Below are 54,184 nucleotides of genomic sequence, written 5' to 3' on the forward strand. Positions count from 1 at the left end.
CGCCTGCTGGAGCCTTTCGGGCTGGTCTGGATCAACCAAGCATTGTTCCGCGGCAAGGGACGCAATTGGGCCTTTGCGGCGGTGGAGGCCGCCCGCTAGAGGCGCCCTAACCCGCCAGCGCCTTGCGCCCCTCCTCTTCCCGCGTGAAGGCTCGCTTGTAGGCAGAGCGTGCGGTGAGACGGGCGCGGTATGCCTTGAGGCTTTCGGGCACGCCCTCGTCCAGCCCCACGCTCTCGGCCAGAATCAGCGCATAGCCGACACAGATGTCGGCCACGGTAAAGCGGTCGGCGCACAGGTATTCGCGGCCCTGAAGCCGCTGCTCGACCTTCACCAGGCGCTTGTGGAACCACTTGGCATAGGCGTGCCCCGCCGCCTCGAGCCCCTTGTCCTTCTCGAACAGGCAGAAACGCATGTAGACCGTCTGCGGGAAGGTGATCGTCGCGTCGGCGTGGTAGGTGAAATCGCAGTATTCGCCATAGTCGCGCTCGCCGGGGGCGATCGCCAGCGAGGTGTAACCCCCGCGCGTGGCGAGATAATGGGCGATGGCGCAGCTTTCGGTCAGCTTCGTCTCGCCGTCGACCAGCATCGGCACCGTGCCGAGCGGGTTCAGTTCCATGTATCCGGGCGCGAGATAGCGCGGCGGGAACGGCAGGATCCGCAGGTCGATATCGACCCCCGCCTCCTCGGCCGCCCAGGTGGCGCGCAGCCCGCGCGAGCGGGCGCAGGAGTAGAGAATCGGCTTGTTCATGGATGCCGCTTAGTGCCCCTCGCCCGCGCCTACACCCAGCACTTTGTGCAGGATCAGGGCGATAAGGCTTCCCAGGATCAGCCCGAAGATTGCCGAAAGCGTGGTCGCGGTCAGCCACCCGGCCACCCCGCCCGCCATCTCGTGCACCGCGTGCTCCGCGCCGTGGATCGGAGCGTAGAACCAGTCGAGGCCCAGCTTGTGGAGGCTGTCGACCACGATGTGCCCGCCGACCCACAGCATCGCCGCCGTGCCGACGAGCGAAAGCATGGCAAGCAGCCTGGGCACGAATCGCAGCAGAAAGCGCCCGAAAGCCTGCGCGCTGGCGCTTGCCTTGCGGGTCAGATGCAAGCCGATATCGTCGAGCTTCACGATCAGGCCGACCACGCCATAGACCGCGACGGTCACCGCCACCGCCACCAGCGCCAGCACCGCACCGCGCAAGAGGAGGCTCTCGTCGGCGACCTCGGCCAGCGCGATCGCCATGATCTCCGCCGAGAGGATGAAGTCGGTGCGGATCGCCCCCCCGACGCGCGCAATCTCGAAGGCGACGGGATCGGCGATCTCATCCTCCAAAGTCTCGCCATGCTTGGCGAAACCGAGCTTCTCCATCACCTTCTCTGCGCCTTCGTAGCACAGGAAGGCCCCGCCGACGATCAGCAGCCATGTGATCGCCGCAGGCAGAAACTCCGACAGCAGCAGCGCGACTGGCAGCAGGAACAACAGCTTGTTCCTCAGGCTGCCCTTGGTGATCTTCCAGATGATCGGCAATTCGCGCGAAGGCGACAGGCCCGTTACATAGCTTGGGGTGACAGCGGCGTCGTCAATCACCACGCCGGCCGTCTTGGTGCCGGCCTTGCCCGCCGCCGCCGCCACATCATCGAGCGAGGCCGAGGCGGCCTTGGCGATGACCGAAATATCGTCGAGCAAAGCGACCAGACCTGACGGCACGGACAATCCCCCTTTTTCGATTCGTGCAAACCAAGCCTCCGCCTGCCCGTCCGATTCCCCGCCGACAAGACTTGCAATTGTCCGCAAAAGCTGTAAGGGGCCGCGCTTCGCATGGGAACCGCCCGGCGATGCATCGAAGAAAGCCGGAGGGGCCCCGGACGCTTTCGCGTCGGATCAGCCAGCGATCGGCAAGGTAGTGAAAGGACGCAAGATGGCGCTCTACGAGCACGTCTTTCTTGCGCGTCAGGATCTGAGCCAGGCTCAGGTTGACGCGCTGGCGGCGCAAGCCACCGCAATTGTCGAAGCCAATCATGGCAAGGTCACCAAGATCGAAACCTGGGGCTTGAAGTCGCTCGCTTACAAGATCCAGCGCAACCGCAAGGCGCACTTCGTGCTGCTCAACATCGACGCCCCCGGATCGGTCGTCGCCGAGCTCGAGCGCCAGACCCGCATCAACGAAGACATCATCCGCTACATGACCGTCCGCGTGGACGCGCACGAGGAAGGCCCGTCCGTGATGATGCGCAAGAACGAACGCGAGCGCAAGCGCCGCGAAACCCGTGAGGAGCGCGACTGATGGCCCGCCCGTTTTTCCGCCGCCGCAAGTCCTGCCCCTTCGCGGCCAAGGATGCCCCCAAGATCGATTACAAGGACGTGCGCCTGCTGCAGGGCTTCATGTCCGAGCGCGGCAAGATCGTGCCCAGCCGCATCACCGCCGTTTCGGCGAAGAAGCAGCGCGAGCTGGCCCAGGCGATCAAGCGCGCGCGCCAGATCGGCTTGCTGCCCTTCATCGTGAAGTAAGAGGAGAAGGACCCATGGAAATCATTCTCCTTGAGCGCATCGAAAAGCTCGGCTCGATCGGCGATGTCGTCACCGTGAAGGACGGCTATGCGCGCAACTTCCTGCTGCCGCAGAAGAAGGCCCTTCGCGCCAACGAAGCCAACCGCAAGGTGTTCGAAGCCAACCGCGAGCGGCTCGAAAAGGAAAACGCCGAGCGCCGCGCCGCTGCCGAAGCGCAAGGACAGAAGGTCGCGGGCGCCGAGGTGGTGCTGATCCGCGCCGCTTCGAACGCCGGCCAGCTCTACGGTTCGGTGAGCGTTCGCGACATCGTTGCCGGTCTGGCCGAACAGGGCCACGCGGTCGACAAGCGCATGGTCATCCTCGGCGCGCCGATCAAGACCATCGGCATGCACGAAGTCACCATCGCCCTGCACCCTGAGGTGCGGGTGACGATCAAGGCCAACGTTGCCCGTTCGGACGACGAAGCCAAGCTCCAGAGCGAGGGCGTTGACGTGCTTGCGCGGATGTTCGAGGACGAACAGCGCGCGATCGAGGAACAGGCCGATGCCACCCGCATCGACACCGGGCTTGAACCGGGGGAAATCCCGGCCGAACTGCTCGAAGGGGGCGCGGACGCCTGAGCCTGCTGGCTTCCGGCCAAGACCCACAGCAGGGCGCGAAGGTCATGCCGATCTTCGCGCCCTTCTCGTAAACACGCGCTGCAACCACCAAGGCATTGCAATACAACGATAACACAAAAGGAGCAGAACAACTGCGATGATCGACATTCCCGCCATCCTCAGCGAACTGCGGCAGCACTACGACGATGCGGTGCGCACCCTGCGCGACGACGTCATCGCCTTCGGGCGCGACGGCACCATCCCGCCGGCCCGTAAACGTGAGGACGGCTCTTATGCCTATCCGCAGATCACGCTGACCTATGCCGGCATCGGCGCCCCGCGCGATCGCAGCCGCGCCTTCGGCCGGCTGGAAATGCCGGGCACCTATACCACCACCATCACCCGGCCCGATCTTTTCGCTGAATATCTCACCGAACAGCTGAGCCTGATCGCCGCCGAATACGAGGTGACGGTGAAGGTCGAACGTTCGCGCCAGGAAATCCCCTTCCCCTATGTGCTCGATGGCGAGGCCGGGGCGGCGATGGTCGGCATCGCGCCGCAAGAGATTGCCGCGCACTTCCCATCGACCGACCTCGCCCTGATCGGAGATGAACTGGCCGACGGGATCGAGATCGACGGGATGAGCAACATGCCGCTCTCGCTGTTCGACGGCCTGCGCACCGATTACTCGCTCGCCCGCCTCAAGCACTATACCGGTAGCGAAGTCAGCGACTTTCAGGACTTCATCCTGTTCACGAACTATCACCGCTATGTTGATGAATTCGTGAATTGGGGTGCCACCCAGATCGGCTCTGGCGGCTATGTCGCGCTGACCGGTGCGGCGGGGCTCGACATCCGCGAGAACACCCCCCACGCGCAGGATCAGCTCAACGATACCGCGTGGCGGCGTCACCAGATGCCCGCCTATCACCTGATCCGCGAGGACGGGCGCGGGATTACTCTCGTCAACATCGGTGTCGGCCCGTCCAACGCCAAGACGATCTGCGATCATCTCGCGGTGCTGCGCCCCCACGCCTGGCTGATGATTGGCCACTGCGGCGGCCTGCGCTCGACCCAGAAGATCGGCGACTTCGTGCTCGCCCATGCTTACCTGCGCGATGATCACGTGCTCGATCCGGTGCTTCCGCCCGAAGTGCCGATCCCGCCGATTGCCGAAGTCCAGCAGGCGATGGCCGCCGCGGCCGAGCAGGTCAGCGGCGTCCAGGGCGCGAACCTCAAGCAGCGGATGCGCACCGGCACGGTTGTCACCACCGATGATCGCAACTGGGAGCTGCGCTATTCCTCCTCGGCCAAGCGCTTCTCGCAGAGCCGCGCGATCGCGATCGACATGGAAAGCGCCACCATCGCCACGCAGGGCTACCGCTTCCGCGTGCCCTACGGAACGCTGCTGTGCGTCTCGGACAAGCCGCTCCACGGCGAGATCAAGCTGCCCGGGCAGGCCAACAAGTTCTATGAGGAAGCCATTGCCGCGCATCTGCAGATGGGCATCGTCGCCTGCACCAAGCTGCGCGACGAGGGCGACCGCCTGCATTCGCGCAAGCTGCGCGCGTTCAACGAGCCGCCCTTCAGGTAAGGGCAACGCAGGCCGAACGCCCGCCCGGTGCGCAGGGGCAGATCCGGCCCCGTGGCCTAGAGATCGTCCTTGCCGCCGGTCAGCTCGATTTCCTTGTCGTCGGCGGTTTCGGAAATCACCGTGATCACCGCGTCGAGCTGCTCGGCCGAAAGACTATCCAGCACCTTGGCGACGAAATAGAGCACGCCGCCGCGGACTTCCCAGCTGCCAATCTTGGTCTGGCCCGCGGCCTCTAGCAGTGCGAGCGCCTGCTTGCCGTTGATGTCGTGCTTTTCGATGATCGCCGCGGGCGCGAAGACTTCGCGGATCACCAGGCCGGCGACTTCCTCGGTCTTGCCCGAGACGAACACGATCTGCGTGCGCCCTTCGTTCTTCCAGCTGACCACGATCTTGTAGTCGCCGTCCTCGTCGATCTCATATTTGGTGCCCTGCGCATCGAGGCGCTGCTCGATGCTGGCGTCCTTTGCGGCGGCAGGCACGGCGGTGGCCACAAGCAGCCCCGCGGCAGCGAGCGCGGGCAGCGACAGGACGTGACGTGCATTCATGCGATTGTCTCCATAGAGCGCCACAGCGGCGCACGATTCGCTTTAGCCCAGTTCGGGGCTTGCGCCTTGGATTTTCTGACAGGCCGAGCGCAGGGTGACGCGCAGGCCGCGCCCGGTTATTCTGGCGCAAAGCTGCCGGAGAATGCGCGATGTCTCACCCTGCCCTGTCCCGTTCGATCGCCGGACGCGTCGCGATCATCACCGGCGCGGCAAGCGGGATGGGGCGGGCAACCGCGCAGCTCTTCGCCGCCGAGGGCGCACGGGTGGCCGTGACCGATCTTGACCATGGCGCCTGCGCGGCGGTCGCGGCGGCGTGCGGCGCTGGCGCAAGGGCCTATGCACTGGATGTGGCCGATGCCGCGGCCGTCGCCCGCACTGTCGCACAGATCGCTGAAGATTTCGGAGCGATCGACATACTCGTCAACAACGCCGGGATTTCGAGTTTCTGCGCGCTCGATGATCCGGCTTACGAGGAGGTGTGGCACCGCGCGCTTGGCGTGATGCTCACCGCCCACCAGCGCATGGTGCGCGCCGCCCTGCCGTGGCTGCGCCGAAGCAACGCACCCCGGATAGTCAACATCGCCAGCACCGAAGGGCTTGGCGCGACCCCGGGCGATACCCCCTATGTCGCCGCCAAGACCGGGGTGATCGGGCTGACGCGCGGTCTCGCGGTCGATCTCGGCCCCGAAGGCATCACCGTCAACTGCATCTGTCCGGGGCCGATCCGCACCGCGATGACCGATGCCGTGGCCGAGGAGCACAAGGTGATCTTCGCCCGGCGCCGCACCGCGCTCAGGCGCTATGGCGATCCCGAGGAGGTCGCGCACATCACCCTGTCGCTGGTGCTTCCGGCGGCGAGCTATATCACCGGCGCGGCGATCCCGGTCGATGGCGGGCTGACAGCGCGCAACGCCTGAGCAGCGCTAGCCGCGCCCCTTGGTCTTGGTTGTCCCGCCCTCGGCATTGGCGGCGATGAAATCGATGATCTGGCCGGCGACATCCTTGCCCGTCGCGCTTTCGATGCCTTCGAGTCCGGGGGAGGAATTGACCTCCATGATCACCGGGCCGTGGTTCGAGCGCAGCATGTCCACGCCGCAGACGTTCAGCCCCATGCGTCGGGCCGCGCGCACCGCGGTGGAACGTTCCTCGGGGGTGATCTTGATCACCTGCGCGCTGCCGCCGCGGTGCAGGTTGGAACGGAACTCGTCCGGTGCGCCGGTGCGCTTCATCGCCGCCACCACCTTGCCGCCCACCACCAGCGCGCGGATGTCCGTGCCGCCGGCTTCCTTGATGAACTCCTGCACGAGGATGTTGACGTTGGCGCCGCGGAACGCCTCGATAACCGACTTGGCGCTCGACATCGTCTCGGCGAGCACCACACCGATCCCCTGCGTGCCCTCGATCAGCTTGATCACCACCGGGGGGCCATTGACGGCCTTGATGATCTCCTCGGCCTGCTTGGGGTCATTGGCGTAAGCGGTAAGCGGCAGCCCGAGGCCGTGCTTGGCGAGGATCTGCAAGCTCCTGAGCTTGTCGCGGCTGCGCCCGATGGCGACGCTTTCGTTCAACGACCAGATTCCCGCCATCTCGAACTGCCTGAGGATCGCCAGGCCGTAATTGGTGATCGAGGCGCCGATCCGCGGGATCACCGCGTCATAGGCGGCGATTGGCGCGCCGTTGTAGAACACCTGCGGCCGATGGCTGGCGATATGCACCGTGCAGCGCAGCGTGTTGAGGATGTCGAGACTGTGGCCGCGCGCCTCCGCGGCCGCCTTCAACCGGCGGTGCGAATAGAGATCCGGATTGCGCGCCAGCATGGCGATTTTCATGGGAACCCTTTCATGCCGGTGTCCTACCGGCGGCCCGGCCCCTTAGACGCATTATGTGACGATTGCAGCCATGAATGACCACTATCGACCACCATCCTGCGCCGCAGCGCGGTGCGCCCGATCAGCATCGGAAACTGCATCTGCGAGCGGTCCGCCAGGCTGATTTCCGCGCGGAAGGTAAGATTACCGATCGATAGCGGCGTCTTAATGACAAACCGCTCCTGGCTCTCGCCGTTGGAGCTGGTGATCCCGCGCAGATCGACATGGACCGCCTCGCAATGGTGACGCACTCCACCCCAGTCGACCGCGAAGCGCACGAATCTTTCCCCGTCGCGCAGGAAATCGTCGAGCACATGGGCGTGGAGCGAGGAGGTGCGCGCGCCAGTGTCGATCTTGGCGGGAATGCCGGCAAGGCCAAGCTCGGGCAGATCGACCAGCTCGCGCCAGCCCACGACCATGAGCGGGGTCGGCATCAGATGGTCCAGCTCGCTCAAAGCACAATCGCCGTTTTCAGATCGCCAGCCCCGTGCCGACCCCCGCCGGCGCCCGCGCAGTCCGAGAAGGGCAGACAGACCGGCCCGTCGCGGGTGCTGATCTGGAACGAAGGCTGTTTGCGCTCCTCACCCACGTCCTCGAATTTCGCCTTGTAGCCCGCCCCGCGCGGGATTTTCAGCGCCCACCTGGCATCATTCGTCTTGATGAGCGGCGCGGGGCTATCCTGCGCCCGCAGCGCCTGGCCGAGTGCGACGAGCACAAGCCAAGCTCCTGAAACGAGACGAAATCTCATGTGCGCCCCGCGGAAAACCAACAGGCGCGGTTCATAGGCGCGCAGGCCCGCCCGGCCAAGCCCCCTTGCCCGATGGTCCGATCAGGCCGCAAGAAAGCGCACAATCCCCGCGCCCAGTTCGGGCTTGGTCGCGCTGTCGAGATGGCCACCGGGGACTTGCGCGTAAGTCGCATTCGGCAGAAGGTCGGCCAGATCGCGGGCCGAGCCATTGTCCTGATCCTGCGCGCCGCAGATCACCAGCGTCGGGCAAGTAATCTTGGCGAGGCCCGCCAGATCAAGATCCTCGAAGCCATTCAGCAGCAGCCGCGCGGCGGCACGATCCACCCCTTGCGACTTGAGGAACTGGCGTGAGAGCCAGGCCGGATCGTCGCGGGTGATGGTGTCGAACTCGTCGATCACGCGGGTGAAGAAGGCCGCGCGCCGCCGCCAGTCGGCAAGGCCCGAAACCCCCATCCCGGCCAGCACCAGCCGGCGCGGCGCGAAGACGCCGGTGGCGCAGCCATGCACCGACGTGCGCGCGCCCAATGAAAAGCCGCACAGATCGTACTCGCCTTCGGCCAGACCGAGATGGTCGATCAGCGCCGCGACATCGCGCACCAGCACGCCGGGGGGATAGCGGGCAGGATCCTGCGGCGCCTCGCTGTCGCCGTGGACGCGAAAGTCGAGCATGATCGCCGCGAACCCGGCTGCCACGAGGCGCTGGTCATGGCCCCACTTTATCCAGTTCATATGGGCCGAGGAAAACAGCCCGTGCAGCAGGATCACCGGGCGGCCCGCGCCCTCGCGGTGGATCGCGAGGCGGGTGCCGTCGAAAGAGGTGAAATGTTCGAGGCTCAAACGTGCTTCTCCCGTCTGTTTTGCTCCATCCGCCCCTTCCCCATGGCGATGCGGGCCTGCCCGAAAATCGGCTCGCCCGCGATCAACCGGTCTTCATGGCGTGTCCTGGCAATGCTGCTAGCGCGCTTCGGGCGGCGGAGCCAGAGCAGGCTTGAGAATAATAAGCGTGCTTATTATAAGGACACGCATGAGTATCGAGACAGGCTATCGACTCGCCGACAATTCGCGCCAGCTGCGCCGCCTGTTCGACGAGCGGGTGCGCTCGCTCGGCCTGACCGGCCCGCAGGCACGCCTGCTGCTCGCGCTCGAGCGCAGCCCGAACGCAAACCAGGCCTTCTATGCCGAGCGACTGGAGATCGAGCCAATCACCCTCACCCGTATTGTCGATCGGCTCGAGGAGGCCGGCTGGGTCGAACGGCAGGCCGATCCCGCCGATCGCCGCGCCCGCATCCTCCACCTCACCGACAAGAGCCGCGGCATCGTCGCCCGGCTGCGGCTGACGGTGGAAGGGCTGTTCGAGGACATGCTCAACGGCTTCGATCAGGCCGAGCGCGACAGCTTTGCCGCCTCGTTGGAACGCATCGCCGCCAATCTCGCCGCGGCGCGCCAGCCGGAGGCGATCAATGGCTGAAGCCGATCCCGCCATCGCCCGCGGGGCGACCCCCGCCGCACCGGCTGCACCGGACATACAGGATGCACCGGCCGCGCAGGCGCGGCGTCCGTGGGGCCGCTGGGCGCTGATGCTCGCGGTGCCGCTGGCCCTGCTGACCGGCGCCTTGCTCTACTGGCAGAGCCTGGCCGGCAAGGTCTCGACCGACAATGCCTATATCAAGCAGGACATGGTCTCGATCAGCGCCGAAGTCGGCGGACGGATCGTGGAAGTGTTCGTCAAGGAGGGATCGCAGGTGGCTGCGGGCGACCTGCTGTTCCGCATCGATCCCGAACCCTACCGCCTGCAACTGGCCGAGGCCGAGGCCGCGATCGCGCAGGCCCAGGCCAATGTGATCGCGCTCAGCAACGCCGCCGAGCTCTCCGACACCGAGATCGCCGCCGCACGCAGCGATCTCGCCTTTGCCCAGGCACGCTTCGAACGTGTCAAGGCACTGCGCGAAAAGGGTTTTTCGACCAAGGCTGATTACGAGGCAGCCGAACAGGCCGTGGTTCAGGCCCGCGAGGCGGCGCGGCGGGCAGAAGACCGCCAGCGCGAGGCCCGCGCGCGGCTCGCCACTGGCGCAGCGGTGCCCGGGGTCAATCCGCAGATCGCCGCCGCTCTGGCCAGGCGCGCCAATGCCGAGCTGTCGCTGCGCCGCACCGAGGTCCGCGCGCCCGCCGCCGGCCGGATCGCGCAGGCCGAGCGGCTCCAGCTGGGCCAGCAGGTCGTGCCCAATCTCCCGGTGCTCACGCTGGTGCGCGTCGGTTCGACCTACGTCGAAGCCAATTTCAAGGAGACCGATCTGGCCGACATGGCGGTTGGCCAGCGCGCCGAAGTGCGCTTCGATGCCTACCCCGACCTCGTCCTGAAGGGCCGGGTCGAAAGCATCGGCGCGGGCACGGGCGCGGAGTTCTCGGTGCTGCCCGCGCAGAACGCCACCGGCAACTGGGTCAAGGTCACGCAGCGCGTGCCGGTGCGCATCGCGCTCGAGGGCCAAAGCCCGCGCCCGCTGATCGCCGGGCTGTCGAGCGAGGTGACGGTGTTCACGGGCGAAGCGGCCGGGCGCTGACATGGCGAGCCGCGCCGCGCCCGTGCCCGCGCCTGCGCCCGTGCCCCGGCCAGCCGATGCGGCAGAACTCGAAAGCGGCAATTATCCCTTGATGATCCTCGGGGTGATGGCGGCCTCGCTCCTCCAGATCCTCGACACCACCATCGCCAATGTCGCGCTGCCGCACATGCAGTCCTCGCTCGGCGCGACGGTCGACACCATCACCTGGGTGCTGACCAGCTACATCATCGCTTCGGCCGTGGCCCTGCCGATCACCGGCTGGCTGGCCGACCGGATCGGCGCGCGGCGGCTGTTCATCGGCTCGGTCGCGGGCTTCATCCTTGCCTCGATGCTCTGCGGGCTGGCGCAGAATCTCGAGGAAATGGTCATCTTCCGTGCGTTTCAGGGCATCGCCGGGGCGTTCATTGCCCCGCTCAGTCAGGCTTTCATGCTCGATGCCACCCGACCATCCCGGCACCCGCAGATCATGGCCGTGTGGGGCATGGGGATCATGATCGGCCCGATCCTCGGCCCAATCCTCGGCGGCTGGCTGACCGAAACCGCCAACTGGCGCTGGGTATTTTTCGTCAATCTGCCGGTTGGCGCCCTGTCGCTCGCCGCGCTGATCGCTTTCCTTCCGCACCGGCCGCAGCGCGCGCGGCGGTTCGATATCGCTGGTTTCGTCCTGTTGGCGCTGGCGCTGACCGCTTTCCAGCTTCTGCTCGATCGTGGGCAGCAGCAGGACTGGCTCGCCTCGACCGAGATCTGGGTCTATCTGCTGATCATGCTTTCGGCGACCTGGATGGTGGTGATCCACTTCGCCACCGCCACGGCCCCGATGTTCGACCGCGCGCTGTTCGCCGATCGCAATTTCGCCATCGCGCTGGGCTTCATGGTCGTTATCGGCATCGTCATGTTTGCGGTGATGGCGCTGCTGCCGCCGATGCTGCAGAACCTGTTCGGCTACGGCGTGATCGACACCGGCATCGTGCTGATGCCGCGCGGTGTGGGGATCCTGATCTCGATGCAGCTGTCCGGCGTGCTGATGCGGCGCGGGTTCGATGCAAGGCCGGTGGTGGCGGGCGGCTTTGTGATCTGCGCCCTATCGCTGTGGCAAATGGCGCACTGGTCGCTCGATGTGGACGCGCTGCACGTTATCGTCAGCGGCCTGCTGCAAGGCCTCGGCATGGGGCTGGTGTTCATCCCCTTGCAGGTCAGCGCCTTTGCCACGCTCTCCCCGCGTCTGCGCACCGACGGATCGAGCCTGCTCAACCTGTTCCGCTCGCTGGGGGCATCAGCCGGGATCGCCTGGATGACGGTGCTGCTCGCGCGCAACATCCAGACCAGCCACGAGGAGCTGGGCAGCAATATCACTGCCGCGACCGGCATCATCGTCGATTTTTCCACCAGCGACCGCTTTCAGGTCTTGGGCGATGGCGCGATGGCGCTGATCGATGCCAAGGTGAACCGGCAGGCGGCAATGATCGCCTATGTCGACGATTTCTGGCTGATGATGTGGATCACGCTCGCCGCGGCACCGCTGGCGCTGCTGATGCGCCGCAACGCGGCGCCTGCCGGGCCGGTGGCGCTGTCGGAATAGGCTTTACCAGTAGTCCTGCATGATCGCGCCGGCCCAGTCGGGCTCGCGCAGGTTGCCGCGCGGGGCAAAGCCGCGCATCACCGGCTTGATGTCGAGCACCGGCGTGCCATCGACAGCATCGAGCCCGCGCACCCGCAGCTGCGTCCCCTCGACCGCAACCACCTCGCAGCTGGTTAGGCCGAGCCGGTTGGGGCGGTTCTTGCCGCGCTGCGCAAAGATCCCGACCAGCGGCCAGTCTTGGCGCCCGCGCGGGCGGCGCGCACCGGTCTCGATCTTGTCGTCGGACACGCGGTCGAAAAGGAAGATCACCTCGACATGGCTGAAGCCATCAAGCCCAGCGAGCGCCTCGGGCCCGAAGCGCTCGGCGTCGAGTGCGATCACCGCCTCGACGGCGCCCCAGTTGTCGTCGATCACTTCGGCACGGCCGCCTCTGACATGGCCGATCGGATGCAGCGTGATCGCTCCGAGGCGCTCAGCGGAAGAAGCACTGGGTTCCGGCATAGAGCATTTCCACCTTGTCGCCCGCGATGAAGCCGCCGATGCGTCCGCCGAGCGCGAATTCCTCGCCCAGCGTGCTGCCCTCGACCGGGGCAAAGCCGGGCGCGGCCTCGGCCACGCCGCGCGCTGACCCGACCTGCACCGCGCCCGCCAGCCGCACCGTCCCGCGCCCGGGTGTGTCACCATCCTGCGCAAGGTGCCAGTTCCAGCCGACCAGACGGTCGTTCTGGAAATGCACCGTCAACCCGCCGGGAAAATCGGTGAAGGTCACCGGCCCGGCCCCGCATTCGGGGTTGGAGCCGCTGCGCAGCGCCGCGCCCAGCGCCTTGGCGAGCGCGGTTTCGACCTCTTTCTGCCCTGCCGCGAAATAGAACGCCTCAGGCCCGGCGACGAGCCCTTCGGGCCGCAGTTCTACGGCATCGGCCGCCACCTCGCCCGCAGGCATGCCGCCCTGCTCGCGCTCGGCCGGACTTGGCACCTCGCCGCCGTCGCAACCGGCCAGCACCAGCACACCGGCCAGCGCGAGGACAATCCGGCGCATCGGCCTCAGCCCTTGCGCAGGTGACGGCGGCCGAGCAGTTCGGCGATCTGCACCGCGTTGAGCGCCGCCCCCTTCCTCAGGTTGTCCGACACCACCCACATCGTCAGCCCGTTCTCCACCGTCGGGTCCTCGCGCACGCGGCTGACGAAGGTCGCCGCATCGCCGACGCATTCGACGGGCGTGATGTAACCTCCGTCCTCGCGCTTATCGACCAGCATCACGCCGGGCGCCTCGCGCAGGATGTCCATCGCTTGGCTTGCGCTGATCTCGTTCTCGAACTCGATATTGACCGCTTCGGAATGGCCGACGAACACCGGCACACGCACGCAGGTCGCGGTCAGTTTGATCTTCGGATCGAGGATCTTCTTGGTCTCGACCACCATCTTCCATTCTTCCTTGGTCGAACCATCGTCGAGGAAGACATCGATATGCGGAATGACGTTGAAGGCGATCTGCTTGGTGAACTTCTTGGGTTCGACCGGATCGCCGACAAAGATCGCCCGGCTTTGCGCGAACAGCTCGTCCATGCCCGCCTTGCCGGCGCCGGAGGTCGACTGGTAGGTGCTCACCACCACGCGCTTGATCCTCGCCGCGTCGTGGAGCGGCTTCAATGCCACCACCAGCTGCGCGGTCGAACAGTTGGGATTGGCGATGAGGTTGCGCGCGGTGTAGCCGTCGATCGCATCGGGGTTTACCTCCGGCACGATCAGCGGCACATCCGGATCCATGCGGTAGAGCGAGGAATTGTCGATCACCACGCAGCCCGCAGCCGCCGCCTTGGGGGCATATTCCTTGGCCGGGCCCGAGCCGGCCGCAAACAGGGCAATATCCCAGCCGGCAAAATCGAAATGCTCGATATTCTTGCACTTGAGCATCCTGCCGGTATCGCCGAATTCGATTTCGGTGCCGGTCGAACGTGGCGAAGCGACCGCTGCCACCTCGTCGCACGGAAATTCGCGCTCAGCCAGAACCTGCATCATCTCGCGCCCGACATTGCCGGTCGCGCCGACCACTGCCACCCGGTAACCCACTTGGCCTTCTCCTACGATTTCGCACGCGCGAAATAGCGTGCGCTGACGGGAGCGCAACCGCTAAGCGGTCATCGCAGACCTATTCCGCCCACCCGGCTACTGCGGAGGCGTCACCCCGTGGCGCTCGAGGAAGCGGAAAATGCTGTTCCACAAATGCGGGCCGATCTTCGGTCCGGACACCCGGTGGGTATAGCCGGGGTAGAGCATCATCTCGAACGGCAGGTTGTTTTCCTGGAGCACCGAGATCAGTTCGGAGGAATTCTCGAACACCACGTTGTCGTCGGCCATGCCGTGGATCAGCAGCAGCGGATCGGCGATCTTCGTCGCATCGGGAATGGCGCTCGCCTTGGCATAGGCATCCGGCAGCGCGCGCGGATCGCCCATGTAGCGCTCGGTATAGTGGGTGTCGTAAAGCTCCCAGCGCGTCACTGGCGCGCCCGAAATGCCCGCCGCATAGAGCCCCGGATCGGCTTCGAGCATCTTCAAGGTCATGTAGCCGCCATAGGACCAGCCATAGATGGCGATCTTGTCGGGATCGACGAAATCGAGGCTCTTCAGGAACAGCGCCCCGGCCTTTTGGTCGCGCACCTCGGCTCCGCCCATCGCGCGGTAGAGCGGCTGTTCGAAATCGACCCCGCGATTGGCCGAGCCGCGATTGTCGAGCTGGAAAAAGATATAGCCCTTGTCGACGATCGCCTGCGCCAGCGCCCCGCCCCAGCCCTTGGTCACCATCTGCGGGCCGGGGCCGCCATAGTGCTGGAAGAACACGGGATAGCGCTTGCCCGGCTTCATATCGGGCCTCAGCATCATCCAGTGAAGCGGCGTCCCGTCCTCGGCGGGGATGGTGCCAAATTCGGGCGTCGCATGGCTGGCGAGGAAGGGCGCATAGGGATGCTCGCCCTCGATCCGGTTTTCCTCGATCCACGCAACCGGCTTGCCATCGGGCGTGGCGAGATAGGACTGCGGCGGCTGGTTCGGGCTGGAGCGGGTGACATAGAGCAGCCGTCCCTTGCCATCCATGCTCGCAGAATTGGTGAAGGCGGGATCGGTGAGCAGTTCAGGTTCCCCCGTCCCGTCAAGCCGCGCGCGATAGATCTGCTGGGTCAACACGCCCTGGGTCGCCTGATAGGTGAAGGTCCCCGCCTCCTCGTCCACGCCGACCAGCGCGGTGGTGGGCGAGGTGCCGCTGGTGAGCTGCTGCCAGGCCCCCCCGGCATAGCGGTAGAAATGTCCGAACCCGTCGCGCTCGGACCACCACAGCAGGCTGCCGTCCTTGAGAAAGCGGTAATTGTCCGACAGGTTCACCCAGTAATCGGGCCGCGCCGCGCGCTCGGTGAACCAGATCGTGCTCGCGCCCGTGGCCGGATCGACCCTGAGCACATCAATCTTCGTCTGCGCGCGGTCCTGCCGCTGGACATAGATCGCGCTGCCGTCAGGCGCCCAGTCGACGCGGGCGACATAGATGTCGATGTTCGGACCCAGATCGATCTTCACGCTGTTCGCGCCGTCCGGATCCATCACATAAAGCTCGACCACCGCATTGTCGGTGCCCGCGGCAGGATAGCGCTGGTCGAACACCTTGGTGCCCTTGGCGCCGATCGCCGCGCGGGTGACGATGCCGACGCTGGCTTCATCGGTGCGCTGGACGACGATGCGCTTGTCGTCGGGCGACCACCAGTAGCCCTGGAGCCGCGCCATTTCCTCCTGCGCGACGAATTCCGCCTCGCCCCAACGGATCGTCTCGGCCTCGCCCGCCGGGGTGATCGGCCGAAGCCCAGCCCCAACCGGGCCGACCCACAGCCGCCGGTCGCGCACGAAGGAGACATAGCCACCCTTGCTCGACAGCTTGGGGTTGAGTTCGCTACCCTCGGTGTCGGTCAGGCGGGTGATGGTGCCATCGAGCCGCGCGAGGTAGAGATCGCCGTCGAGCGGCACCAGCACGCCTGCCCCGTCGCTCGCCCATTGATAGGTGATGATGCCCTTGAGGCTGCCGACCCGCGCGCGCTCGCGCTGCATCTTCTCGTCTTCGGACAGTTCGCGGCCCGATCCCAGCGCCAGCGAATCCACCAGCATCCGCCATTCGCGGGTCTCGATGTCGTAGCCCCACAGGTCGTAGCGGTCGCGATCATCGGCGCGGTTGCGCAGCAAGGTGAGATAGCGGCCATCGGGCGAAAGCTTGGCCTGCCGCGGTGCGGGACCGTCGAGACCGGGCGAGGCGAAGACACGCTCGAAGGTGAGCGCCGGAGATTCAACCGCCATGGCGTCCTCTGCCAAGGCCGGAGCGGTCAGACAGGTCGAAAGCGTCAGGGCAACCGCAGCAAGAAAAGAACGCATCCAAAGCTCACCTCGTCATTGCAAGCCGCCGGCGGGGCGGCGCATTTTTGCTCCTCGCAATCACGTTGAGCAATGGCAAGGGGGGCAATGGCAAGGGGGGCAATGGCAAGGGGGCGCAAAGCAAAAGGGCGGCCCCTGCAAGAGCCGCCCTTCACAAATTGCTGCCGATGAGCCTTACGCCTTGGGCGCGGTGGCCTTGCGCTCGGCGATCCGCGCGCTCTTGCCGGTGCGGCCGCGCAGGTAATAGAGCTTGGCCCGGCGCACGACCCCGCGACGGACCACGGTGATGCTCTCGATAATCGGCGAGTAGAGCGGGAAGACGCGCTCGACACCTTCGCCGAAGCTGATCTTGCGTACGGTGAAGTTGCTGCCCATGCCGCGGTTCGACCGGGCGATCACGACGCCTTCGTAGTTCTGAATGCGCTCGCGGTTGCCTTCCTTCACCTTCACCCCGACGCGAACGGTGTCGCCCGCGCGGAATTCGGGGATATCCTTGCCGGACTTGGCGATTTCTTCGGCTTCAATCTGCTGGATCAGGTTCACTGGCCAGATTCCTTCGTTTTGCGCCGCGCGTCAGAGGCAGACTGGACCCGAGCGCCCTCGTGGCGCTCCCACAAGTCCGGCCTGCGTGACCGTGTGTCATCTTCGCTCCTTGCCTTGCGCCAAGCAGCGATCTTCGCATGATCCCCCGATCGCAGCACTTCGGGGATCTTGCGCCCTTCCCATTCGTAAGGTCGGGTGTATTGCGGATATTCGAGAAGGCCGTTTTCGAAAGACTCCTCGGCGCCGCTCAAGGCCGCGCCCATTACGCCGGGAAGCAGCCGAATGCAAGCGTCAAGGATGGTGAGCGCAGCCAGTTCGCCCCCGGAGAGCACGACGTCGGCGAGGGAGACCTGCTCGATCTGGGGCCGGGCTTCGAACAGGCGCTCGTCGAACCCTTCGAACCGTCCGCACAGGATGATCACGCCTGGGCCAGCAGCCAGCTCGCGGATGCGGGCCTGGGTGATGGGTCTGCCCCGCGGAGTCATGGCGAGGATGGGACGTCCCGCGGCCGGAGCGCTGTCGAGCGCCCGTGCCAGCACATCGCACTTCAAGACCATCCCTGCCCCGCCGCCCGCTGGCGTATCATCGACGGTGCGGTGCTTGTCGGTGGCAAAGTCGCGGATCTGCACCGTCTCGCAGGCCCACTTGCCCTCGGCCAGCGCGCGCCCTGCAAGCGAGTGCCCGAGCGGCCCGGGGAACATCTCCGGGTAAAGCGTGAGGATGGTGGCCACGAAGCTCATCGCCAGATCGCCGCCTGCCTTGCCCACCGATCCGCTGCCAGCGCGAACACGTCGGGCCGCGCCTCATCCCCGTGGCTCTCGGGACGCGTCGGCCTCTCGTTGGCGGCAACAGGATCGCGTGCGGAAAATAGCCTGCCCTGCCTCTTGCGCGCTTGCGCGACGACGCCCGTGTCGGGCGCAGCGACCACGCAGCCGCCACGGCTGAATCGATGCGCAGAGCGTGCCCGAACGGCAGCCCCACCGCCGACCCGCGCCAGCCGGACGCGCGCATCCTCACCGGGTCCGTGAAACGGCGCGCGGGCGCGCATGCCGGCCCCGTCGAGCCTCGCCTGGGTATCGAGCGGAGCCAATGCGGCCTCAACCACGGCGAAGCGAAGCTTGATCATGCCTGCCACTTACGCGGCAGGCCGTGCCGCCGCAACCGCCGCAGCCGCTATCACCGGCTGCCGCTGCCGCCCTGCTGGCGCAGCGCGTGGATCGGCTCCCACGGCGTGCCCACCAGCACTTCGGTGCCGAGCAGCGCGACCGCCATGGGCACCTCGTCCGCGCGCGGCGGGCCGTCAAGGCCCTCAAGGGCGGTCCTGCGCTGCGCCACTTCGGCAATCCCGGCCCGGGTGCGCGGGTCGATCGCAAGAATGCGGATCAGCGCGATCAGGGCGGTCAGCCCCATCAGCGCGATCAGCAAGCCGGTCGGCTCGCCCAGCGTGCTGCCGGCCCGCTCGCGGTAGAACCCCATCACCAGAAGCACCGCTAAAGGGGCCGCCGACAGCCAGCGCAAGCGCGAGACTTCCTCGGGTCGCAGCATCAGACCGCTGTGCCGCAGCCGCAACAAGAGCCGATCGGCATGGGGAGCGAGCACCGCGCGCGCTTGCTCGCGAGTCAGCGGCCCCTCGAAAGCCAGAAGGGCGCAGCCCGCGGGACTGGCCGGGAGCCGCGGATCGGCGACCACCAGCTTGCCCCCCTCACCGGCCGCGAGCCCGCCGCGCAGAAAGAGATCGGCCAGCAGCACATCAACGAATCGTTCGCGCCCGCCAGCCAGGTGCGCAAGGCTTTCGGCATCGGGCGAGTCGCTGCGCCGGCCGGGCCGCCGCAGGTACACAGGGATCAACCACGCGGCCAAGGTGGCCAACCCCAAAAGGGCCGCGTAAAACAACAGATAACTGCTGCCCGTCCAGGACGAGAACAGTTGCATTTTTATCTTCCTTCCCGCGGGCCAGCCCACCGCAAGGAGGATCAGGCCCGGCGCCAGTGCGACCCGGCGTTGGCTCGCGATAGCATCGAAAAAGTTAATAGCCATACCCCGCACAGCGAACGACAGGCGCCCAAGCGCTGAGAGCGGAGCATCGGCCGCCGGCCGCCGGGTCGGCGGAAAGCGCGGCTGGATGGGGCGATCCCGACGAGCCTGATCGCCCGGCCCATTGCTGGTCAGGCCATGACCGAACGCGGCGCGCAGCACCTTTGAGCAGAACACCTGCCGGTAATCACGGCTTCAGGTGCGATGGCCGCGGCAAGCCCGGTTGCCCTGCTCCGGGAGGCGCCTCCTCATGCCTTGCTGACATGGCGAGGGAGCAGAAGCGCCGCTGGCCTGCGCTGCCAAGCGCAGCCAGAAGGCCTCACCACGGGGCCGGTTCACACCCTCATTCTTCGGCGAAGGCCCCGGCGATGACAAGCCGGTGTTCGTCCCATTCGAGCACAGCAGCAGGGATGATCGGCACCATGAAGGTCTTGGTGCCCTTTTCGGGCACGGGATCGCGGGCGATCTCAAGGATGTCGGTCGCGCCGAAGTTCTCGATGGCGAGCACGCTGCCGACGACTGCGCCCGTGTCGGTAACAACCGTCAGGCCAATGAGGTCGGCGTGGTAATATTCCCCCTCACCCAAAGGCGGCAGGGCATCGCGGGGCACGCTCAGCAGGGTGCCGCGCAGGCGTTCAGCGTCGGCGCGCGAGTTGCTTTCGGCGAAGCGGGCAATGGCCCCGCCCTTTCCGTCCTCGCGGATCTTAACCAGCGTAAGCGCGCCGTCATTGAAGTTTGTCTGTCGGGCGAGGGTGGCAATCCCCTCTCCGAACAGCTTCAGGCGCACCTCGCCCGCCACCCCGTGCGCGCCGGCGATGGCGGCAAGGGTGACGGGCTTGGTCATGGGTGCTTAGCCTTCGGCCTGCTCTTCGGCGGCCGGGGCTTCTTCGGCAGCCGGAGCGGCAGCGGCGCTGGCTTCTTCTTCAGCGGCACGCGCGGCTTCTTCGGCCGCGGCGATCTTGGCGGCACGCTCTTCGGCGCGCTCCTTGGCCTTTTCACCCGGCTCGCCCTTCTTCGGGTTGTTGCGGGCGGCGCGTTCCCTGATGCCGGCGGCGTCGAGGAAGCGGGCGACGCGGTCGGTCGGCTGCGCGCCCACGCCCAGCCAGTAACGGGCGCGGTCTTCGTTCAGCTTCACGCGCTCAGGGCTGTCCTTGGCGAGCAGCGGGTTGTAGGTGCCGATCTGCTCAAGATACTTGCCGTCACGGGGCGAGCGGCTGTTGGCAACGACGATGCGGTAATAGGGACGCTTCTTGGCACCGCCGCGCGAGAGCCGGATGGAAATTGACATAAGATCTTACCTTTCGATTGGAATTGATGTGAAATATTGAACTGAACCGTATGAAATAAAGCTATTTCTTTCCAGGCGGGCCGCCGAGACCGGGCAGTCCGCCGATTCCGCCGCCGAGACCCGGCAGGCCACCCCCCATCGGGCCGCCGGGGCCGCCCATTCCCCCGCCGCCGAACATCGCGGCGAGGCCCTTGAGGCCGCCCATCTTCCTGATCTGCTTCATGGCGCGGGCCATTTCCTGATGCATCTTGAGCAGCTTGTTGACGGTCTGCACATCGGTGCCGCTGCCCGCCGCGACGCGCTTCTTGCGCTTGGCGTTCATCAGATCGGGATTGGCGCGTTCCTTCGGGGTCATCGACGAAATCACCGCTTCGAGATGGAGCAGCACCTTGTCGTCCATGCCGCTGGCCTGCATCGCGGCCTTGGCCTTCCTCATGCCCGGCATCATGCCCGCGAGCATCCCCAGCCCGCCCATGTTGCGCATCTGGCGCAGCTGCATGGCGAGATCGTCGAGATCGAACTTGCCCTTCTCGATATTGCGGGCAAGCTTTTCGGCGTCCTCTTCCCTGATCGTCGCGGCCGCCTTCTCGACGAGGGCGACGACATCGCCCATGCCGAGGATGCGGTCGGCAACCGAACCGGGACGGAACACCTCGAGCGCGTCGAGCTTTTCGCCGGTTCCGGCAAACTTGATCGGCTTGCCCGTGACCGCGCGCATCGATAGCGCCGCACCGCCCCGCGCATCGCCGTCCATGCGGGTCAGCACCACGCCGGTGAGCGGCACTTCGCCGCTGAAAGACTGCGCGACGTTCACCGCGTCCTGACCGGTGAGCGAATCGACCACCAACAGTACCTCGTGCGGGGCCGACACGCTCGCAACAGCCTTCATCTCGGCCATCAGCGCGTCATCAACGTGAAGGCGACCGGCGGTGTCGAGCAGCAGCACGTCGAAGTTCTGCAAGCGCGCGGCTTCCATCGCGCGGCGGGCGATATCGACCGGCTGCTGGCCGGGGACGATCGGCAGGGTCGCGACATCGACCTGCTTGCCGAGCACGGCGAGCTGTTCCTGCGCCGCCGGACGGTTGACATCGAGCGAGGCCATCAGCGCCTTCTTGCCGTGGCGTTCGCGGATCAGCTTGGCGAGCTTGGCGGTGGTGGTGGTCTTCCCCGAGCCTTGCAGGCCCACCATCATGATCACCACCGGCGGGCGCGCGTCGAGGTTGAGCCCCTCGGTCTCGGCCCCGCCGAGGGTGGCGACCAGTTCGTCGTGGACGATCTTGATGACCTGCTGGCCCGGCGTGACCGAGCGCAGCACGTCCTGCCCCACGGCCTTTTCGGTAACGGCATCGATGAAGCGGCGGGCGACGGGGAGAGCAACATCGGCTTCGAGCAACGCGATGCGCACTTCGCGCATGGCATCGCGCACGTCCTGTTCGCGCAGCGCGCCGCGGCCCTTGAGCCGCTCGAACACTCCGCCGAGACGGTCGGAAAGCGTATCGAACATCGCCTGCTCCTCCTGCCGGGAACCGCAGCGCCCGGAAAACGCGAAAAACGCCGGCGGACGAAACCTCGTCGGCCAGCGTTGCGAAAAAGCGCCCCCTTGGGCTGTCCCTTCCCGACTTTAATTAGTGGGTGACTGGTGGAGCCTAGCGGGATCGAACCGCTGACCTCAACACTGCCAGTGTTGCGCTCTCCCAGCTGAGCTAAGGCCCCGAGCCAGTCATCATCCGCGGCAAAGCGATGTGCCCTGCCTGCGGGAGGCGGCCATTAGTCGGGCCGCATCCCGCTTGCAAGCGAAAAATCAGCTTTCGTCGTCGTCCTCCTCGCCGGTGCCGGTCGACACGCCGAGATCATCGTCGCCGCCCAGATCGACATCATTGTCGGGCGAATCGCCATCCTCGTCGATGTCCTCGATGTCCTCCAGATCGCCCAGATCATCGTCCCCGCCGAGATCGGCATCGGCGTCGGCATCGACCTTCTTTTCTTCCTCGAAGGGAATCGGCTGCTTGGACTTGAGCACCGGCTCGGGCGTCCAGGTCTCGCCGCATTCGATGCAGGTCACCGGGTCTTCCTTGCCGAGATCGTAGAAGCGGGTCCCGCACTTCGGGCAGGTACGCTTGGTTCCCCATTCGGGCTTTGCCATCATCATTCCTCAAATCAGGCCTGCCCACTGGCTGGGGCGGGCGGAAACTTGCTATATTCGCGGGCGCTGTGATCGGGATTGTGGGTTCCGGCAAGCCCTTTATCAAGAGCAGCCCGGCCCGCGCGCGGCCCGCCTTGCCAGAAGCGCGGGGCGCTGTCAAAGACCGCCGCCTGATGACCAGCCACACCTTCGTTCCCCTCGGCCCCTTGCGCGGGACCATCCGCGTGCCGGGCGACAAGTCGATCAGCCACCGCGCACTGATGTTCGCCGGCCTCGCGGTGGGCCGCAGCCGCATAACCGGCCTGTTGGAAGGCGAGGACGTTCTGGCGACCGCTGCCGCCATGCGCCAGTTCGGCGCGACCATCAGCCGCGGCGAGGATGGCGTGTGGATCGTGGACGGAGTGGGTGTGGGCAGCCTGCTCGAGCCGAAAACCGCGCTCGACATGGGCAATTCGGGCACCTCGACCCGCCTGCTGATGGGGCTTGTCGCCAGCCATGCGATCACCGCCACCTTCATTGGCGATGCCAGCCTTTCTGCCCGGCCGATGCAGCGGGTGATCGATCCGCTATCGCAGATGGGCGCATCCTTCGAAGCCTCGGCAGGCGGCACTCTCCCGCTGATGCTGCGCGGCGCTTGCCCGGCGGTGCCGATCACCTACCGGCTGCCCGTTGCCAGCGCGCAAGTGAAGAGCGCGGTGCTGCTCGCCGGGCTCAACACGCCGGGAATCACCCGCGTCATCGAACCCGTCCCCACCCGCGACCATACCGAGCGGATGCTCGGCGGCTTCGGCGCACGGCTCGACGTGGGCGAGGAAAACGGCGAGACCGTGATCGCCATCCACGGCGAGGCCGATCTCAGGCCCTGTGACGTGACCGTCCCAGGCGATCCCTCCTCCGCCGCCTTCTTCATGGTCGCTGCGACGCTGGTGCCGGGGAGCGACCTTACGATCGAGAATGTCGGCCTCAACCCGACCCGCGCCGGGCTGCTCCACGTGCTGCGCCAGATGGGCGCGGACATTTCCGAGGTGAACCCCCGCGAGGTCGGCGGTGAGCCGGTCGCCGACCTGCGCGTGCGCCATGCCCAGCTTTCGGGCGTCGAGGTCGACCCGGCCATTGCTCCAGCCATGATCGACGAATTTCCGGTGCTGTTCGTTGCCGCCGCGCTGGCCAGCGGCACCACCCGCACCACCCGGCTCGAGGAACTGCGCGTAAAGGAGAGCGACCGGCTCGCCGCCATGGCCGCCGCGCTCACCGCGGCGGGCGCGCAGGTTGTGGAGCACGCGGACGGTCTCACCATCCGCGGCACCGGCGGCGACCCACTCCGGGGCACCGGCAAGGCACAAGTCAAGTCGCTGCTCGATCACCGCATCTGCATGAGCATGGCCGTGGCGGGTCTGGTCAGTGAGGGCGGCGTGGAGGTCGACGACATCAGCCCGATCAACACCAGCTTTCCCACCTTCATGGCCCTGCTGGCCGAGGCAGCGGCGTGAACACCCCGCTCGACTGGCCGAGCATCATTGGCCTCGCCGGCACGGCCTGTATCATTGGCGCCTATGCCTATCTGACGCTGGCCCGCACGAGAAACCCCTTCCTGCTCCACGGCACCAACCTCTTGGGCGCGGCGCTGCTGACGGTCTCGCTCATCTACCACACCAACTGGGCAAGCCTCGTGCTCGAATTCTTCTGGGCCTCGATCGCGATCATCGGACTGGTGCGCGCGTGGCGGGGACGCGATACCGAGGGAGAGAAGCCATGATGCCGAAGCCACTCCTTGCCGCAGCCCTCGCCCTGCTGCCGCTCGCGGCGCAGGCGCAGACTGCCGCTCTTCCCACCGATCCCGCCGCAGACTGGTCGGTGCCGACCTCGGAGCACCGCGTCGCGGTCGAGGGCGGCAAGGTCTGGGTAAGGGTCAATGGCATGATCGGGACGGGCGCGACCCCCGTCATCCTCATCCACGGCGGCCCCGGGGGCACGCATGTCAATTTCGGTAGCCTGCTAAGCCTTGCCGACCAGCGCCCGGTGATCCTCTATGACCAGCTCGACAGCGGGATGTCGGACCATCCGGAAGACCCGGCCAACTGGCGCCCGGAGCGCTTCGTCGCCGAGCTTGAGGCGATCCGGGTCGCTCTCGGGGTCGCGCGCTGGCATGTGATCGGCCATTCATGGGGCTCGGCGCTCGCGCTGGAATATGCAGCCCGCTATCCCGAGCACACCGCCTCGGCGGTGCTGAGCGGCACCTATATCTCCACCCCGCACTGGATCACCGGCACCAACTTGCTGATCCGCGAGCTGCCCGATGATGTGGAGGCAACGATCCGCGCCTGCGAGGGGCCCAGCCCGCCCGCCGCCGAGGTGTGCGAACCTGCCACCGCCGCCTTCTACGCCGCCTACAACGGCCGTCCCGATCGCCCCGCACCCTCGCCCGAAATGCGCGCCTATCGCGCCCGCTACGGCGGCAAGGGGTTCAACGCCAGGCTCTACAACGCGATGTGGGGGCCGACCGAATTTCGCGCCTCCGGCAGCCTTGCGACCTATGACGCCACCCATCTGCTTACCCAAGTCGACGGCAAGCGCATCCTTTTCGTGATCGGCCAGTACGACGAGGCGCGGCTCGATGACGTGCAGGATTTCGTGGCGCTCACGCCGGGTGCGGAGCTGGCGGTGGTGCCGGGCGGCAGCCATGCCTTCATCAGCGAACGCCCCGAAGTCGCCGAGGCGATCTTGCGCGACTGGATGAGCCGCATCGACGAGCGGGAAAGCGCCGGCCGATGATTATCGCTGTCGATGGCCCCACCGCCTCGGGCAAAGGCACGATTGCTAGAGCACTGGCGGCGCATTTCGGCCTGCCGCATCTCGACACCGGTCTGCTCTACCGTGCGGTCGGGCGGCAGGTGCAATTGAACGGCGCGGATCCCGACGATCCCGAAGCCGCGCTGGCGGCCTGCGCCTTTGGCAATGACCTGCTGGATGACGCGATTTTGCGGTCCGAGGAAGTGGGTGGCTTGGCCAGCCGGGTGTCGGTGCATCCCGCCGTCCGCCGCGCACTTTATGAACGCCAGCGCGCCTTTGCGCTGCAAGCGGGCGGCGCGGTGCTCGACGGGCGCGATATCGGCACGGTGATCGCGCCCGAGGCCGAGGTCAAGCTCTTCGTCACCGCCAGCGTGGCCGAGCGCGCCCGGCGGCGCTGGCAGGAGATGAAGGCTCGCGGAATCGATGTGCCGCTCACCGCAATCGAACGCGACATCGCCGCCCGCGACGCGCGCGATATGGGCCGCGAGGATGCACCGCTCAGGCCCGCCACAGATGCGCTCGTGCTCGACACCACCCATCTCGGCCGCGAGGCCGCGATCGAGGCCGCGATAACGGCGGTGTTGGCAAAATCGGCCCGCGCCTGAACGCTTTCCTACCCGCATCCGGTGCGCCAGGTTGTCTGGCGTGGCGAGCCGTCCACTCCTTTCCCTTCACCCGCTAGCCCCGGGCGGGGCATCGCGCCCGCACGCGCGGCGCGGCATATTGTGCGTCAGGACTGTGTCTCATGTGTCTCCTACAGCCCTCAAGCTGAACGCACACATCGGCCGCAGCAGAGCCGGAAGGGGCGATTCTCCTTGCCTTTTGCACCGCTCTCCCCTAGGCGCGCGCCCGTTCTGGCAATCAATTTGGTTGAAGGAACCTTCGCACTGGCATGGGGCCTTGCGGAGAAGTCTGCCTCTTGCCCCGCCAGCCCCGGCAATGGTGCCTGGGAAGCGGCTAAAGACCCCGGAAAAACCGGTGGCCGGTAGCACAACGAAACAGGACTGAGCCTAGACATGGCAACGCAAATGCCCACCCGCGCCGAATTCGAGGCGCTTCTCAACGAACAGCTCGGCGGCGCCGGCGAAGATGGCTTCGAAGGCCGCGTCGTCAAGGGCACCGTCACCGCGATCGAGAACGGCTATGCCGTGGTCGATGTCGGCCTCAAGAGCGAAGGCCGCATCCCTCTCAAGGAATTCTCGCGTGGCGAAAACGACCACGGACTGACTGTTGGCAGCGAAGTCGAAGTCTTTGTCGACCGCGTCGAGAACGCCGATGGCGAAGCCATGCTCTCGCGTGACCGCGCCCGCCGCGAAGCCGCGTGGGACAAGCTGGAAAGCGAATTCGGCGAAGGCAAGCGCGTCGAAGGCCGGATCTTCGGCCGCGTCAAGGGCGGCTTCACGGTCGATCTCGACGGCGCTGTGGCCTTCCTCCCCGGCAGCCAGGTCGACATCCGCCCGGTGCGCGACGTCACCCCGCTGATGGACGTGCCGCAACCCTTCCAGATCCTCAAGATGGACCGGCGCCGCGGCAACATCGTCGTCTCGCGCCGCGCCGTGCTCGAAGAGACCCGCGCCGAACAGCGCAGCGAACTCATCAACGATCTGGTTGAAGGCCAGATCATCGAAGGCGTGGTCAAGAACATCACCGATTACGGCGCCTTCGTCGACCTCGGCGGTATCGACGGCCTGCTGCATGTCACCGACATGAGCTACAAGCGGATCAACCACCCGAGCGAAGTGATCGCCATCGGCGACACCGTGACCGTGCAGATCGTGCGCATCAATGCCGAAACCCAGCGCATCAGCCTCGGCATGAAGCAGCTCGAAAGCGATCCGTGGGATGGTGTCTCGGCCAAGTACCCGGTCGGCATGAAGCTGACGGGCCAGGTGACCAACATCACCGAATACGGCGCCTTTGTCGAGCTTGAGCCGGGCATCGAAGGCCTCGTCCACGTCTCGGAAATGAGCTGGACCAAGAAGAACGTCCACCCCGGCAAGATCGTCTCGACCTCGCAGGAAGTCGAAGTGGTGGTGCTCGAAGTCGACAGCGACAAGCGCCGCATCAGCCTCGGCCTCAAGCAGGCCCAGCGCAACCCGTGGGAAGAATTCTCGGAAAAGCACCCGATCGGCTCGGTGGTCGAAGGTGAGGTCAAGAACGCGACCGAATTCGGCCTGTTCATCGGCCTCGACGGCGACGTCGACGGCATGGTCCACATGTCGGACATCGCCTGGGGTATCTCGGGCGAGGACGCGCTCGCGCTGCACCGCAAGGGCGAGGTGGTCAAGGCCGTCGTGCTCGATGTGGACGTCGAGAAGGAGCGCATCAGCCTCGGCATGAAGCAGCTCGAAAAGGGCGCGCCTTCGGCTGACGGGGCAGCCAGCGCTTCGAGCCTGCGCAAGAACCAGACGGTCACCGTCACCGTGCTCGAAGTGCGCGATGGCGGCCTTGAGGTTCAGGTCGGCGAAAACGGCGCGACCGGCTTCATCAAGCGCAGCGATCTCGGCCGCGATCGCGACGAACAGCGCCCCGATCGCTTCCAGGTGGGCCAGAAGGTCGATGCGATGGTGATCGGCTTCGACCGTTCGAAGAAGCCCAATTTCTCGATCAAGGCGCGTCAGATCGCCGAAGAAAAGGAAGCGGTGGCGCAGTTCGGTTCGTCCGACAGCGGCGCTTCGCTCGGCGATATTCTCGGCGCCGCGCTCAAGAAGGGCCAGGAATGATTTTGTGGCGCCCGCCCCTCGGGGCGGGCGTCCTCGATGCGGTTCGCGCTTGGCGTGCGCACCTGTGGGCGGCCAATCGGCCTTGCGACACCTGCGCGGTCGGCTCCGCCCTCAAGCAGCGCCGCGACAAGGCAAAAAAGAGGTCCCGCTTGCTTTGGCAGGCGGGACTTTTCCTTTGCCAAGCGCGCCTGTAGGGTGCCGCCCATGATCCACGTTCACCAGTTCCCCTGCCTGAGCGACAATTACGGCTACCTCGTCCACGATACGGTCAGCCACGAAACCGTGGCCATCGATACGCCCGATGCCAAGGCCTACCTGTTTGAAGCAGAGCAGAAGGGCTGGCGCATCACGCAAATCTGGAACACCCACTGGCACCCCGATCACGCGGGTGGCAACGAAACGATCAAGGCGGCGACCGGCTGCACTATCAGCGGGCCGGCGGAAGTCAGGGGCAAGTTCCCAATCGACCGCGTGGTTGCGCACGGCGAGACCTTGATGCTCGGCGCCGTGGAAGCCGCAGTCATCGACGTTTCGGGGCACACCAACGGCCACATCGCCTTCCATTTCGCCAGCGCGGGCATCGCCTTCGTCGGGGATTCGGTCTTTGCGCTCGGCTGCGGGCGGATGTTCGAAGGCGAACCCCGGCAGTTCTGGGAAAGCCTGAGCCGGATCAAGGCTCTCCCGCCCGAAACCCTGCTCTACTGCGCGCATGAATACACCGCCTCCAATGCCCGCTTTGCGCTTCATGCCGATCCGGACAACGCCGCTCTTGCCGCCTATGCCGAGGAAATCGCGGCCAAGCGCGCGGCAAACCAGTGGACCGTGCCGACCACGCTCGAACGCGAGCTTGCCACCAACCCCTTTCTGCGCGCCGACGATCCGGTGCTGATGGCGAAGTGGGGGGGCACTGCCCCGCACGAAACCTTTGCGGCGCTGCGCGCGGCCAAAGACGCGTTCTAGCCAGATGCAGGCCCTCAGGGTCGAACGCTTGGCGGAAGATTTCTCCGGCGTCACGCTGGCTGACCTGCCCCTGCCCCGGCGCGCGCCGGGCGAAGTGCTGGTGCGGGTGCGCGCAACCTCGCTCAATTTCCCCGACCTGCTGATGACGCGGGGCGGCTATCAGTTCAAACCCCAGTTGCCCTTCACCTGCGGGCTGGAATTTGCGGGCGAGGTGGTCGAAGCCGATCCGGCCAGCGGCTTTGCCGCGGGAGACAGGGTGATGGGCGGCAACAAGACCGGCGCCTTCGCCGAAGCGGCCTGCGTGCCCGCCGACAAGATTTCGCTGATGCCCAAGGGCATGGATTTCGCACAGGCCGCCGCGATGGGCGCGGCCTATGCCACCGCCTTCACCGGTCTGGTTGAACTCGGCGGATTGCAGCAGGACCAATGGGTGCTGGTCCACGGCGCGAGCGGCGGGGTGGGGCTTGCCGCCTGCGACCTGGCACGCGCGCTTGGCGCGAGGGTAATCGCCACGAGCGGCAGCGCGGACAAGCGCGAGCGCATTGCCGCTCTCGCTCGCCCAGAGGCCGTGATTCTCGCGAAGGGCCGGTTCCGCGACGAGGTGACAGAGATCACCGGCGGCCATCTCGCCGATATCGTCTTCGACCCCGTCGGTGGCGACGTGTTCGACGAATCGACCCGGTGCGTCGCCTTTGGTGGCAAGCTGGTGGTGGTCGGCTTCACCAGCGGGCGCATCGCCGAAATCGCCACCAATATTCCGCTGATCAAGGGGTTCAGCATCATTGGTCTGCGCGCCGGAGAATATGCCCGTCGCTTCCCCGATCGCGGCCGGGCAATCCATCGGGCCATAGCGAGCCTGGCCGAGGATGGCCGTATCACCCCAGCGATTGACCGCATCCTGCCGCTGTCACGCTGGCGCGAGGGCTTCGAAGCAATGGCAAACCGGCAAATCGTCGGCAAGGTGGTGTTCGTGCCGGGGCCTGATGCCGGGCCGTAAAACGATCTTTCCGCGAGCACGGCGAAGACTGGTCTTGCTCGCGCACCAGACCACGACGACGCCCGGGGTGGGCCTTATCCGCCGTGCCCCCGAAGGCCATAGCCGATCACCCTGCCGCAGGTATCCCGATTCGTTTCTGGCACGCCCAAGTCGGCAAGATCGGCTCGCAGCAGGCGCGAACGAGATCCGGCATCGCCGTTCTGCCCGATGAACGGGACAGTGACGCGGCTCTTGTTGGCAGTGCGATAGACGACGGTCGCTAGACAAGCCCAGGTCACTTCGATCCGCGTCTTGCAAGGGCCGGCCCCGACCACAGATGAAGCGGCCTCGCCGCTCCACGGGGGCTTTTTCCTCGGCGGCAAACGGCATCGCGGCCCCGCAGATCAGGCATCATCCACAAGGCGTCACATAAGCCGTGACATTCCTGCGGCTCGCCGTCCGATTATCACCCGCTCCAGACACGAAAAAGGGCGGCCCCGCTGGACCGCCCCCGTTCCATAACCGAACTCAACCCCCTACAGCGACGAGATGACCTCGTCGGCGAGCTTCTTGTCGGCCTTCTTGTCGTGGACCTTGGCAATCAGCGCCTTCGCCGCGGTAGAGGCGGCGGCGACTGCGTGCGCTTTGACCTCAGCAATCGCGGCGCGCTCGGCAGCGGCGATCTTGTCCTCGGCCATCTTCTGGCGGCGGGCGACCATTTCTTGGCTGTCGGCCTCGGCCTTGGCCCGGATTGCCTCAGCCTCTTTCCGCGCGCCGGCCAGCATCGCCTCGGCATCCTTTTCGGCCGATGCGATCTTCGCGGCATACTCGGCGCGCAGGGCTTCGGCTTCGGCGCGCAGCACCCTGGCTTCGTCGAGCGCCTTGCGGATCTCGGCAATCTTAGCGTCGAGCCCGCCGGTGATCATGGCGGGAACCTTCTTCCAGACCATGACCGCGATCAGCACCAGCATCGCGATCGATACGATCTGATAGGCTTCGAGTCCCGCCAGCGTCGGCTCGGCGTGGACGGCTTCGCCTGCAGCTTCGGACAGCACGTCAAACATGGTGCAGCGCCTCCTTCACGGCAGTCTCGGCTTGAGCCCTACTCACTTCCGCCCCGGCCAGGCGGTTCACGATATCCTGCGCGACTTCGATCGCCACATCCTCGATCTCGGCAAGCGCAGCCGTCCGGGTGGCGGCGATAGCAGCTTCGGCTTCCGCAAGACGTGCCTCGATCCGGGCCTGTGCGGCGGCGAGCTTGGCCTCGCTCGCCTTGGCGGCTTCGGCCTTGGCTTTGGCCAGAATCTCCTGAGCCGCCGCATGGCTGGCGTTTTCCCGCGCCCGCCAGGCGGCTTCCTCGGCATCGGCGGCGTCACGCGCGGCTTGGGCTGCGGCAAGATCAGCCGCGATCTGATCGTCACGCTGGGCCACGGTTGCCATCACCTTGGGCACCATGCCCCTGCCAACGATGAAATAGACAGCGCCGAAAAAGACCAGCAACCAGAAGATCTGGCTGGCATAGGTCTCCATCAGCTGGGCGATCTGAGGCATGGGCTTATGACCTTGCGCAGGTTTCAACAGGGATAGGGCCGGACGCCGGAACGACCCGCCGACCGACCCCAGACGTCAAGACATCAGGCGACGAAGATCAGGATCATCGCGACGACGAACGCGAGCAGGCCGAGAAGTTCGGCAGCCGCGAAGCCGATGAAGAGGCGGCCCTGCTGGCCGTCAGCCGCGCCGGGATTGCGCAGCGCGCTTTCGAGGAACGAACCGAAGACATTGCCCACGCCAATCGCGGCCATGCCGGCACCGATCGCTGCAAGGCCTGCGCCAACGAGCTTAGCTGCTTCTGCTTCCATTGTAAAAAACTCCTTGAAAATCAGTCTTGTTAAACGGGAAGGGTGAGAAACTCAATGAAGGTGTTCGGCATCGTTGATGTAGAGCGACGTCAACAAAGCGAAGACATAGGCCTGGATCCCCGCGACGAGGATTTCGAGCGCGCTGATCGCGATCATCAGCGCAAAGCTCGGAATGCTCACCAGCGCACCGATGCCGATCCCGGCATTCGCGCCGTTGATCACGAAGCCCGACAGGACCTTCAACAGCACGTGCCCCGCCATCATCGCCACGAACAGACGCAGCGCGAGACTGAAGGGACGGATCAGAAACGAGAACAGCTCGATCAGGAAAATGATCGGGATCATCGGCGCCGGCGTGCCATGGGGCACGAACAGGCTAAAGAAATGGAAGCCGTGCTTCCAGAAGCCGACGATCAGCACGATCGAGAAGCTGATCAGCGCCAGCACCCCGGTGACCGTGAAATGGCTGGTAAAGGTGAAGGGGTGCAGCCCGACCACCCCGAGCGGCAGGAGGCCGAGCAGGTTGGCGAACAGAATGAACATGAACAGCGAGAAGACATAGGGCACATATTTGCGCCCTTCCTTGCCGATATTGGCTTCGAGCATGTCATCAATGAAGCCGGTGAAGACCTCAACCGCCATCTGCCAGCGGCCAGGCACCAATTGACGCTTCAACCCGCCAGCGACGAAAAGCGCGACGACGAGCGTGGTGACCAGCATCCACATGGCGCTGTTGGTGAAGGAGAGATCGTATCCCGCGACTTCCCAGCGAACCAGCGGTTCGATGGTGAATTGGTGCATCGGGTCGACTTTACCCTGTTCGGCTGCCACGACTGCTCGATCCTCGAAAGTTTCATGTCAAACGCCTCCATCGCCGGGGCCGGCCTTCGGCAGCGGGGGCTAGCCCTCGATGTCCGAACGCTCGGCCGCGCCTGCGGAATGCGTTTGCGCCGCAAGAATGATGTTTCTGAAGGCCGACACCGTTCCGAGGAACAGGCCCACCAACAGACCCCAGGGCGTGGTGTGGACCAGCGCGTCGAACGCATAGCCGATCACCAGACCGCCGATAATCCCGCCCAGCAGGCTTGCCAGCACACGGTTGCCGCTGCGGTAATTCGCATCGGTTCCTTGCACCTTGGGCCGGTTGCGCTGTTCTTCGCGTTCGCGGGCAGCATTGAGCCGCGCCTCGAGCGCTTCGATCCGCGCATCCTCAAGGATGGGATCTCGGGCGGGTTTCTCGTCGTTCATGCCGGCCTCCCTAGGGGAAGGCCATCGCACACGCAACCAGCTGCCCGCCGAGGGCGCCGCCCCCTTAGAAGGGGGGCAGATAGCTGTCAACATCGCCAAATAGGCGAATTGTGCAGCTGCGAGAACTCAAGGACAGCGCGGGTCGCGGATCGGGGGGCCGGCGCCGCGGGTCTGCCACGATCCGTCAGGCGCCATGTATTTCTCGCCCGGGACGGTGCGGGCGATCGCCTGACACCCGGCGGTAAGCGCGTAGGCCTCCAGCGTCGCGTTGTTTTCCTTGGCCTTCTCGGTATAGATCGCGCGGCGCTTGATGTTGATGTCGTTGACCAGATCCTGCAGCGCCTTGTCCGCCGGGCCGACGATGCCGAGATAGCCGTCGGGCTGTTCGCCAATCTTGCCCGCGGCGCGCGCGGCGGCATAGGCCGGGTCGCGCTGGGCCAGCGCCGGGGCCGCCATCGGGCCAAGTGCGGCAAGCGCGGCAAGCGCGGGCAGAATTGCATTGCGCATCATTTCTCCTCCCTCGGAAAACCGGACATTCGGGCCTCGGGCAAGCCAGCGCCCCACCGTCAGAAGATGTCCGCGTTCTCCTCAATCGTGTTGGCCGCATCCTCGGCCAGACGGTAGATCACTTCCTGCCGGATGTTGATGTTGAGTTCGATCACGATCGGCTTTTCCGGCGCGGCGACGTTGATGCAACCTGCAAGAGCCGCCAAAAGGATCGCCGCCGCCATCGCGCGTCCGGCCGTTCGGTATCCTCGCCGTGCCATTGCTGCTGCCCCTTGCCCGCTTGTGGGCGAGGATGTGGCAGCGCGCGCCGGAACGGTCAATCCGCTGTGCTTCATGGCTGAACCTTGCTTTCGGGAGGTTGAACGGGTTTGGCAGGATTGGCGGGCACGAAGCGGCCGTTTTCGACCTTGAGCAGCCCGCGATCGACCGGATTGCCAAGGAAATCAACGTCCCAGAAGGATCGCACCATGGTCGCCAGCTCGTAGAAGTTCTCCGAACGGACATTGACCTTGAAGCGGATCGGCAGCTTCGCCAGCCGACGGGTGATGAAGTTCTGGCGGGCGCCGGCGCCCTGCCGCACACCATCGAAATCGAAATTGGTGATGATCTCGCCGCCGAGGCTGCCATTGAGGCCGACGCTCATCTGCCGGTAATCGAGCGATCGCAGCGCGGAGAAGGCGTAATTGCCCATCGTGCCGAGATCCTCATAGCTCAGCTCGCCGATATAGGCGACATTGCCCCCGCCTGCGCGGCTCAGCAGCACGCCCCCCTCGATCCGGCCATTTCCCTCCTTGTCGAACACGATCGGCACCGTGCCGTCGAAGGTGCCGGTGGCCGCGAGATTGGTGAGCTCCATCTGCGCCACGAATGTCGCCGCATCCAGCCCGGAGATCTCGAACACGTAGCGGCGTTCTTCGGGCTGGCTCAAATTCATCGCAAGCGGGCGCATGACCAGCTCGCCGCCCATGAAGGGGAAACGCGCGTCCTCGAGCCGCAGCAGCGTGCCGTTCTCGAGCGCAAATCGCACCTTGCCTGAAAGCACCTCGATCCCCGGATTGATCGCGGCTACGGCCAGCGTCTGGTCGGGTGCGGTGGTGAGATTGACGAGATCGGTGAATTCCACCTTGCCCCTCAACCCGCGCACGGGGCCGAAGGCAGCGGCAAAATCGAACCCGTCGCTGGCGAAGGTGCCGGAGCTGGTGATCGCATCGCCCTGCCAGTCGATCCGACCCTCGCCCGTCACCGTGCCGCTGGCAAGGGCAATCACGCCGGAGGCAAGAATGCTCAGATCGGCAGGCTGCAACCGCCTGTCGAAGACGAGGCCGGGAACGGCAAGACGCGCGCCGCCGCGGGCCGTGTCGAGATCATGGGTGAGGGTGACCTCGGCGACGAGGCGGTCGGATTCGGGGTGATGCAGGCGGGCCGCGGCGCGGATCGCGCTCTGGCTCAGCGTCAACACCGCGTCGCGCGCGGCAAGTGGGGTGAAGCGCGCCTCGCCCGCGGGCGCATGGCCAACCGGCCGGTCGGACAGGCGGAACTGCGCGCCGTCGATTCGCAGCACGCCACTGGCATAGGCCCAGCGCCCGTCGATCGCGTCGAGATCGAGCGGGACGGCATCGAGCCGCGCGGTCGCGCCGGCAAAATCGCCCCTCGCCTCACCCCTGAGGCGTCCTGACAGCTTTGCCGCGGTCAGCCGCAGCTCGCTCCCCGGCTCCCCCAGGCGCAGGGCCATATCACCGATCGCGAAGGGCGCAGGATAGCGCAATTGCACCTCCCCGGCCGAAATCCGCGCGGGCGAATCGCCAAGCCTTCCTGACAGCTCCAGCGGGCCGATATTGGCGGCCAGCCTCAGCCCATCGCGATAGGCGAGCAGCGGCGTACCGCGATCGGGGCACAGCGTCACCTGCTGACCGGAGAGTTCCAGCCCCGACAGCGCGAGCGAACGGAACCGGATCGGCATGCACCCGGTGCCGAGCGTGAGGCCGCGCGCGGGCGACCAGCCTCCTTCGAGCGGCAGATCGAGTCCGCGCACCCCGCCGCCGGGCAGATCGCCGCTTGCACTCACCAGTCCGTCGAAGCGCAGGCCGCCGCCGCGCGTCTGGCGCAAGCTGAGGCGCGGGATCGCCAACCGGTTCGCGCCCGCTGCATATTCGGCCATCGCCATGCGCATCGACCAGCCGCCGTCCGGCCCCTGCTCTATCCGCCCGTTGATCGCGGGAAGCCCCGCCCCGCCCATCAGCAGATTGCCGCGCAGGGCCACCAGCGCGCCGCCGGCGAACCCGGCATTGACCTGCGAGAGGGCGAGCACCCGTGCGCCGCTGCGGGTGGAAAGGCGCGCCTCGGGCACGATCACCGCAAGTTCGCCCGGCTTATGGCGCAGGATCGCCTCGGCGCGGAACCCCGCCCCCGCAAGCCCTCGCGTCAGCCCACCGCGCAGTCTGGCGAGCAGCGGGGCGAGCAAGGTGCCGCCAAGCCCCTCCTCGATCGCCGCCAATTTTTGTCCCAAAATCAGGTCGGCAGCCACCCCCTGGGCGGCGAGATCGCCCTGCCACTGTCCGCGCGCCGCCGTGTTGTCACCGCGCCAGCTGCCTTTGGCCTCAAGCCGCGCCAGCCTGCCCTGCGGCGCCGCGACCTCGCTCAGCGCCAGATCATGCGCGATGGCAAGGCCCGTTCCAGACCATTTGAGCTGGCCGTTGCCCACGAGCCTCTCGCCGGTAAGAAGGGCCAGCCCCAGCCCTGCGCCGCGCAGCGCGAAATCTCCCTCGGCCGCGGTGAAATCACGGGCAAATGCGATCTTCGTGCCGACATCCACCCGTGCCAGAGTGGCCCCGCCGCAGCGGATCGCGCCGAGCCGCAATGGCCCGTCGAAACGCGGCGCGCCCTTGGCCGTGGCAAGCTTACCGTAGAGCGTGGCGCGCTCGGCCCGGCACCCGTCCACCCCGAAGCCTGGCGCGGCAATCGCGAGTGTCCCGGCAAATCCGTCATCGAGCCGCCCGCCTCCCTCCAGCTTGACCCCGAGCGCACCGTAATCGCTTTCGATCAGCGCCCGGGCATCGACCAGCGCCACATCGATCGCAGGCAGACGCGGCGGCTCCTTGCTGTCGGTGAAGACCAGCGGGTCAAGCGCACCGAGGCTGAAGGTGCCGCCAAGATAGGTGCCATAAAGCCGAGCGCCCTCGATACGCACGCGCCGCAACTCCGGTCCCTGCCAGCCCACACCCAGCTCGACCACCATCCGCCGCGCGGTGAGATCGGGCCGCGCGGGGTTACCGACCACGAGGTTTTCGATCACTTGCGTTTCGGGGCCGATGGCGACGATGTCGTAGGTTGCGGCAATGCCGTTCTCGCGCAGGTAATTGTCGAGAAAATCGCCCGCAATCCGCTCCCGGTCGAGCCATGCGAAGCTCCCGGCGGCAAGCGCGATGACTGCGCTGCCGAGCCCGATCCGGCTCCGCCACCGGCGCGGCCACAGCCGCGCTCGCGTGGCTGGCGGAAGCGTTTTGTCATGCGTATCAGGCACCGCCATTGCGTGTTACCCTTGCGCCCATCGGCCCCCAAAGGCAATGATGCAGAAGACTGAATTCCTGCCGGAGGCGTGATTGCCGGAAGCTGAAGAAGGGTTCGATTTTGGCGAGGCCCCGCGGCCGGTTTCGCTCAAGGGCAAAGCTGCCGGCGAAGGGCACCGCGCCCGTCTGCGCCAGCGGCTGCTGACCGGCGGGGCCGAAGCGCTCGCCGATTACGAAGTGCTCGAATATCTCTTGTTCGCGGCGATACCGCGCGGCGATACCAAGCCCATCGCCAAGGCGCTGCTGGCACAGTTTGGCAGCCTCGCGGCCGTGCTTAACGCCGATCCCAAGGCGATGCAGCGGGTCAAGGGCGTGGGCGAGAACAGTGCGGCGGCATTGCGCGCGGTCGCGCTTGCGGCGCGCCGGATGACGCGGGGCGAAATCGTCGGCAAGCCGGTGCTCTCGAGTTGGCAGGCGCTGATCGACTACCTCACCACCGACATGGCGCACCTCACTTTCGAGCGGGTGCGGATCCTCTATCTCGACACCAGGAACCGCCTGATCGAGGACCATCACCTCGGCGACGGCTCGATCGACGAAGCCGCGATCCACCCGCGCGAAGTGATCCGCCGGGCAATGGACGTGGGTGCGAGTGCGATGATCCTCGTCCACAATCATCCCTCGGGGAGTCCCGAGCCGAGCCGGGCCGATATCCAGATCACCCAGCGCATCGCCGAGGCCGGGCGGCTGCTGGGCGTGAGCGTCCATGATCATGTCATCATCGGGCGTGAGGGGCACACCAGCCTGCGGGCCAGGGGGCTGATTTGAATGGGGTGACTGGCTAGCGCGGCCAGCGGCGCCGAATCGACGGGCTGCGGGGTCTGACGCTCGGCCCGGTGGATCTGCACCACGCTGCCTCTGCCGCGCGGGTGATTGCCGCCCTTCATCCCGCGCCGATCCGCTGAGACAGCGGGCGCGATCTTGCCTTGATCGCCCCCCTACCCTACCGCGCGCGCCGAATCTGCCATACCGGAGTCAACCATGGTCCCCCGCTACGCCCGCCCGCAAATGACCGCTCTGTGGGAGCCGGAAACCAAATATCGCATCTGGTTCGAGATCGAGGCGCATGCAACCCAGAAGCTCGCCGATCTGGGCGTCGTGCCGCAGTCCGCCGCCAAGGCGCTCTGGGACTGGTGGGCGACCAACCCCGCGATCGACGTTGCCGCGATCGACGCCATCGAGGCGGTCACCAAGCATGACGTGATCGCCTTCCTCGACTGGGTGGCGCGCGAAGTGGGCGAAGAAGCGCGCTTCATGCACCAGGGCATGACCAGCTCCGACGTGCTCGACACCACGCTTTCGGTGCAACTGGCCCGGGCAAGTGATATCCTGCTGGCCGATCTCGACGCGCTGCTCGCCGCGATCAAGACCCGGGCCGAGGAGCACAAATACACGCCCACCATCGGCCGCAGCCACGGCATCCACGCCGAGCCGGTGACCTTCGGGCTCAAGCTCGCGCAGGCCTATGCCGAATTCACCCGCTGCCGCGCACGGCTGCTCGCGGCACGTGCGGAGATCGCCACCTGCGCCATCAGCGGGGCGGTGGGCACCTTCGCCAATGTCGATCCGCGGGTCGAGGAATATGTCGCAGCCCAGCTCGGCCTGGCGATCGAGCCGGTTTCCACCCAGGTCATCCCGCGCGATCGCCATGCGATGTTCTTTGCCACGCTCGGCGTGATCGCCAGTTCGATCGAGCGCCTCGCCGTCGAAATCCGCCACCTGCAACGCACCGAGGTGCTGGAGGCGGAGGAATATTTCTCGCCGGGACAGAAGGGTTCGAGCGCGATGCCGCACAAGCGCAACCCGGTCCTCACCGAGAACCTAACGGGCCTGGCGCGCGTGGTGCGTTCCGCCGTCACCCCGGCGCTCGAGAACGTCGCGCTGTGGCACGAGCGGGATATTTCCCATTCCTCGGTCGAACGCTACATCGCCCCGGATGCGACGATCACGCTCGATTTCGCGCTCGTCCGGCTGACCGGGGTGATCGAGAAGCTGCTCATCTATCCCGAACGCATGGCGAAGAACCTCAACCGCATGGGCGGCCTGATCCATTCGCAGCGCGTGCTGCTGGCGCTCACCCAGGCAGGCCTCACCCGCGACGATGCCTACCGACTGGTGCAGCGCAACGCGATGAAGGTGTGGGAATCCGACGGCCAATTGTCGCTGCTCGATCTGCTCAAGGCCGATGCCGAAGTTACCGCCGCGCTCAGCCCTGAACAGCTCGAGGAGAAATTCGATCTCGCCTACCACTTCAAGCAGGTCGACACGATCTTCGCGCGGGTGTTCGGCTAGACGGCGCGCGGGCGATGCTGGACATGCGGCGCGAATCGCCTAGGCTTCGCGACGGAACGGGCCAAGGGGAGTCAGGCGCCTCGTGAAGATACTTCGTACCATCCTTTGGGTTCTCGCCGCCTTCGGCTTCCTGATCTTCGCGATCTACAACTGGACGCCGGTCGAGATCACGCTGTGGCAGAACCTCGTCATGGAAACCAAGCTGCCGGTGCTGGCGCTGCTCGTCTTCACCCTCGGGTTCCTGCCGCTGTGGGCCTATCACCAGAGCGTCAAGTGGAGCATGAGCCGCCGCATCCGGGCACTAGAGAACTCGCTGAAGCACACCGCGCTGGCGCGCCAGCACGAATCCCAGCCGGCCACCCATCCTGGGGAAAACCCTCCGGATAAGCCTGTGACCAAGCCGGCAGAGGCGCCCGAGCCTCTCACCCCAGCCGATCGGCCGGGTAACGGGGGCGCGGGCAAATGAGCAATCCGGTCTATCTCGCGCTTGACCTGCCGCAGCTCGAACCGGCCAAGGCGCTGGTCAACAAGGTCAAGGCGCATATCGGCGGGGTGAAGCTCGGCCTCGAGTTCTTCTGCGCCCACGGCGGGCATGGGGTGCACGAAATCGCCCATTGCGGCTTGCCGATCTTCCTCGATCTCAAGTTCCACGACATCCCCAACACCGTCGCTTCGGCGATGCAGGCGATCCATGTCTACCAGCCCGCGATCGTCACCGTCCATGCCAGCGGCGGGCGGGCGATGATGGAAGATGCCAAGGCCGCCGCCGCCGAGGGCTGCAAGGTCGTCGCCGTCACCATGCTCACCAGCATGGACGCGAGCGATCTCACCGCCACGGGCGTTTATGGCAGCGCCGAAACGCAGGTGATGCGCCTCGCCGAACTCGCCCATGCCGCAGGGCTCGACGGGATCGTGTGCTCCGGACAGGAAGTCGGGACGGTCAAGAAAGCGTGGAAGGACGGCTTCTTCGTCGTCCCCGGCCTCAGGCCCGCAGGCAGCGGCACCGGCGATCAGAAGCGGGTCGTCACCCCGCGTCAGGCCCGCGACAACGGCGCGAGCGTGCTGGTGATCGGCCGCCCGATCAGCCGTGCGGAAGACCCTGCCGCCGCCGCAAGGGCGATCGAGGCGACGCTTTAGGCACGCGGCCATGGCGGACACGGCAACGCCCAACCTGCCTTCCCGCGACTTGGCGGCGACCGCTGCGTTCTACGGCCGGCTCGGCTTCGCGGAGCACTACCGCTCGGATGCGTGGATGATCCTGTCACGCGGTTCGGTGACGCTGGAGTTCTTTGCCTATCCTGACCTCGATCCTTTTCGGTCATCCTTCAGCTGCTGCCTCAGGCTCGACGATCTGGGCGCGATGATGGCGCTGGTCGAAGCCAGCGGCGTTCCCGATGCGCGCCGCGGCATCCCGCGCTATCACCCTGCCGCGCCCGATCCGAGCGGGCTTACCATCGCCTATCTGATCGATCCCGACGGAACTCTCCTGCGCCTGATCCAGAACGAGCGCGCATGACCGAAACCTTTGCGATCACCACGGCCACCCCGGCCGATGCGCCCGAGCTGAAAGAGCTGCTCGAAGCCGCCTATCGCGGGGATTCGGCGCGTCAGGGGTGGAATCACGAGGCCGATATTCTCGACGACGAGCGGATCGGCCCGGGCGAGCTGGAAGCGATGCTGGCCGATCCGGCGGTGACGATCCTGACCGCGCGGGCGCAGGTGCGGCTGATCGGCTGCGTCGCGGTGACGCGCAAGAGCGCAAGCCTCGGCTATCTCGGGATGCTGTGCGTCTCGCCGCCGCGGCAATCGGCCGGGCTTGGCCGAAAGTTGCTCGATGCCGCCGAAGACCACGCCCGCGCGCTTGGCCTTGCCGCAATCGAGATGACGGTTATCGACAGCCGGACAAGCCTCATCGCGTGGTACAGGCGGCGCGGCTATGCCTTCACCGGCGAGACCCGCCCCTTCCCCATCCTGCGCGAACCGCCGATCACCTTCGTGGTGCTGGAAAAGCCGCTCGGCCCCGCGTAAGGCCGCGCGCATGAGCGGCACTCTCGTCAAGATTTGCGGGCTTTCCACGCCAGAAACCCTGTGCGCAGCCGTGCAGGCGGGGGCAAGCCATGTCGGGCTGGTGCACTTCCCCAAAAGCCCGCGCCATGTCTCGGTGGCCAAGGCGGCGATGCTGCGGCGCGATCTGCCCGATACGGTTGGCGTGGTGTTGCTGGTGGTCGATCCCGAACCCCAGGCGCTGGCCGAGGCGATCCGCCTGATCGGCCCGACGGTGGTGCAGTTTCACGGGGCCGAGCCGCCCGACCGCCTCGCCCGCACGCGTGCGGAGTTCGGCGTGGAGGTGTGGAAGGCGTTGGGCGTCAAAGACGCGGCTGCGCTCGAGAAAGCCGCGCCCTATCACGGCGCGGCCGATCGCCTGCTGTTCGATGCCCCCGCCTCCAGCCTGCCGGGCGGCAATGGCGCGGCCTTCGACTGGAATCTGCTGCGCTTCTATCGTGGCCCGACGCCGTGGGGCCTTGCCGGCGGCCTCAACCCGGCCAATGTCGCCGAAGCGATCCGCCTCACCGGCGCGCCGCTGGTGGATACATCCTCGGGGGTCGAACGTTCCCCAGGGATCAAGGACGTGGACAAGATCGCGGCCTTCTGCAAAGCGGCACGCATATGAACACACCTCTCAACTCCTTCCGCAACCTGCCGGACGAGCGCGGCCATTTCGGCCAGTTCGGCGGGCGCTATGTCGCCGAGACGCTGATGCCGCTGGTGCTCGATCTCGAGCGCGAATACCGCAAGGCGCAGCAAGACCCTGCGTTTCAGGCGGAGTTCGACGACCTGCTGGAGCACTACGTCGGCCGTCCCTCGCCGCTCTATTTCGCGCCGCGTCTCACCGAAGAACTCGGCGGCGCGCAGGTGTGGTTCAAGCGCGACGAGCTCAATCACACCGGCGCGCACAAGATCAACAACTGCATCGGCCAGATCCTGCTCGCGATCCGCATGGGCAAGACCCGCATCATCGCCGAGACCGGCGCGGGCCAGCACGGTGTGGCGACCGCGACGGTCTGCGCGCGCTTCGGCCTGCCTTGCGTGATCTACATGGGTGCCGAGGACGTGAAGCGCCAGTCGCCCAACGTGTTCCGGATGAAGCTGCTGGGGGCCGAGGTGGTTCCTGTCACCAGCGGCGGCGCGACGCTCAAGGACGCGATGAACGAAGGGCTGCGCGACTGGGTCGCCAATGTCCACGATACCTTCTACATCATCGGCACCGCAGCCGGCCCGCACCCCTATCCCGAGATGGTGCGCAACTTCCAGAGCGTGATCGGTAAGGAAGCCCGCGCCCAGATGCTCGACCGCACCGGCCGCCTGCCCGACCTGCTGGTCGCGGCGATCGGCGGCGGGTCGAACGCGCTGGGGCTGTTTCATCCCTTCCTCGATGATCCGAGCGTGAAGATGCTCGGCGTCGAAGCCGCGGGCCGCGGCCTCGACGGGGACGAACATGCTGCGAGCCTGCTCGGCGGATCGCCCGGCGTGCTCCACGGCAATCGCACCTATCTGCTGCAGGACGCCGACGGCCAGATTACCGAGGGCCATTCGATCAGCGCCGGGCTCGACTACCCCGGCATCGGCCCGGAGCACGCGTGGCTCAAGGAATCGGGTCGCGTCGATTACACCGCCGTCACCGACGAGGAGGCATTGGACGCCTTCCAGCTGCTCTGCCGCACCGAGGGAATCATTCCTGCGCTCGAGCCTTCGCACGCCATCGCCGCGGTGAAGAAGGTCGCGCCGACCATGCCGAAGGACAGCATCATCCTCGCCAACCTGTGCGGGCGCGGCGACAAGGACATCTTCACCGTGGCCGACAGGCTGGGGGTGGCCCTGTGAGCCGCTTCGCATCGGCATTCGGTAAACCCCGCCCTGCGCTCGTCTGCTTCATCACCGCAGGCGACGGCGACACCGCGGCCAATCTCGATGCGCTGGTCGAAGCCGGGGCGGACGTGATCGAACTGGGGATGCCCTTCACCGATCCCATGGCGGATGGCCCCGCGATCCAGAGCGCCAATCTGCGCTCGCTCGGCGCAGGCACGACCACGGCGGACGTGCTGCGCTATGCCACGGAGTTCCGCGCCCGGCACCCGAACGTGCCGCTGGTGCTGATGGGCTACGCCAACCCGATGGTGCGGCGCGGGCCGGAATGGTTCGCCGAGGCTGCCGCCGCAGCCGGCGTCGATGGCGTCATCTGTGTCGACATTCCGCCCGAGGAGGACTTCGATAGCCCTTGGGCGCTCGGCCCGGCCCTGCGCGAGCGTGGCATCGCCCCGATCCGCCTTGCCACCCCCACCACCGACTCAGCCCGCCTGCCGCAGGTGCTCGCAGGCAGCGAAGGCTTCCTCTACTACGTCTCGGTCGCCGGGATCACTGGCAAGCAGCAAGCCGCCATCGCCAGCATCAAGGAGAATGTGGCGCGCATCAAGCAGTCGACCGAGCTGCCCGTCGCGGTCGGCTTCGGGGTGCGCACCCCCGAACAGGCCGGAGAAATCGCGCGGCATGCGGACGGCGTCGTGGTCGGCTCGGCGCTGGTCGAGATTTGCGGCGCATATGGCGCCGAGGCTCCTGCCAAGCTAAGGGAACTGACCGCTGCTCTGGCCCATGCGGTGCACACCGCCCGACAGGACTAACGCCCATGAACTGGTTCACCCGCGTCCGCAATTCGCTCGGCTTCTCGGCTGGCAAGAAGACCACCGAGAAGGACCTGTGGATCAAATGCCCGTCCTGTCAGGAGATGCTGTTCGTCCAGGAATACGAGGCAAACCTTTCGGTCTGCCCCAAGTGCGAGCATCACGGGCGGATCGGCGCCGATGCGCGTCTTGCGCTGCTGCTCGATCCGGGCTTCGAGATCCTGCCCCTGCCCAAGGTGACCGAGGATCCGCTCCAGTTCAAGGACACCAAGAAATACACCGACCGCCTCAAGGCCGCACGCGCGGCGAACCCTTACGAGGATGCCTTCGTGGTCGCCTCGGGCACGATCGACACGCGCGCAGCGGTGGTTGGCGTGCAGGATTTCAACTTCATGGGCGGCTCGATGGGCATGGCTGTGGGCCAGGCCTTCTGTGAGGGCGCGCAGAAAGCGATCGAGCGGCGCTGTGCCTATGTCGTGGTGACCGCGGCAGGCGGCGCACGGATGCAGGAGGGGATCCTCTCGCTCATGCAGATGCCGCGCACGACGGTGATGACGCGACGCCTGAAGCAGGCCGGCCTGCCCTACATCGTGGTGCTCACCGATCCCACCACCGGCGGAGTGACGGCGAGCTACGCCATGCTCGGCGACATCCACATTGCCGAGCCGGGCGCGCTGATCGGCTTTGCCGGCCAGCGTGTGATTCAGGATACGATCCGCGAACAACTGCCCGAAGGCTTCCAACGCGCGGAATATCTCCACAAGCACGGGATGGTCGACATGGTGGTGCCGCGCCGCGAGCTCAAGAAGACGCTGGCGAGCGTGCTTGACTACCTCACCCCGGTAAAGGCGGCTTGACGCCCGGTGCGCGACTTCGGGCGGTCGGACGATCCGCGGGTTCAGGCCCAGCTTGATCGCCTCGCCGCGCTGAGCCTGCCGCAGGGCCGGCTTGGCCTCGATACGATCCGCGCGCTGATGGAGCGCCTCGGCAATCCGCATCGCAAGCTGCCGCCAGTGTTTCATGTCGCTGGGACCAACGGCAAGGGTTCCACCTGCGCTTTCCTGCGGGCGATGCTGGAGGCGCAAGGGTATCGCGTCCACGTCACCACCAGCCCGCACCTCGTGCGCTACAACGAACGCATCCGCATCGCAGGCGGGCTGATTTCCGATGCGATGCTGGCCGATGTGCTGAGGGAGGTTCTGGACGCTGGCGAGGCCTTGGGGCCGAGCTTCTTCGAAGTCACCATCGCCGCGGCCTTCCTCGCTTTCTCGCGCGTCCCCGCCGATGCCTGCGTGGTCGAAGTCGGCATGGGCGGGCGCTTCGATGCAACCAACGTGCTGGAGCCAGACGTGCTCGCCGCCTGCGGCATCGCCGCGCTCGGGCTGGATCACGAACGATTCCTGCTCGCGCCCGAGGAGGGGGTGCCGCAAGAGCCGATGGCGCGAATCGCCTTCGAGAAGGCGGGGATTGCCAAGCGGGGGGTGCCGCTGGTGACGATGCATCAGACCTACCCGCCCGAAGCGCAGGCGGCGATCCGGGCGGTTGCCGCGCGCGCCGGCGCGCTGCTGCACGAGGGCTTCACCGACTGCCACCCCTTCGCAGGCCGGGCCACGCTGCTGTTCGGGGCGCACGCCGAGCTTCCCCTGTTCCCTGCGCTCCCCGGCGAGCACCAGGCGCGCAATCTGTGCCTCGCTGTCTCGATGCTGCTGGTGCAGGATCGACTGGCGATCACGCCCGAGGCGATTACGGCAGGAGCGCGCGAAGCCCGCTGGCCCGCCCGGATGCAGCGCCTTGGCCCCGGCCCGCTGACCGCGCTTGCCCCCAAGCAGCCCGTGTGGCTCGATGGCGGCCATAACCCCAGCGCGGGCGCCGCCATTGCGGCGCATATCGACGGGCCGCTGCACCTCGTTATCGGGATGATCGCTGGCAAGGACCCGCGCGCCCTCATCGCGCCTCTGGCGGGCCGCATCCGCACGCTGACGGTGGTGCCGGTGCCAGGGCACGAGTGCCATCCGGCAAGCGCCTTCGGCCCGGATGCGCGCGCCGCCGCCGATGTCGCGGCCGCGCTGCGCGGCCTGCCGGCGGACGGCTACCCGATCCTGATCGCCGGCTCGCTCTACCTCGCGGGGGAGGTGCTGCGATTGAACGACGAGCTGCCGGACTAGATTTCCGGCTCGGGCGGCGGCGCATTGTCTGACCGGCCCGAACGGGCTTGCCGCACCCATTCGATCACGCACAGCACCACCGCGAAGCCGCCGATCCCGGTCGTCAGCAGGAACACGTCGTAATAGCCCTGCGTCTCGATCATCTGGCCAAGCGCCGGGCGGCCCAGCGTTCCCACCAGCATGGTGAGCGAGGACAGCAGCGCATATTGCACCGCGCTGTAACCCTTGGCGACCACGCTCGAGAGATAGGCGACAAAGGCCGCGCCCGCGATGCCGACCGCGATGTTCTCCATGCCGATGGTCAGCATCAGCCGCGCCATGCGGTCATCGGCGCCGAAAAGTCCGGCCAGCCAGGTGAAGCCGGACAGGTCGCTCGCCGCCTGCATCCGCGCGCCGCCGATGGCGAGATCGGCATAGAAAAGGTTGGTGGCCGCCGCGATTACCGCGCCCAGCGTAAGGGTGCTCATACGGCCGATCACCGTCAGCAGCGTGCCGCCCAGCGCCAGGCCGACGATCAGTGCCCCCACCCCGAAGAACTTCGAGGCTATCGCCACCTCGTCCTTGGTATATTGCAGCTCGCCCAGATAGAAGGGGTAGGCAAAGCTGCCCCAGATCGCATCGGTGATGCGGTAGGACAGCACCAGCGCGATCACCAGCACCGCCGCCCATTTGAGCCGCCCGATGATCTCGGCGAGCGGCAGGATCAAGGCCCGGTAGCCATGATCGAGCGCTGTATCGAGCGCGCTGCTGGCGGGCGCATCGGCGGTGAGCACGTAGCGGCCCTGCTTCCTCATCGCCTCCAGCCAGCCCGCGATCAGGCCGGGGATCACCACGGTCGCAATCACGATCAGCGGGCCCATCCGGCTGACGAATTCGGTCGAATCAGGGCGTGACTCAGGCGTGGTGGCGAGCGAGCGGATCATGAAATCGAGCACCGTCAACAAGGCCCAGGCCCACAGCACCGCCACCGCGCCCAGCGCATAGGCGCGCACCCGCGGGGTGATCTGCCCGCCCTGCCGCAGCGTGCCGAGATTGGCGCGCTCGCTCGCCAGCGCGGCGGCAGAACGCTCGGCATCGGGCGCGAACAGGCCAAGCAGGCCCACCGCCAGCAGGATCGCACCCATGCTGGCGAACACCGTCGGCCAGCCCAGCCGCTCGGCCATGAACAGCGCCAGCGCGCCGCCCACCAGCGCGGCGACACGGTAGCCCATCTGAAACACGGTCGAGAGGATGTCGATCGTCGCCACTTCATCCGCGACATCGACGCGCCAGGCGTCGATCACCACGTCCTGTGTGGCGCTGGCGAAGGCACCGATCCCCGCCAACAGCGAGAACACCCCGAGCGAGGCGAGCGGATCGAGCACCGAGAGCACCACCAGAATGCTTCCCAGCAGCAATTGCGCGGTGACGATCCACTGCTTGCGCTTGCCCAGCCTGCGCAGGCCCGGAAGGTCGATCCGGTCGAGCGCGGGCGACCACAGGAACTTGAAGGCATAGGCCAGCCCGATCAGCGAGAACACGCCCATCGTCTCGACATCGACCCGGGCATCGGTCAGCCAGGCGTAGAGCGTGCCGAGCAGCAGCGCGTAGGGCAGCCCGCTGGCGAATCCGAACAGCAGGACATAGCCGGTCTTGGGATGGCGTAGCGAGGCTGCCAGCCGCAGCCAGCGCGACAGGCGCGTTTGAGGTTCGAGAGCGGCTTCGGCCATTGACGGTCCCATGCTGTCGACGCAGACTTGCCCCGCGCCGGTTTCGTGTCACACTAGGCGCGGACGAGAGGATGAGAAAAGAGCGATGAACGGGGCAACAACAGATATGCCCAGATTGCGGCCGACACCCGGCCAGCTGGCGCTCGCCGAGGCGATCCGCGGCGGGGTGGGCAGGCAGGCGGTCGGGATCCAGACCGTACCTGCGAGCAACTACACCTGCCCCGACCGGTTCGCGCGCGAAAAGGCGGGCCTGTTCGATCGGTTGCCGCAGGTGATCGCGCCGAGCGCGCTCCTGCCCGATCCCGGTATGGCCGTGCCGCATGATGCGACCGGCCGCCCGCTGCTGATCACCCGCGACAATAACGGCAAGGCGCACGTCTTCCTCAATGTCTGCCGCCACCGCGGCACGCGGCTGGTCGAGGGGCAGGAGGTGCAATGCGCCAAGCGGTTGGTATGCCCCTATCACGCCTGGACCTACCGGCTCGACGGTGGGCTGATGGCGCTGCCCCGGCCCGAGACCTTTCCTGGCCTGGACAAGGACGATTTCGGCCTCGTCGAACTGCCCAGCCTGGAGGCAGGCGGGCTGATCTGGTTCGCCCCGAAGGAGGGCGCAGATTTCCGCGATGCGCGGGATCTCGGTCCGGATCTCGACGCTTTCGGACTGCCAGAGGCGCATCTGTTCCGCCGCAAGCTCCACACGGTGAAGGGCAACTGGAAGCTTATCATGGATGCCTTCCTCGAAAGCTACCATGTCACCCGCCTGCACGCATCGACCATCGGCCCGTTCTTCAAGGACGGGATCACCGCGGGCGACCAGATCGGCCCGCACCAGCGCAGCGCCGTGGGGCGGCTGGAGGAGATGGAGGGCGTCGATCTGGCCGACATGGCGCAGCTGCGGCGTGTGGTGACCTTCGCTTACCAGCTGCTCCCGGCGACGATCATCGTCCCCAGCCCCGATTACGTGAACGTGATGGTGCTGATGCCGCAGGCGCATGACCTCACGCTGGTCGAGGATTTCATGCTTATCCCCGAGCCCCCGGCGACGGAAAAGGCGCTGGCGCACTGGGAAAAGAGCTGGAAGCTGCTCGACGGCGGGGTGTTCGCCTCGGAGGACTTCCGGGCGGCAGAACTCGGCCAGCAAGGGCTTGCGAGTGGCGCGGTGACCCATGTCACCCTCGGCACGCTCGAAGGCGGGGTCGCGCGCTTCGATCAGATCGTCACCGAGGCCCTGCGCGCGGCGAACTGAGCGGCGCGCTCAGTGGTCGCAATTCGCATGGAAATGCTCTAGGCGCGCTGCCATGCCGAGCAAGCCTCCCCCTTCCCGACCCCGCCCCGAGCGCGCCGCGGCCCCCAGGCCTCGCCCGGAAGGTGAACGCATCGCCAAGCTGCTCGCCCGTGCCGGGGTCGCCAGCCGCCGCGAGGTCGAGCGGATGATCGCCGAGGGACGCGTCGCGCGCGATGGCAAGGTGCTCGAAACCCCGGCGACGATCCTGCCGAACCTCAAGGGCGTGACAGTCGACGGCAAATCGGTCCGCACGGCCGAACCGACGCGGCTCTTCGCATTTCACAAGCCCGCCGGCCTCATTACCGCCGAGCGCGATCCCAAGGGGCGGGCGACGATCTACACCGCGCTGCGCAACGCATTGCCCAAAAGCGCAGGCCGGGTGATGCCGGTAGGCCGGCTCGACTTCAATACCGAGGGCCTGCTGCTGCTGACCAATGATGGCGAAGTAAAGCGCAAGCTCGAATTGCCCGCCTCGGGCATTCCCCGCACTTATCGCGCGCGCGCGTTCGGCACTGTGTCGCAGCAGCAGCTCGAAGATCTGATCGAAGGGATCGAGATCGACGGCGTGCGCTACGGTTCGATCGACGCCAATCTCGAACGCGCCTCGGGCCGCAATCTGTGGATCGAGATGACCATCACCGAAGGCAAGAACCGCGAGGTGCGGCGCGTGCTCGAACATCTCGGCTTGCAGGTGAACCGGTTGATTCGCGTCGGCTACGGCCCGTTCCATCTCGGCGATCTGCCGCGCGGCCAGGCGGTCGAGCTTACCGGCAGGCCGGTCGAGCGCTTCCTCGCTGAACTGGCCGGGAGCAGCGGGCAGCCCGGGGCGATGCGTCGGTGAGGATCATCGCCGGTCAATGGCGCGGGCGCAAGCTGGTCGCGCCCAAGGGCGATGCCACCCGCCCAACCGCGGATCGCACCCGCGAGACGCTGTTCTCGATGCTGGTGAGCCGCCTCGGCGATTTCGATGGGTTGCAGGTGGCGGATCTGTTCGCCGGTTCGGGCGCGCTCGGCCTCGAGGCCCTGTCCCGCGGCGCCGCATCCTGCCTGTTCGTCGAGCAGGACCGCGCCGCGCTGGACGCGATCAGGGCCAATATCGCGGCACTCGGCGCTCGCGAGCGGGCGCGGATCGAGGCCGGTTCGGTGATGGCCCTGCGCGCTGCCCCTGCCCCGCTCGATCTGATCCTTGCCGATCCGCCCTATCATTCGGGCGCGGGCGAAGTCGCGCTCGACCGGCTCCTGCGGCTCGGCTGGATCGGCCCGCAGACCTGGATCGCGCTGGAAACGGCGGGCAAAGAGGATGTCGCGGTCAAGGGCCTTGCCCTGGAAAGCGAACGCCGGGTCGGCAAGGGCAAGCTCAGCCTGATGCGCCTTGCCTGACCTTGGCCGAACCCGGCACCACCGGTGTCCATAGCGGCGGTCGCTTATCCGCTCCGGGGTGGACGGGTGCGGGCCTCGATCTCGGCCCATACCGATTCGCGCTGTGCCTCGGCCATCTGGCTGAGCGCCACCTTGTCGCTATCGGGCAGCGCCCAGAACAGCTCCCGGCGCGCTTCGCTTAGCGACCAGAAATAGGATTGCGTTTGGCTTGGCCAAGCCTTGAACGCCTGCTGCCTGTCGGCCGGCCAGGTCGCGATCACGGCCTCCTGTTCGGCCGTCATCGGCTCGGCGGAAGGCACGCCTTCGGCGGGAGCCTCGGTCTGCGCGCAAAGCGCCGCCGGGAGCGCCGCGAAGATCAAGCCGGCGCCGGCAAGAGCGAAGATTGTCAAAGATTTGTGCATGGGTTTCTCCATCATTGACCAGACAAAGCATGCACGAACGCAGGTTCATCCCACCGCGCGAACCCCTGTCGGCAGGACCGCCCGACTATGGACGCGCGGCCACGCGTGGCAATCCTTGCTCGCGGCGGGGCATCCCGGGGATGCCCCGTCCGGTCGGCAAATGTGGCGCTTTTGCGGCAGACCGATCAGCAGCTGTGCGGTTTGCCGGGCACAGCGCCACAGCCTGCCTTGCCCGCGCGGCGATTGTTCCATACCTGTTCGCATGAGACGATGAACACCAACCTGCCCTCCACCGCCCCGGCACATGATGCGGTTCCCGCCTATGCCGCGCGGCTGAACGCAGCCCAGCGCGCGGCCGTGCTGGCGACCGAGGGCCCGGTCCTGATGCTGGCAGGCGCGGGCACCGGCAAGACCGCAGCACTCACCGCCCGGCTTGCGCACCTCGTGGCGACGGGCCGCGCCTATCCGTCACAGATCCTGTGCGTCACCTTCACCAACAAGGCGGCCAAGGAAATGCGCGAGCGCGTCGCCCACCACCTCGGCCCGCAGGCCGAAGCAATGCCGTGGCTCGGCACCTTCCATGCGATCTGCGCCAAGATGCTGCGCCGCCATGCCGAGCTGGCGGGCTTGCAGCACAATTTCACCATCATCGACACCGACGATCAGTTGCGCGTGCTCAAGGCCCTCATCACCGAGGCCGAGCTAGACGAGAAGCGCTGGCCCGCGCGCCAGCTCGCCGGCCTGATCGACCGCTGGAAGAACCGCGGTCTCAATCCTGCGGATCTCGATGCGGTGGAGAACGAAGCTTATGCCAACGGCCGGGGCGCGGCGCTCTACGCGCGCTATCAGGAACGGCTGAAGGCTCTCAACGCCTGCGATTTCGGCGATCTGATGCTGCACGTGCTCAACATCCTGCGCGGCCATCCGGATATCCTCGCCGATTACCAGCGCCGCTTGCGCTACATCATGGTGGACGAATACCAGGATACCAATGCGGTGCAGTATCTCTGGCTCCGCCTGTTGGCGCAGGGGCATCGCAATATCTGCGTGGTCGGCGATGATGACCAGTCGATCTATTCCTGGCGCGGGGCGGAGGTCGCCAACATCCTGCGCTTCGAGAAAGACTTTCCCGGCGCACAAGTGATCCGGCTGGAACAGAACTACCGTTCCACCCCGCACATCCTCGGCGCGGCCTCCGGGCTGATCCGCGCCAACAGCCAGCGCCACGACAAGACGTTGTGGACCGAGATCAGCGGCGGCGACAAGGTCAAGGTGATCGGCGTGTGGGACGCGCCCGAGGAAGCCCGCCGGGTGGGCGAGGCGATCGAGCGACTCGAAGCCGAGGGCGCTCCGCTCAATCAGATCGCCATCCTCGTGCGCGCGCAATACCAGACCCGCGAGTTCGAAGATCGCTTCATCCAGATCGGCATCAATTACCGCATCATCGGCGGTTTCCGCTTCTACGAGCGCGCCGAGATCCGCGATGCGCTCGCCTATCTGCGCCTGATCGCCCAGCCGCAGGACGATCTCGCCTTCGAGCGCATCCACAATGTCCCCAAGCGCGGGCTTGGCCCGAAGGCGCTGGAGCAGATGCATTCCCACGCGCGCCGCACCGGCCTGCCGCTGGCGGCGGCCGCGCTGCAACTGGCCGACAGCGACGAGCTGCCCAAGCGTACGGCATCGACGATCGGCGGACTGATGCGCCAGTTCCTCCATTGGCGCGAGCAGGCCGAGGTTCTGTCTCCCGCCGATCTGCTCCGGCTGGTGCTGGAAGAATCTGGCTACAACGCCATGCTCGCGGCTGACCGTTCGCCTGAAAGCGCCGGGCGCGCGGAAAACCTCTCCGAACTTGCCCGGGCGATGGAGGAATACCCGACCCTGGGCGATTTCCTCGAACATGTCAGCCTCGTCATGGACAACGAAAGCGCCGAGGAAGGCGAGACGGTGACGATCATGACGATCCATGCCGCCAAGGGGCTGGAATTCGACAATGTCTTCTGTGTCGGCTGGGAGGAAGGCGTGTTCCCCTCGCAGCGCGCGATCGACGAAGGGGGCCTCGCCAGCCTCGAGGAGGAACGCCGCCTCGCCTATGTCGCGATCACCCGCGCGCGCCGGCACTGCACCATCTTCCACGCGGCCAACCGCCGGATCTATGGCCAGTGGGTCAGCTCGATTCCCAGCCGCTTCATCGACGAGCTTCCGGCCGAGCATATCGACAGCCAATCCACGCTCACCGGCGGGGCATCGCTATGGCGGGCCAACTGGCGCGAGCAGCAAGACCCATTTGCCCATGTCGCCCGCGACTACCCCGCCAAGGCGCAAACGCGCGGCCCTGGCTGGCAGCGCGCGCTGTCCTCGGGCTATGAGACGAAACCCGTGCGCGTGCGCGAGAACACCCGCTCCGCCGCCAGCTTTTCCGCCCCGGCGCGCAGCGACATCGCTATCGGCGCGATGGTGACGCACGACAAGTTCGGCACCGGCTGCGTGATCGATCAGGAAGGCAACAAGCTCACCATCCTGTTCGAGGACGTGGGCGAAAAGCGCGTGCTCGACAGTTTCGTGAAAGTGGTGAGCTGAGGCTTACTCGGCCGGTTCCGCTGCGGCCTGGGGCTTCGCTTTCCAGTAGCGTGCCTCGAAGGGGCGTAGCAATTCGCCGCCCAAATCGCGCGTGCCCTCGGCAATGCCGGTCTTGCAATTCAGGTAGGGCGCAGGATCGGTCCAGGTGCCGAACAGCCTGTCCCACAGCGTGATGGTGTTGCCGAAGTTGGCGCCCATCAGCGCCTCGTCGCGGATGTGGTGCAGGCGGTGCGCGGCCGGCGACATCATCACCTTGCCCACCGGCCCGAGCGTCCAGGGCACATCGGCATGGATCAGATAGCCCCACCAGGCGCGCAGCAGCGAGGCAGTAAGGATCGCCCAGATCGGCAGGCCCAGCAGCAACACCGGCACCAGATCGATCAACAGGCTCAGCAATTCGCCGAGCGGATGCTTGCGATGAAGGGTCAGCCAGTTCATCGCCTCGTCCGCGTGATGCGTGGCATGGATCCGCCACAGCGCGGGACTGTGCTCCAGCCGGTGGCGCCAGTAGGCGGCCAGATCGATCAGGACGATGGCGAGGATGATGGTGAGGACGGCCGGCAGCGCGGACCAGAACGCGATCAGCACCTGATCGCGCGGGATCAGGCGGCGATAGGCGGTCAGCGGCACGGCGATCAGCGGCATCATCACCACGCCGTTGAACAGC

General features: G+C 66.5%; 61 protein-coding genes and 1 tRNA gene (2 of these 62 only partly in view). 31 read left to right on the top strand and 31 right to left on the bottom strand.

Features of this window, described 5'->3' with window-relative positions:
- Positions 1 to 99 carry the 3' portion of an NADPH-dependent F420 reductase gene (locus BZF61_RS03540; protein WP_086617273.1) on the top strand. Its footprint begins 540 nt before the window's first position, so only the last 99 of its 639 coding nucleotides appear in the window; its start codon lies beyond the left edge, outside the window; it ends in the stop codon at positions 97 to 99.
- Between the two features lie 7 nt (positions 100 to 106).
- On the opposite strand, the gene BZF61_RS03545 is transcribed toward BZF61_RS03540, so the two are convergent.
- Positions 107 to 748, bottom strand: coding sequence for a glutathione S-transferase family protein (locus tag BZF61_RS03545; protein WP_086617274.1), 642 nt, complete (start codon positions 746 to 748; stop codon positions 107 to 109).
- Between the two features lie 9 nt (positions 749 to 757).
- Positions 758 to 1,696, bottom strand: coding sequence for a DUF808 domain-containing protein (locus BZF61_RS03550; RefSeq protein WP_086617275.1), 939 nt, complete (start codon positions 1,694 to 1,696; stop codon positions 758 to 760).
- A gap of 211 nt (positions 1,697 to 1,907) precedes the next feature.
- Here BZF61_RS03550 and rpsF point away from each other — a divergent pair, with 211 nt between their 5' ends.
- The 4 genes from rpsF (at position 1,908) to BZF61_RS03570 (ending at position 4,690) form a co-directional block, all read left to right on the top strand.
- Complete coding sequence (gene rpsF / locus BZF61_RS03555; protein WP_086617435.1) at positions 1,908 to 2,273, top strand: 30S ribosomal protein S6; 366 nt, start codon at positions 1,908 to 1,910, stop codon at positions 2,271 to 2,273.
- Positions 2,273 to 2,497, top strand: coding sequence for a 30S ribosomal protein S18 (rpsR, locus tag BZF61_RS03560; RefSeq protein ID WP_017665523.1), 225 nt, complete (start codon positions 2,273 to 2,275; stop codon positions 2,495 to 2,497). The genes rpsF and rpsR overlap by 1 nt, the downstream gene beginning before the upstream one ends.
- 14 nt (positions 2,498 to 2,511) lie before the next feature.
- Positions 2,512 to 3,117 carry a 50S ribosomal protein L9 gene (rplI, locus tag BZF61_RS03565; RefSeq protein ID WP_086617276.1) on the top strand — a complete coding sequence of 202 codons (606 nt, stop codon included), beginning with the start codon at positions 2,512 to 2,514 and terminating at the stop codon, positions 3,115 to 3,117.
- 136 nt (positions 3,118 to 3,253) lie between these two features.
- Positions 3,254 to 4,690, top strand: coding sequence for an AMP nucleosidase (locus BZF61_RS03570; RefSeq protein ID WP_086617277.1), 1,437 nt, complete (start codon positions 3,254 to 3,256; stop codon positions 4,688 to 4,690).
- Positions 4,691 to 4,746: 56 nt separating this feature from the next.
- On the opposite strand, the gene BZF61_RS03575 is transcribed toward BZF61_RS03570, so the two are convergent.
- Entirely contained in the window at positions 4,747 to 5,235 is a 489-nt protein-coding gene (locus tag BZF61_RS03575; RefSeq protein WP_086617278.1) for a hypothetical protein, read from the bottom strand.
- 149 nt (positions 5,236 to 5,384) lie between these two features.
- Between BZF61_RS03575 and BZF61_RS03580 the strand changes: the two genes are divergently transcribed.
- Complete coding sequence (locus tag BZF61_RS03580) at positions 5,385 to 6,152, top strand: SDR family NAD(P)-dependent oxidoreductase (protein WP_086617279.1); 768 nt, start codon at positions 5,385 to 5,387, stop codon at positions 6,150 to 6,152.
- A 6-nt stretch (positions 6,153 to 6,158) separates the two neighbouring features.
- On the opposite strand, the gene rimK is transcribed toward BZF61_RS03580, so the two are convergent.
- The 4 genes from rimK to BZF61_RS03600 form a co-directional block, all read right to left on the bottom strand.
- Positions 6,159 to 7,064, bottom strand: coding sequence for a 30S ribosomal protein S6--L-glutamate ligase (rimK, locus tag BZF61_RS03585; RefSeq protein ID WP_086617280.1), 906 nt, complete (start codon positions 7,062 to 7,064; stop codon positions 6,159 to 6,161).
- 23 nt (positions 7,065 to 7,087) lie between these two features.
- Positions 7,088 to 7,537 (bottom strand): ATP-dependent zinc protease family protein, encoded by a 450-nt coding sequence (locus tag BZF61_RS03590; RefSeq protein WP_086617436.1) that lies wholly within the window; start codon positions 7,535 to 7,537, stop codon positions 7,088 to 7,090.
- 17 nt (positions 7,538 to 7,554) lie between these two features.
- Complete coding sequence (locus BZF61_RS03595; RefSeq protein WP_086617281.1) at positions 7,555 to 7,818, bottom strand: hypothetical protein; 264 nt, start codon at positions 7,816 to 7,818, stop codon at positions 7,555 to 7,557.
- Positions 7,819 to 7,932: 114 nt separating this feature from the next.
- Positions 7,933 to 8,688 (bottom strand): alpha/beta fold hydrolase, encoded by a 756-nt coding sequence (locus BZF61_RS03600; RefSeq protein WP_086617282.1) that lies wholly within the window; start codon positions 8,686 to 8,688, stop codon positions 7,933 to 7,935.
- 187 nt (positions 8,689 to 8,875) lie between these two features.
- Between BZF61_RS03600 and BZF61_RS03605 the strand changes: the two genes are divergently transcribed.
- Genes BZF61_RS03605 through BZF61_RS03615 form a run of 3 tightly spaced genes read left to right on the top strand, consistent with a single transcriptional unit; the run spans position 8,876 to position 11,988 of the window.
- Positions 8,876 to 9,319 (top strand): MarR family winged helix-turn-helix transcriptional regulator, encoded by a 444-nt coding sequence (locus BZF61_RS03605; RefSeq protein WP_086617283.1) that lies wholly within the window; start codon positions 8,876 to 8,878, stop codon positions 9,317 to 9,319.
- Entirely contained in the window at positions 9,312 to 10,409 is a 1,098-nt protein-coding gene (locus tag BZF61_RS03610; protein ID WP_086617284.1) for an HlyD family secretion protein, read from the top strand. The genes BZF61_RS03605 and BZF61_RS03610 overlap by 8 nt, the downstream gene beginning before the upstream one ends.
- A 1-nt stretch (position 10,410) precedes the next feature.
- Positions 10,411 to 11,988 (top strand): DHA2 family efflux MFS transporter permease subunit, encoded by a 1,578-nt coding sequence (locus BZF61_RS03615; RefSeq protein ID WP_086617285.1) that lies wholly within the window; start codon positions 10,411 to 10,413, stop codon positions 11,986 to 11,988.
- 3 nt (positions 11,989 to 11,991) lie between these two features.
- Here BZF61_RS03615 and BZF61_RS03620 read toward each other — a convergent pair whose 3' ends face one another.
- The 13 genes from BZF61_RS03620 to BZF61_RS03680 form a co-directional block, all read right to left on the bottom strand.
- Complete coding sequence (locus BZF61_RS03620) at positions 11,992 to 12,489, bottom strand: SAM-dependent methyltransferase (RefSeq protein WP_086617286.1); 498 nt, start codon at positions 12,487 to 12,489, stop codon at positions 11,992 to 11,994.
- Positions 12,461 to 13,027 carry a hypothetical protein gene (locus BZF61_RS03625; protein WP_086617287.1) on the bottom strand — a complete coding sequence of 189 codons (567 nt, stop codon included), beginning with the start codon at positions 13,025 to 13,027 and terminating at the stop codon, positions 12,461 to 12,463. Before BZF61_RS03625 ends, BZF61_RS03620 begins: the two co-directional genes overlap by 29 nt.
- A gap of 5 nt (positions 13,028 to 13,032) precedes the next feature.
- On the bottom strand, positions 13,033 to 14,058 hold the full coding sequence (locus BZF61_RS03630; protein ID WP_086617288.1) for an aspartate-semialdehyde dehydrogenase: 1,026 nt from the start codon (positions 14,056 to 14,058) through the stop codon (positions 13,033 to 13,035).
- A 96-nt stretch (positions 14,059 to 14,154) separates the two neighbouring features.
- Positions 14,155 to 16,392 (bottom strand): S9 family peptidase, encoded by a 2,238-nt coding sequence (locus tag BZF61_RS03635; protein WP_086617289.1) that lies wholly within the window; start codon positions 16,390 to 16,392, stop codon positions 14,155 to 14,157.
- A 174-nt stretch (positions 16,393 to 16,566) separates the two neighbouring features.
- Positions 16,567 to 16,935 carry a 50S ribosomal protein L19 gene (gene rplS / locus BZF61_RS03640; RefSeq protein WP_086617290.1) on the bottom strand — a complete coding sequence of 123 codons (369 nt, stop codon included), beginning with the start codon at positions 16,933 to 16,935 and terminating at the stop codon, positions 16,567 to 16,569.
- Positions 16,932 to 17,675, bottom strand: coding sequence for a tRNA (guanosine(37)-N1)-methyltransferase TrmD (gene trmD / locus BZF61_RS03645; RefSeq protein ID WP_086617437.1), 744 nt, complete (start codon positions 17,673 to 17,675; stop codon positions 16,932 to 16,934). The genes rplS and trmD overlap by 4 nt, the downstream gene beginning before the upstream one ends.
- Positions 17,672 to 18,061, bottom strand: coding sequence for a hypothetical protein (locus BZF61_RS03650; protein ID WP_086617291.1), 390 nt, complete (start codon positions 18,059 to 18,061; stop codon positions 17,672 to 17,674). Before BZF61_RS03650 ends, trmD begins: the two co-directional genes overlap by 4 nt.
- A gap of 50 nt (positions 18,062 to 18,111) precedes the next feature.
- A complete protein-coding gene (locus BZF61_RS03655) occupies positions 18,112 to 18,867 on the bottom strand; it encodes a TIGR04222 domain-containing membrane protein (protein ID WP_158094050.1) in 756 nt (251 codons plus the stop codon).
- 445 nt (positions 18,868 to 19,312) lie between these two features.
- Complete coding sequence (gene rimM / locus BZF61_RS03660) at positions 19,313 to 19,813, bottom strand: ribosome maturation factor RimM (protein WP_086617293.1); 501 nt, start codon at positions 19,811 to 19,813, stop codon at positions 19,313 to 19,315.
- Between the two features lie 6 nt (positions 19,814 to 19,819).
- Entirely contained in the window at positions 19,820 to 20,257 is a 438-nt protein-coding gene (gene rpsP, locus BZF61_RS03665) for a 30S ribosomal protein S16 (RefSeq protein ID WP_086617294.1), read from the bottom strand.
- 61 nt (positions 20,258 to 20,318) lie between these two features.
- Positions 20,319 to 21,761 carry a signal recognition particle protein gene (ffh, locus tag BZF61_RS03670; protein WP_086617295.1) on the bottom strand — a complete coding sequence of 481 codons (1,443 nt, stop codon included), beginning with the start codon at positions 21,759 to 21,761 and terminating at the stop codon, positions 20,319 to 20,321.
- A gap of 133 nt (positions 21,762 to 21,894) precedes the next feature.
- Positions 21,895 to 21,970, bottom strand: a tRNA-Ala gene (locus tag BZF61_RS03675).
- An 88-nt stretch (positions 21,971 to 22,058) separates the two neighbouring features.
- Positions 22,059 to 22,400, bottom strand: coding sequence for a TIGR02300 family protein (locus tag BZF61_RS03680; protein ID WP_086617438.1), 342 nt, complete (start codon positions 22,398 to 22,400; stop codon positions 22,059 to 22,061).
- A gap of 173 nt (positions 22,401 to 22,573) precedes the next feature.
- Between BZF61_RS03680 and aroA the strand changes: the two genes are divergently transcribed.
- The 7 genes from aroA (at position 22,574) to BZF61_RS03715 (ending at position 29,870) form a co-directional block, all read left to right on the top strand.
- Positions 22,574 to 23,890, top strand: coding sequence for a 3-phosphoshikimate 1-carboxyvinyltransferase (gene aroA, locus BZF61_RS03685; protein WP_086617439.1), 1,317 nt, complete (start codon positions 22,574 to 22,576; stop codon positions 23,888 to 23,890).
- A complete protein-coding gene (locus BZF61_RS03690) occupies positions 23,887 to 24,156 on the top strand; it encodes a CBU_0592 family membrane protein (protein WP_086617296.1) in 270 nt (89 codons plus the stop codon). The genes aroA and BZF61_RS03690 overlap by 4 nt, the downstream gene beginning before the upstream one ends.
- Positions 24,153 to 25,172 (top strand): proline iminopeptidase-family hydrolase, encoded by a 1,020-nt coding sequence (locus tag BZF61_RS03695; RefSeq protein WP_086617297.1) that lies wholly within the window; start codon positions 24,153 to 24,155, stop codon positions 25,170 to 25,172. Before BZF61_RS03690 ends, BZF61_RS03695 begins: the two co-directional genes overlap by 4 nt.
- On the top strand, positions 25,169 to 25,795 hold the full coding sequence (gene cmk / locus BZF61_RS03700; protein WP_086617298.1) for a (d)CMP kinase: 627 nt from the start codon (positions 25,169 to 25,171) through the stop codon (positions 25,793 to 25,795). Before BZF61_RS03695 ends, cmk begins: the two co-directional genes overlap by 4 nt.
- A gap of 411 nt (positions 25,796 to 26,206) precedes the next feature.
- The gene (rpsA, locus tag BZF61_RS03705) at positions 26,207 to 27,913 is read left to right on the top strand and encodes a 30S ribosomal protein S1 (RefSeq protein WP_086617299.1); all 1,707 of its coding nucleotides are present in this window, start codon (positions 26,207 to 26,209) and stop codon (positions 27,911 to 27,913) included.
- Positions 27,914 to 28,117: 204 nt separating this feature from the next.
- Entirely contained in the window at positions 28,118 to 28,873 is a 756-nt protein-coding gene (gloB, locus tag BZF61_RS03710) for a hydroxyacylglutathione hydrolase (RefSeq protein ID WP_086617300.1), read from the top strand.
- 4 nt (positions 28,874 to 28,877) lie between these two features.
- A complete protein-coding gene (locus BZF61_RS03715; protein ID WP_086617301.1) occupies positions 28,878 to 29,870 on the top strand; it encodes an NADPH:quinone oxidoreductase family protein in 993 nt (330 codons plus the stop codon).
- Positions 29,871 to 30,385: 515 nt separating this feature from the next.
- Here the strand turns inward: BZF61_RS03715 and BZF61_RS03720 are convergent.
- The 8 genes from BZF61_RS03720 to BZF61_RS03755 form a co-directional block, all read right to left on the bottom strand.
- Positions 30,386 to 30,913 (bottom strand): F0F1 ATP synthase subunit B family protein, encoded by a 528-nt coding sequence (locus BZF61_RS03720; RefSeq protein ID WP_086617302.1) that lies wholly within the window; start codon positions 30,911 to 30,913, stop codon positions 30,386 to 30,388.
- Positions 30,906 to 31,400 carry a F0F1 ATP synthase subunit B family protein gene (locus BZF61_RS03725; protein ID WP_086617303.1) on the bottom strand — a complete coding sequence of 165 codons (495 nt, stop codon included), beginning with the start codon at positions 31,398 to 31,400 and terminating at the stop codon, positions 30,906 to 30,908. The genes BZF61_RS03720 and BZF61_RS03725 overlap by 8 nt, the downstream gene beginning before the upstream one ends.
- A gap of 83 nt (positions 31,401 to 31,483) precedes the next feature.
- Complete coding sequence (locus BZF61_RS03730) at positions 31,484 to 31,711, bottom strand: F0F1 ATP synthase subunit C (RefSeq protein WP_027442220.1); 228 nt, start codon at positions 31,709 to 31,711, stop codon at positions 31,484 to 31,486.
- A gap of 51 nt (positions 31,712 to 31,762) precedes the next feature.
- Complete coding sequence (locus tag BZF61_RS03735; RefSeq protein WP_086617304.1) at positions 31,763 to 32,542, bottom strand: F0F1 ATP synthase subunit A; 780 nt, start codon at positions 32,540 to 32,542, stop codon at positions 31,763 to 31,765.
- Between the two features lie 69 nt (positions 32,543 to 32,611).
- Positions 32,612 to 32,959: an AtpZ/AtpI family protein gene (locus tag BZF61_RS03740; protein ID WP_086617305.1), complete on the bottom strand. Its 348-nt coding sequence runs from the start codon at positions 32,957 to 32,959 to the stop codon at positions 32,612 to 32,614.
- 126 nt (positions 32,960 to 33,085) lie between these two features.
- A complete protein-coding gene (locus BZF61_RS03745) occupies positions 33,086 to 33,469 on the bottom strand; it encodes a YdbL family probable chaperone protein (protein ID WP_086617306.1) in 384 nt (127 codons plus the stop codon).
- 56 nt (positions 33,470 to 33,525) lie between these two features.
- Positions 33,526 to 33,690 carry a YnbE family lipoprotein gene (locus BZF61_RS03750; RefSeq protein ID WP_086617307.1) on the bottom strand — a complete coding sequence of 55 codons (165 nt, stop codon included), beginning with the start codon at positions 33,688 to 33,690 and terminating at the stop codon, positions 33,526 to 33,528.
- A 107-nt stretch (positions 33,691 to 33,797) separates the two neighbouring features.
- Positions 33,798 to 36,992 (bottom strand): intermembrane phospholipid transport protein YdbH family protein, encoded by a 3,195-nt coding sequence (locus BZF61_RS03755; protein WP_086617308.1) that lies wholly within the window; start codon positions 36,990 to 36,992, stop codon positions 33,798 to 33,800.
- Between the two features lie 73 nt (positions 36,993 to 37,065).
- Here BZF61_RS03755 and radC point away from each other — a divergent pair, with 73 nt between their 5' ends.
- From radC to BZF61_RS03810, 11 genes are all read left to right on the top strand, one after another.
- Entirely contained in the window at positions 37,066 to 37,800 is a 735-nt protein-coding gene (radC, locus tag BZF61_RS03760; RefSeq protein WP_086617309.1) for a RadC family protein, read from the top strand.
- 213 nt (positions 37,801 to 38,013) lie between these two features.
- A complete protein-coding gene (gene purB, locus BZF61_RS03765; RefSeq protein ID WP_086617310.1) occupies positions 38,014 to 39,324 on the top strand; it encodes an adenylosuccinate lyase in 1,311 nt (436 codons plus the stop codon).
- An 82-nt stretch (positions 39,325 to 39,406) separates the two neighbouring features.
- Positions 39,407 to 39,790, top strand: coding sequence for a LapA family protein (locus tag BZF61_RS03770; RefSeq protein ID WP_086617311.1), 384 nt, complete (start codon positions 39,407 to 39,409; stop codon positions 39,788 to 39,790).
- Complete coding sequence (gene pyrF / locus BZF61_RS03775) at positions 39,787 to 40,461, top strand: orotidine-5'-phosphate decarboxylase (protein WP_086617312.1); 675 nt, start codon at positions 39,787 to 39,789, stop codon at positions 40,459 to 40,461. Before BZF61_RS03770 ends, pyrF begins: the two co-directional genes overlap by 4 nt.
- Positions 40,462 to 40,471: 10 nt before the next feature.
- Entirely contained in the window at positions 40,472 to 40,840 is a 369-nt protein-coding gene (locus tag BZF61_RS03780) for a bleomycin resistance protein (RefSeq protein WP_086617313.1), read from the top strand.
- Positions 40,837 to 41,352, top strand: a complete 516-nt coding sequence (locus BZF61_RS03785) for a GNAT family N-acetyltransferase (protein ID WP_086617314.1) — start codon at positions 40,837 to 40,839, stop codon at positions 41,350 to 41,352. The genes BZF61_RS03780 and BZF61_RS03785 overlap by 4 nt, the downstream gene beginning before the upstream one ends.
- A gap of 10 nt (positions 41,353 to 41,362) precedes the next feature.
- Positions 41,363 to 41,995 carry a phosphoribosylanthranilate isomerase gene (locus BZF61_RS03790; RefSeq protein ID WP_086617315.1) on the top strand — a complete coding sequence of 211 codons (633 nt, stop codon included), beginning with the start codon at positions 41,363 to 41,365 and terminating at the stop codon, positions 41,993 to 41,995.
- Positions 41,992 to 43,206: a tryptophan synthase subunit beta gene (gene trpB, locus BZF61_RS03795; RefSeq protein ID WP_086617316.1), complete on the top strand. Its 1,215-nt coding sequence runs from the start codon at positions 41,992 to 41,994 to the stop codon at positions 43,204 to 43,206. Before BZF61_RS03790 ends, trpB begins: the two co-directional genes overlap by 4 nt.
- Positions 43,203 to 44,000: a tryptophan synthase subunit alpha gene (trpA, locus tag BZF61_RS03800; RefSeq protein WP_086617317.1), complete on the top strand. Its 798-nt coding sequence runs from the start codon at positions 43,203 to 43,205 to the stop codon at positions 43,998 to 44,000. The genes trpB and trpA overlap by 4 nt, the downstream gene beginning before the upstream one ends.
- A gap of 5 nt (positions 44,001 to 44,005) precedes the next feature.
- Complete coding sequence (accD, locus tag BZF61_RS03805) at positions 44,006 to 44,857, top strand: acetyl-CoA carboxylase, carboxyltransferase subunit beta (protein ID WP_086617318.1); 852 nt, start codon at positions 44,006 to 44,008, stop codon at positions 44,855 to 44,857.
- A gap of 6 nt (positions 44,858 to 44,863) precedes the next feature.
- Positions 44,864 to 46,165, top strand: a complete 1,302-nt coding sequence (locus BZF61_RS03810; RefSeq protein WP_086617319.1) for a bifunctional folylpolyglutamate synthase/dihydrofolate synthase — start codon at positions 44,864 to 44,866, stop codon at positions 46,163 to 46,165.
- On the opposite strand, the gene BZF61_RS03815 is transcribed toward BZF61_RS03810, so the two are convergent.
- Entirely contained in the window at positions 46,162 to 47,874 is a 1,713-nt protein-coding gene (locus tag BZF61_RS03815; protein WP_086617320.1) for an AmpG family muropeptide MFS transporter, read from the bottom strand. The genes BZF61_RS03810 and BZF61_RS03815 overlap by 4 nt on opposite strands.
- A 106-nt stretch (positions 47,875 to 47,980) precedes the next feature.
- On the opposite strand from BZF61_RS03815, the gene BZF61_RS03820 reads away from it, so the two are divergent.
- From BZF61_RS03820 to rsmD, 3 genes are read left to right on the top strand one after another with little or no spacing between them, the layout of a single operon-like run.
- Complete coding sequence (locus BZF61_RS03820) at positions 47,981 to 49,120, top strand: aromatic ring-hydroxylating oxygenase subunit alpha (RefSeq protein ID WP_245804496.1); 1,140 nt, start codon at positions 47,981 to 47,983, stop codon at positions 49,118 to 49,120.
- A gap of 52 nt (positions 49,121 to 49,172) precedes the next feature.
- Positions 49,173 to 50,000, top strand: coding sequence for a pseudouridine synthase (locus tag BZF61_RS03825; protein WP_086617322.1), 828 nt, complete (start codon positions 49,173 to 49,175; stop codon positions 49,998 to 50,000).
- Complete coding sequence (gene rsmD / locus BZF61_RS03830) at positions 49,997 to 50,539, top strand: 16S rRNA (guanine(966)-N(2))-methyltransferase RsmD (RefSeq protein WP_086617323.1); 543 nt, start codon at positions 49,997 to 49,999, stop codon at positions 50,537 to 50,539. Before BZF61_RS03825 ends, rsmD begins: the two co-directional genes overlap by 4 nt.
- 44 nt (positions 50,540 to 50,583) lie before the next feature.
- On the opposite strand, the gene BZF61_RS03835 is transcribed toward rsmD, so the two are convergent.
- Entirely contained in the window at positions 50,584 to 50,940 is a 357-nt protein-coding gene (locus BZF61_RS03835; protein ID WP_086617324.1) for a hypothetical protein, read from the bottom strand.
- Between the two features lie 270 nt (positions 50,941 to 51,210).
- Between BZF61_RS03835 and BZF61_RS03840 the strand changes: the two genes are divergently transcribed.
- On the top strand, positions 51,211 to 53,517 hold the full coding sequence (locus BZF61_RS03840) for an ATP-dependent helicase (RefSeq protein ID WP_086617325.1): 2,307 nt from the start codon (positions 51,211 to 51,213) through the stop codon (positions 53,515 to 53,517).
- Positions 53,518 to 53,520: 3 nt separating this feature from the next.
- On the opposite strand, the gene BZF61_RS03845 is transcribed toward BZF61_RS03840, so the two are convergent.
- On the bottom strand, positions 53,521 to 54,184 hold the 3' portion of the coding sequence (locus BZF61_RS03845) for a sterol desaturase family protein (RefSeq protein ID WP_086617326.1). The gene runs 158 nt beyond the window's last position; only the last 664 of its 822 coding nucleotides appear in the window; its start codon lies beyond the right edge, outside the window; it ends in the stop codon at positions 53,521 to 53,523.

Origin of the sequence: Erythrobacter tepidarius (assembly GCF_002155695.1) — a bacterium.
Lineage (GTDB): Bacteria > Pseudomonadota > Alphaproteobacteria > Sphingomonadales > Sphingomonadaceae > Erythrobacter > Erythrobacter tepidarius.

Bases quoted from the DNA above. Each gene is read 5' to 3' on its own strand.
- BZF61_RS03545 (WP_086617274.1), bottom strand. From the start codon at position 748: ATGAACAAGCCGATTCTCTACTCCTGCGCCCGCTCGCGCGGGCTGCGC.
- rpsF (WP_086617435.1), top strand. From the start codon at position 1,908: ATGGCGCTCTACGAGCACGTCTTTCTTGCGCGTCAGGATCTGAGCCAG.
- rpsR (WP_017665523.1), top strand. From the start codon at position 2,273: ATGGCCCGCCCGTTTTTCCGCCGCCGCAAGTCCTGCCCCTTCGCGGCC.
- rplI (WP_086617276.1), top strand. From the start codon at position 2,512: ATGGAAATCATTCTCCTTGAGCGCATCGAAAAGCTCGGCTCGATCGGC.
- BZF61_RS03570 (WP_086617277.1), top strand. From the start codon at position 3,254: ATGATCGACATTCCCGCCATCCTCAGCGAACTGCGGCAGCACTACGAC.
- BZF61_RS03575 (WP_086617278.1), bottom strand. From the start codon at position 5,235: ATGAATGCACGTCACGTCCTGTCGCTGCCCGCGCTCGCTGCCGCGGGG.
- BZF61_RS03580 (WP_086617279.1), top strand. From the start codon at position 5,385: ATGTCTCACCCTGCCCTGTCCCGTTCGATCGCCGGACGCGTCGCGATC.
- rimK (WP_086617280.1), bottom strand. From the start codon at position 7,064: ATGAAAATCGCCATGCTGGCGCGCAATCCGGATCTCTATTCGCACCGC.
- BZF61_RS03590 (WP_086617436.1), bottom strand. From the start codon at position 7,537: ATGCCGACCCCGCTCATGGTCGTGGGCTGGCGCGAGCTGGTCGATCTG.
- BZF61_RS03605 (WP_086617283.1), top strand. From the start codon at position 8,876: ATGAGTATCGAGACAGGCTATCGACTCGCCGACAATTCGCGCCAGCTG.
- BZF61_RS03610 (WP_086617284.1), top strand. From the start codon at position 9,312: ATGGCTGAAGCCGATCCCGCCATCGCCCGCGGGGCGACCCCCGCCGCA.
- BZF61_RS03615 (WP_086617285.1), top strand. From the start codon at position 10,411: ATGGCGAGCCGCGCCGCGCCCGTGCCCGCGCCTGCGCCCGTGCCCCGG.
- BZF61_RS03620 (WP_086617286.1), bottom strand. From the start codon at position 12,489: ATGCCGGAACCCAGTGCTTCTTCCGCTGAGCGCCTCGGAGCGATCACG.
- BZF61_RS03625 (WP_086617287.1), bottom strand. From the start codon at position 13,027: ATGCGCCGGATTGTCCTCGCGCTGGCCGGTGTGCTGGTGCTGGCCGGT.
- BZF61_RS03635 (WP_086617289.1), bottom strand. From the start codon at position 16,392: ATGCGTTCTTTTCTTGCTGCGGTTGCCCTGACGCTTTCGACCTGTCTG.
- trmD (WP_086617437.1), bottom strand. From the start codon at position 17,675: ATGAGCTTCGTGGCCACCATCCTCACGCTTTACCCGGAGATGTTCCCC.
- BZF61_RS03650 (WP_086617291.1), bottom strand. From the start codon at position 18,061: ATGATCAAGCTTCGCTTCGCCGTGGTTGAGGCCGCATTGGCTCCGCTC.
- BZF61_RS03655 (WP_158094050.1), bottom strand. From the start codon at position 18,867: ATGCAACTGTTCTCGTCCTGGACGGGCAGCAGTTATCTGTTGTTTTAC.
- rimM (WP_086617293.1), bottom strand. From the start codon at position 19,813: ATGACCAAGCCCGTCACCCTTGCCGCCATCGCCGGCGCGCACGGGGTG.
- rpsP (WP_086617294.1), bottom strand. From the start codon at position 20,257: ATGTCAATTTCCATCCGGCTCTCGCGCGGCGGTGCCAAGAAGCGTCCC.
- ffh (WP_086617295.1), bottom strand. From the start codon at position 21,761: ATGTTCGATACGCTTTCCGACCGTCTCGGCGGAGTGTTCGAGCGGCTC.
- BZF61_RS03680 (WP_086617438.1), bottom strand. From the start codon at position 22,400: ATGGCAAAGCCCGAATGGGGAACCAAGCGTACCTGCCCGAAGTGCGGG.
- aroA (WP_086617439.1), top strand. From the start codon at position 22,574: ATGACCAGCCACACCTTCGTTCCCCTCGGCCCCTTGCGCGGGACCATC.
- BZF61_RS03695 (WP_086617297.1), top strand. From the start codon at position 24,153: ATGATGCCGAAGCCACTCCTTGCCGCAGCCCTCGCCCTGCTGCCGCTC.
- cmk (WP_086617298.1), top strand. From the start codon at position 25,169: ATGATTATCGCTGTCGATGGCCCCACCGCCTCGGGCAAAGGCACGATT.
- rpsA (WP_086617299.1), top strand. From the start codon at position 26,207: ATGGCAACGCAAATGCCCACCCGCGCCGAATTCGAGGCGCTTCTCAAC.
- gloB (WP_086617300.1), top strand. From the start codon at position 28,118: ATGATCCACGTTCACCAGTTCCCCTGCCTGAGCGACAATTACGGCTAC.
- BZF61_RS03715 (WP_086617301.1), top strand. From the start codon at position 28,878: ATGCAGGCCCTCAGGGTCGAACGCTTGGCGGAAGATTTCTCCGGCGTC.
- BZF61_RS03720 (WP_086617302.1), bottom strand. From the start codon at position 30,913: ATGTTTGACGTGCTGTCCGAAGCTGCAGGCGAAGCCGTCCACGCCGAG.
- BZF61_RS03725 (WP_086617303.1), bottom strand. From the start codon at position 31,400: ATGCCTCAGATCGCCCAGCTGATGGAGACCTATGCCAGCCAGATCTTC.
- BZF61_RS03730 (WP_027442220.1), bottom strand. From the start codon at position 31,711: ATGGAAGCAGAAGCAGCTAAGCTCGTTGGCGCAGGCCTTGCAGCGATC.
- BZF61_RS03740 (WP_086617305.1), bottom strand. From the start codon at position 32,959: ATGAACGACGAGAAACCCGCCCGAGATCCCATCCTTGAGGATGCGCGG.
- BZF61_RS03745 (WP_086617306.1), bottom strand. From the start codon at position 33,469: ATGATGCGCAATGCAATTCTGCCCGCGCTTGCCGCGCTTGCCGCACTT.
- BZF61_RS03750 (WP_086617307.1), bottom strand. From the start codon at position 33,690: ATGGCGGCGGCGATCCTTTTGGCGGCTCTTGCAGGTTGCATCAACGTC.
- BZF61_RS03755 (WP_086617308.1), bottom strand. From the start codon at position 36,992: ATGGCGGTGCCTGATACGCATGACAAAACGCTTCCGCCAGCCACGCGA.
- purB (WP_086617310.1), top strand. From the start codon at position 38,014: ATGGTCCCCCGCTACGCCCGCCCGCAAATGACCGCTCTGTGGGAGCCG.
- pyrF (WP_086617312.1), top strand. From the start codon at position 39,787: ATGAGCAATCCGGTCTATCTCGCGCTTGACCTGCCGCAGCTCGAACCG.
- BZF61_RS03780 (WP_086617313.1), top strand. From the start codon at position 40,472: ATGGCGGACACGGCAACGCCCAACCTGCCTTCCCGCGACTTGGCGGCG.
- BZF61_RS03785 (WP_086617314.1), top strand. From the start codon at position 40,837: ATGACCGAAACCTTTGCGATCACCACGGCCACCCCGGCCGATGCGCCC.
- BZF61_RS03790 (WP_086617315.1), top strand. From the start codon at position 41,363: ATGAGCGGCACTCTCGTCAAGATTTGCGGGCTTTCCACGCCAGAAACC.
- trpB (WP_086617316.1), top strand. From the start codon at position 41,992: ATGAACACACCTCTCAACTCCTTCCGCAACCTGCCGGACGAGCGCGGC.
- accD (WP_086617318.1), top strand. From the start codon at position 44,006: ATGAACTGGTTCACCCGCGTCCGCAATTCGCTCGGCTTCTCGGCTGGC.
- BZF61_RS03815 (WP_086617320.1), bottom strand. From the start codon at position 47,874: ATGGCCGAAGCCGCTCTCGAACCTCAAACGCGCCTGTCGCGCTGGCTG.
- BZF61_RS03820 (WP_245804496.1), top strand. From the start codon at position 47,981: ATGCCCAGATTGCGGCCGACACCCGGCCAGCTGGCGCTCGCCGAGGCG.
- BZF61_RS03825 (WP_086617322.1), top strand. From the start codon at position 49,173: ATGCCGAGCAAGCCTCCCCCTTCCCGACCCCGCCCCGAGCGCGCCGCG.
- BZF61_RS03835 (WP_086617324.1), bottom strand. From the start codon at position 50,940: ATGCACAAATCTTTGACAATCTTCGCTCTTGCCGGCGCCGGCTTGATC.
- BZF61_RS03840 (WP_086617325.1), top strand. From the start codon at position 51,211: ATGAACACCAACCTGCCCTCCACCGCCCCGGCACATGATGCGGTTCCC.